The following is a 55841-nucleotide window of genomic DNA, read 5'->3' as shown; positions in this document are numbered from 1 at the left end:
CTCTCTCAGCCGACCATCGGCTTTTACCAGCTTTGTGAATTGGATATTCCGGATGAATTGAATTTGCATAAGGCTCCCTTTGAATTAGTGATAACAATTCTTGTGCTCAGGTTGGGGCAGGTCTCTTAAAGAATAGTGAATTTTTTACGATGGGGATAGGCAGGTGACTACAAAAGTAGTAAAAATACCTAGCAGGAAACGGTGATTTTCCACAATTAATTGTCCCCAATTTATAAATTCGTGACTTTTTTATTTAACCATTTCTATGTCGATCATTATCATCATCGGGGCTGGCGCTGCGGGGTTGCAAGCGGGCCGTCATTTGTCGAAGGCGGGCAATCGGGTTACCGTGCTCGAAGCCGCTTCGGAGCCGGGCGGGAGGATATTGCCTTTGGCGCCCAGGGGCTTTTCAAAAGCCGTCGAGGGTGGAGCGGAGTTTATCCATGGTCCGCTGCCGCTTAGTCTTGAGCTTGCGAAGGAGGCGGGAGTCGAGTTGCAACCGGTTAGGGCCCAATTGATGCGGAAGCCGGGAGCGACGGGCTCCAATGGTGCGGGGGATCCAGACGCGGCGGCGGATGGTGATTGGGAGGGGATGCTGGGGGACGACTGGGATGAGCTGATGCAGCAAATGGAGGCCATGACGGAAGATATGCCCTTTGAAGATTTTTTGTCATTGCATTTTGCCGGCGAGCGCTATGCCGGGCTGCGGCAGTCGGTGCGCCGGTTTGCCGAAGGGTACGATCTGGCTGATCTTCACCGGGTGAGTACCCAGTCGCTGTACCGGGAGTGGGTACGGGAAGGGGAGGAAGAAGAATACCGGCCGGTGGGTGGCTATCGCCGGATGATCGATTTCCTGGTGGAGGAATGCCGCCGCGCCGGTGCGGAAGTGATCTGCTCGTCGCCGGTGGCGGAGGTACACTGGCAAAAGGGATCGGTGGAGGTGCTGACGGCGGGTGGGGCGAGCTTTACTGCCGACAAACTCGTCGTGACGGTTTCGCTTGGGGTGTTGGCAGCAGGAGACCTCCGTTTTCATCCGGTGCTGCCGGTGGTGGATGAGGCCGTGCGGCGACTAGGATATGGGTCGGTTGTTAAAATTTTCCTGGAGTTTAAAAATCCGTTCTGGTTGGAAAAGAAGGCGGAAGGTGAGACGATTTTTGTGATCAGCGACCAGGAGATACCTGTGTGGTGGACCCAGACGGAAGCCGATAGCCGGGTGCTTACGGGCTGGCTGGCGGGGGAGAACATGCGGCGGTTTCAGCATCTGGACGAGAAGGGGAGGCTGGCCAGCTGTTTGCGTAGCCTGGCGGCGATCTTTTATGTCGAGGTGGGCTTTTTACAGCGGGAGCTGGCGGCTTCACTGGTGCTGGACTGGGCGGAGGCACCGTTTGTCAGGGGGGGATACAGTTTCGATACGGTGGGGGCGGCGGATGCGAAGGCGACATTATCGCGGCCGGTGGAGGACACGATCTTTTTTGCCGGGGAGGTTTTGTATGAAGGGGATGCCCCGGGGACGGTGGAGGCAGCGTTTTGGAGCGGGCGCGATGTGGCGGAAAAGATAATGGCGCGGCGGTGAGCGCGTGCTGGGGCGGCCGGAGATAGTTTTGATGGGGGAATTTAGGGCTCGTAATCCAGTGTGACGCCTGTGCCCAGGCCGGACTCATAACGGCGGAGGCGGTTGCGAAGTTGTTGGTTCTCCGCCAGCAGATTGCCGATGCGGCCGAGAACGTGGGACAACGCTTCGATGCCTTCCGGGTTTATCGCCAGCTCGTAGTGCCAGCGGGCGAATTTCTCTACTTCCGGCAGTTGTCCCGCGTCCAGGAAGACGACGCCGTTGCGCACCGTCATCGCGATGAGACCGGAGTCGTGCAGGGTCTGGAGAAAGGAGAGTTCGACATGGTGGAAGGTGCAGAATTCGCCTGCGGGGATGAGTTCTTCGGTTGACATACGAATGCGTTTTTATGTTGGGGCCGCTTTATTGTTGCGGGTGGGGTGCTTAGGGGTTTTAGTGTTTTAGGTCTTTTAGCTGGCGGAAGAGTTCTTTTTCCTTTTCCGTGAGATGGGTGGGCAGCCCGATCTCCAGGGTCACATACAGATCGCCAGATTGCCCTTCTTTTTTATACACGGGGAAGCCTTTCCCTTTTAAGCGCATAGTCGTGCCGTTGGGTGTCTCTGGTTTTATCTTTAGTTTGACCTTGCCGGAGAGGGTGTCGATGGTGGTCTCACCACCAAGGACAGCCGTGTAGAGATCGATGGTCTGTTTCGTGTGGAGGTCGTCTCCTTCTCTTGTCCAGCGTGGGTCGCCGGTGATGATGAAAGTGATATAAAGATCGCCGTCGGGCCCACCGTTGGCCCCTGGCGCACCGTGTCCTTTCAGCTTGATGACCTGGCCGTCCTCTACCCCTGCGGGGATGGTGATGCGGATGTTCTTTTCGTTGACAGTGAGTACGCGTTGATGGGTTGTTGCGGCTTCGGCGAGGCTTATCTGTAGTTCGGCGTGGTAGTCCTGGCCGCGGAACCTGGCCTGGCTGCCGCCACTGCGCCGGCCTGCGCCGCCGAAGAGGGATTCGAAGAAGTCGGAGAATTCGCCGCTGTCGCCGGGTTCGAAGCTTTCGGCGCCGCCGAAGGTTTCGCCGAAATCGCTGCTGAAACCACGGCCGCCCCGGGTGCGGCCTCCACGCTGTTTGCCAGCTTCTTGCTGGGCTTTTTCAAAGGCTTCGGCGTGTTGCCAGTCCTTGCCGTACTGGTCGTATTTCTTTCGCTTTTCGGGGTCGCTTAGTACTTCGTTGGCTTCGTTGATCTGTTGGAATTTTTTGTTTGCTTCTTTGTCGTTGGGATTGAGATCGGGATGGTGCTTGCGGGCCAGTTTCCGGTACGCGGTGCGGATATCGTCCTGCGTCGCGTTCTTGTTCACTCCCAAGATTTTATAGTAGTCGATGAAATCCATTTTGATGATATCCTTTTTTACAAAGTTAGGGGTTACCGTGAAAATGGAGGGATATCAAAGGTCTTTGCTGATGGTGAAGTAGAACCGGCTTCCTTTTCCGGGTTCGGCGTCCGCCCAGATGCGGCCTTCATGGAATTCCACTATCTTTTTGCAGTGCGCCAGCCCGATGCCGGAGCCTTCGTATTGTGCCCGGTTGTGCAGGCGCTGGAAGATGATGAATATCCTTTCGAGGAATTGTTTTTCAATACCGATGCCGTTGTCGGTGACGGAGAACTGCCATTTCCCGTTATCCTGGACGGCCGAGACCAATACTATGGGGGGACGTTCGGGGTGGCGGAATTTGATGGAGTTGACGATGAGGTTTTGGAAAAGGAGCTTTAGTTCGGTGGGGTAGGCGCGCAGGACGGGGAGGGGACTGGAGCTGATGTGGGCGCCGGATTCGCGGATGCTCTTGCCGAGATCGGCCAGCACCTCGTCCAGTAAATGGTTGCAATCGACGGGCATGGCTTCTTTTTCGCGGCCGATGCGTGAGTAGTCGAGCAGGTCTTTGATGAGGGTCTTCATCCTGTCCGAGGCCTGGGAGAGATAGTTGAGATAGATCTGTCCGTTGCTATCCAGCTTGTCACGGTATTCTTTCTTTAGCAGATCGACAAAGCCGGAAATGGTGCGGAGCGGCTCCTGGAGATCGTGGGAGGCGACATAGGCGAATTGTTCCAGCTCTTTGTTCTTGCTTTCAATTTCCTGGGTGCGCTGGTGGACCTTCTTTTCCAGGGAATTGTTGACTTCCCGATTCTCGTGTTCGAGCCTTTCCAACTCTTCGGCCATGGAGTTGAAGCTATTGGCCAGTGTGCCGATCTCGTCAGCGGAATAAGCCCGGGCCTTGCGGCTGAAATCTCCTTTCGTCACGGCGCGGGCGGACAAGAGTATCTCGCGGAGGCCTTTCTGGATGCCGCGGCTGACGGTGATGGCCAGGGTGAGGCCGGTGCATTCGACCGTCAGCGCCACGATGAACAACAGCTTTAGCACAACGTCTTCCAGCCAGCGGGAGCCTTCGCCGAGGGCATAGGAGAACTCGTCTTCTATCGGGGTGAGGCGGCTGTTGAGCGGATCGATCTGGTCGAGGATGGCGTTGATGTGCTGTTGGGAGCTATGCGGGGAATTGATCTCGTCGTGGAGATCTTGGCCGAGTTGTATGAAGAGCAGGACGATGGAGTCGGCCTTTGTCCAGGCCATGATGGCGCGATGGATGTATTTGTTGCTGTGGAAACGCCTGAACAGTTTGATCATGCCATTGACGTCGGCGGGGTCGTTGCGACCTTCTATAAAGCCCTGGCGGACGAGTTCGATGTCGGGGTTGGGTTTGATCATTTCGAGGCGCGCCTTGTGGTCGCCAAGGTTGACCTTCAGGTGATCGAGGGATTTTTGGTAATCGGCTTCATCGTGGGTGCGGGCGTACTTGTACAACTGATAGAGGGCGTCTTTCTGTGCTTTTGACCAGAGGCCTTCGCCACCGACATAGGCGCGGACAGAGGAGAGGGTATTGATGGAAAAGAAGAGGACGACCAGTTCGATGACGATGAGCAGGCCCATGATGCCAACCGTGAAAATGAGCTTTTTCGAAATGGAGATGTCCCTGAACCATCGGAAGAAGGGTCTTTTCATACATCAAGGTTTTGGTAAGCAGCAGGTCGGGATAGTACAATGTAAGAAAAGAGTAGGATTATAACAAAAAAAGGACCCGGCCGTCGATAGGCGGCCGGGTCGGTATATACGTAGAGGATTAGTGGATAAGGGGGTTGGACCTGGTCCGGCTTACGGTGAGCACATAGATGCTCATGACGATAGAGAGATAGGAAGCGATGATCAGCAGGCTGCTGACGTTGTAGTTGGAATGTTGAAATAAACGATAACCAATGAGGCCATTCAATACAACGGCGATCAGCAGAACGAGGGTGATTATGTACTTCATAACATTAGCTTTTAAGTTTTTGTAAATGTTGTTGTTCAATTAATAGACCGGGACGGGGAGGCGGGGTTTATTAATGAAATGCTAATGTCTTTTTCATTAATTTAGGTGCTATGCGACAAAAGATCCTTATCACGCGGCCGCTATTCCCGGATGTTGTAGACCGGTTGCGGCAATATTTCGATGTTACTGTTAATGACGGAGAGCGATATACTTCCGAGCAGCTGCATGCGGCGTTGCAGGATATGGATGGCGTCATGGTAGCCGGGGGTGAGAAGATAGACGATTCCGTTGTCCGTGGTTTGCCCCGCCTGAAAGCCCTCTGTGTTTCTGCGGCGGGATATAACAATGTGGATGTTGCGGCGCTGACGCGGGCGGGTATCATCGGTACGAATTCACCCGGGCCGGCCGATGAAACGGTAGCGGATTTTACCTGGGGACTAATGATCGCTACGGCCCGACGGCTGGTGGAAGCGGCGCATTGGTTACAGCAGGGGCAGTGGAAGGGCAGTGCGGGGAGCCGCTGGTTTGGGGCCAATCTTTGTGACAAGACCCTTGGCATTATGGGGATGGGGCGCATCGGCCAGGCCATTGCCCGCCGGGCTATCGGGTTCAGGATGAAGGCGGTATATCATAACCGACGCCGGCTGGACCCTGCGATCGAAGCAGAGTGCCGGGCGGAATACCGGAGCAAGGAGGCATTGTTGGGCGAGGCCGATTTTATCGTCCTTGCAATGCCGTATACGCCTGAGAATTATCATCTTATCGGGGCTGGGGAGCTGGGGCTGATGCGCTCCTCCGCCATGCTCTTCAATATCGCCCGCGGCGGGCTTATCGATGAGGCGGCCCTGGCATTGGCGCTGAAGGAGAACAGGATCGCCGGCGTCGGGCTGGATGTCTTCGAAGGCGAGCCGGCCGTATATCCGGGGCTGATGGGTCTGCCCAATGCGGTGCTTACCCCGCATATAGCCGGGGGGACGGCGGAGGCGCAGCATGGTCTTGCGAGTCTGGCTGCGGATAACCTGATCGCTGCACTTGGGCTTGGGCCGCAGGCGGGCAGGCCACCGTCGGTGTTCAATCCGGAGGTGCTGTCCGGACGGTGAGCTTTCACCGAGCGATTTGGCCGATTGGGCGACGGATGATCCCCGATCGGCTATTGGGGGATGGGGGATAATGGTAAGCCAATAATTTGCACCGCATTAAAAGCATATCAGATGAAACCAGTTCGCCCGTTTTGGAAGAAGGTGAGGATAATCCTGCTTATTTGTTTAGCCATTTTTATTGCGATACAGCTGATCCGGCCGCCGCTGGATCATCCACCGGTGACTGCCGATCTGCAGGCGCCACCGGAAGTCAAGGCCATTCTCAAGCGGGCCTGTTATGATTGTCATTCGAATGAGACCCGGCTTGCCTGGTTTGATCAGCCGGCGCCGGCCTATTGGTTTGTGGTCAGTGATGTGAAGGAGGGCCGGGAGGCGTTGAATTTTTCCCGATTCGACAGCCTGCCCAAGGCGCAGCAGGCGGCTAAGCTGTTCGAGTGCATCATGCAGGTGGAGCAAGGGGGTATGCCATTGGCCCAGTATACGGCTTTGCATCATGGCAGGGTGATAAGCGCCGGAGAACTGGCGGTGTTGAAGCAATATGCGCTTTCGCTGGGGTATCACCCGACGGTGGATACGTCGCGGCGGCGGGCTGCGGCGGAGCAGTATGCACAATGGGTGGCTTCCGCGGGTGCGGCGAAGGGTACGGGAGGCGGAGGCGCGGATGCGGCGGGTGTGAAAGTCGACGCGGCAGCAGTGAAGGACGAATATAACGGCATTGGCTATGTGTCACTTGCGGGGTTTGCCAACTGGCGGGCTGTTTCTACGACCGAGCGGTATGACAACGGGACACTGCGGCTTATCCTTGCCAATGATGTTGCCGTAAAAGCTATCCGGGAGGGTCATGGCTACCCCTGGCCGGACGGCGCTGTATTCGCCAAGGTGGCCTGGGACCAGCTGCCGGATTCGTCGGGAGAGATACATGCCGGGGCGTTTAAGCAGGTGGAGTTTATGGTCAGGGACCACCAGCTGTTTTCCTCATCCTTTGGCTGGGGGTGGGCCCGCTGGGTCGGGGGGCTTGCCCTTAAGCCTTATGGGAAAGATGCTTCTTTTGTAAGCGAATGTGTCAACTGTCACCGGCCATTGGGTAAGACCGATCATACCTTCACCTTTCCGCTGGCCGATACGCTCTCGCTTTATGACCAGGCGGCATATTTGCCGGACAGTGTGGACAAACATCCGTTGATGGGGAAGGTGATCACGACGATGGTCAATCCGCGGGAAGGAACGATGTCAACCCTCTATGGCAACGATCTGGCAGTGAAGGCTGCCCGGAGTGGTCAGGCTTCCTATCCCGGAGCATTCTATGCACTTGTGACCTGGTCGCAGCGGGATGACCCTCATTGGTTTGGCGGAAGGATACCAAAGGCGTTGGTGAAGGTGGAAACGGTGGATTATACCCCCGGGGGAGAGGTTCACTGGAGCAGTTATCAGGGGATGCCGTTGAAAAAGATGTCAGGGACGGCTATGGGTGCGGATCGCGTGCATTATATTGCGACTCTAAAGGCATCGGTTCTGCCATAGTCTATGACATTTGATTTTCGCTTACAGGTGTTTCATACCGTAGCCAAGCGGCTCAACTTTACCAAGGCGGCAAAGGAACTCTTCATCACCCAGCCTGCGGTGACGCGGCATATCCATGAACTGGAGCAGCATTTCAAAGTGAAGCTTTTCGAGCGCAACGGGACGCGTATCCGGCTGGCGCCGGCAGGCAAACGGCTGTTGCAGCATACCGAGACATTGTTTGCCGTGTACCGTAATCTCGAGTTCGATATGAGCAGCCTGACGCAGGGCCATAGCGGAAAGCTGATCCTGGGTGGAAGCATGACGGCGGCACCGTATATCATCCCGCCGATCCTGGCGGATTTTCATAGCCGGTATACAGCTATACAGGTGAGCATGGTGAGTGGAAATACGCAGCAGATCGAGCAGGCACTGGAGGGGGAGGAGATCGATCTGGGTATCGTGGAGGGGCATTCGCGGAATGCGGCAATCCGATATACCGATTTTATGAAAGATGAGATCGTGCTGGTGAGCAACCCCGGGCATCCGCTGGCCCGGCGGCAGTATATCAAGCCGGAGGAGCTGACGCGGATACCCCTGTTGTTACGGGAGCCCGGGTCGGGGACGCTGGAGGTGCTGGCGCACGCGTTGAAGGGGGTTGGGATAAAGTTGTCACAGTTGCAAAAGGAGATGCAATTGAACAGCACGGAGATGATCAAATCCTACCTGCTGCATGCGCCCTGTATGGCTTTCCTGTCTGTTCATGCGGTGACGAAGGAGCTACAAAATAATGAATGTGTGATCGTCGATGTGAAGGGGCTTTCCATCGAGCGAAACTTCTATTTTGCGCGGTTGCAGGGAGAGGCGCAGGCGCTGCCGGAGTTGTTTATGCGATTTGCGCTGCATTACCGGAAGCTCTGATAACTTTATGTTATCAGTCATTACGAATAGCAATTTCTTTTCGGCGGGTTTGAGATAGACCTTTGTGTCCAGGAAAATAGTAAATCTATGGACACGAGTAAGGTTCTTGACAGGCACATTTCTATCAGACAGATGGTCTTTGCGGTGGCGGTATTGTTTTGTCTTACCCCGCTGGTGACGCCGCCGCTGGCCCTTGTGCTGGGGCTGATCATCGCCCTTTTTGTCGGGCATCCTTTTTTACATCTGAATCATAAGGCGACGCATATCCTGCTGCAGGTGTCGGTGGTGGGGCTTGGGTTTGGCATGAATGCCGCTACCGCATTGAAGGCAGGACGCGAAGGGTTTTTGTTTACCGTGGTATCGATTGCTGGAACATTGGGTTTTGGGTTGTTGCTGGGGTTTTGGATGAAGATCGATAAAAAGACATCGCTGCTCATCTCCGGGGGGACGGCCATTTGTGGCGGGAGCGCCATTGCTGCGCTTGCCCCGGTGATCAGGGCGGAAGAGCGTCAGGTATCTGTGGCGCTGGGTGCGGTGTTTATCCTCAATTCTGTTGCACTGTTTGTATTCCCGGTGGTGGGGCATTGGCTGGGGTTGAGCCAGGCGCAGTTTGGGCTGTGGAGTGCGATAGCGATACACGACACCAGTAGTGTGGTAGGGGCTGCGGGGAGATATGGACCAGAGGCGTTGCAGATCGCTACGACGGTGAAGCTGGCGCGGGCGCTTTGGATCATCCCGGTGTCGCTGCTGGCGGCTTTGTTCTTTCGGGGCGGTGCGGCGCGCAAGGGTGGGGCGAAGGTGAAGGTTCCGTATTTTATCGGGTTGTTCGTGCTGGCCATCCTGTGGAATACCTGGGTGCCGATGCCGGCGGTGAGTCATGTGATCGTGGGGGCTTCGCATGCGGGGTTGACGCTGACGTTGTTTCTTATCGGGAGCGGCTTATCGAGACAGGTGCTTCGGCAGACGGGGGTGCGGCCGCTGGTGCAGGGAGTGATTGTGTGGGTGCTGATCGCGGGGGCGACGTTGTGGGCGGTGATGGGGTTGGCAGGTTAGGAATTTGCGGTTCTTGCATTAAATTTCTAACTTGACGCGGGTGACGATCACCGTAGAAAAACGCTTCCTATATGAGTAAATCTATCCTTTCCCTTTTGCCCCTTTTACTAGCCTTGTCCGTGTGTGCTCAGGAAAAATTTTACGAGGAACCTATCGGCTGGCGCGGGAAAAGCATCGAACTGCATACGATTTCCGACCGAGAGAAGTTGAATAGTTGTTTGTTTCTATGTAATGGCGACAGTGTCCGTGCATTTGTTTTGGACAGTAAACAGGCGGTTATTCAGCATTTTTATTTCAACCGGCTGCAATCCGAGCAGTTTTTAGGCGGGTTCATGAAGGGGGGTAAGGTCTATGCCTTCCTGCAGCCTACGGGCCCCAACACTAACCCTATCCTGCATGTATGGGTATTGGACATTGTCAAGGGCACGCATAGTGACTTTGTAGTGCTGTTTGACATGCGGCATGAAAGCGCGGTGGAAGAGATCAGCTGTGGGGATCGTTTTCTGTATTTTGCTGTCAACAAAAAAGAATCTCAATTTACTATTTATGATTTTGGTGAGGATCAGCGCATTGATACCTTGCACTATTCTTTTGAAAACGGGGTCTGGAAAGCGCTGACCGAGTATGACGGCAATTTCGGTCGCGATGTCACGGTCGTGAAGATCGACCCGGGCTTGCAGTTGAACCGGGATCTCGGGCATGTTCCCAATAAGCTGTATTGGATGCATGATACGCTGTTTCTCTTGATGAACAGTTGGCAGAAAGGCGTCACGGCGATCTTCAGCTTCGATGTGCAGACGAAGAAGGTGGGTCTCAGGAAGGTGATTCACAATGACATCCAGGAGACGCAACCGGGTAGGGCCAATTATACAGACAACTCTTTTCTGCTCGATGATAAATTGTTTTTTGTTTCGGCCGACGACCAAAAGATGGATTTGCAGGTGAGGGATTTCCATAGTGGCTCGTTGCTTCGCGAATATACCGCCAGATCATTCGGGGACAGCCTATTTATAAACACACCGATCGATTTGGACGGTCCTCTTTCCGGGAAGAAGTCACGGGAGCAACCAAAGCTATGGCAGCTACTCAAAATGATGTACGAGGGCAGTTCGGTGCTCATCGTCAGTCGCGAAGACAGCGGACGGATCGGGCTTACCATCGGGGCTTGGAAGGAGGAGACAACCTTGAGAAGGAGTGGGGGGCCCGGTTCGGCGCCGTTGTATAGCCGGTCAACCTCGATCGAGTCTTCGGGGTTTAAGCTGCTCATGGATTCTACTACCCTGGAGCATGTGCCAGGACCGGTGACGAGAGGTATTGGTGACCGGATAGTGGATTATAGAAAGAAGATCAGCATACCGCCGGCGGGGGAAAGTTTGTTTGAGAACGGCGGGAAATACGTGTATGCCTATTATGACCGGGACGAACATAAGATCGTCCTGACGAACTTTTAATTACGCTGCGATACCAGCTCTGTCAATAAAAAAGCCCGCTTCCTGTGAAGCGGGCTGTATGTTTGGTCGTGGGTGACGACTAGTAGCGATAGTGCTCGGGTTTGAAGGGGCCGGCCTTGGGGATGCCGAGATAGGCGGCCTGGGCGTCGGTGAGCTCGTCGAGTTCGACACCGATCTTGGCGAGATGGAGGCGGGCTACCTTCTCATCGAGGAGCTTGGGCAACACATAGACCTTGTTCTCGTATTTGCTGTGGTTGACCCACAGTTCGATCTGTGCGAGAGTCTGGTTGGAGAAGGAGTTGCTCATCACAAACGAGGGATGGCCGGTGGCGCAACCCAGGTTTACGAGGCGGCCTTCTGCCAGCACGATAACATCCTTGCCTTCGATATTGTAGACGTCGACCTGGGGCTTGATAGTATCCTTGGTATTACCGTAGTTCTTGTTGAGCCATGCCATATCGATCTCGATGTCGAAGTGGCCGATGTTACAAACGATAGCCTTGTCCTTCATGAGACGGAAGTGCTTTTCCGTGATGAGGTCGCGGCAGCCGGAAGCGGTGACGATGATGTCGGCTTCTTTTACGGCATCCACCATCTTCTTTACTTCAAAACCATCCATAGCAGCCTGAAGAGCGCAGATGGGGTCGATCTCTGTGACGATGACGCGGCAGCCTGCCCCCTTGAGGGATGCAGCAGAACCCTTGCCTACGTCGCCATAGCTACCTACAACGGCAACCTTACCAGCCATCATGACATCCGTTGCACGACGGATAGCATCGACGAGGGATTCCTTACAACCGTACTTGTTGTCGAATTTGGACTTGGTGACGGAATCATTGACGTTGATAGCAGGAATGGGGAGCGTGCCTTTTTCCATACGCTCGTACAAGCGGTGCACACCGGTGGTGGTCTCTTCGCTGAGGCCTTTGATATGCTGGACGAGTTCGGGATATTTGTCGAATACCATATTGGTGAGATCGCCGCCGTCATCGAGGATCATGTTGAGAGGACGATCGGTGCTGCCAAAGAACAGGGTTTGCTCGATGCACCAGTCGGCTTCTTCCAGGGTCTGACCTTTCCAGGCGAAGACTCCGACACCGGCAGCGGCGATAGCGGCAGCGGCCTGGTCCTGGGTGGAGAAGATGTTACAGGAAGACCAGCGTACTTCGGCGCCCAGTTCTACCAGGGTCTCGATGAGAACGGCAGTTTGGATGGTCATATGCAGGCAACCGGCAACGCGGGCTCCTTTGAGGGGCTTCTGCTTGCCATATTCCGCACGGATCGCCATCAGGCCCGGCATTTCCGCTTCGGCCAGACGGATCTCTTTCCGACCCCACTCGGCCAGACTCATATCTTTCACCTTATAAGGGAGCTTCAAATCGATGCTCTGAGTTTTCGTTGACATGGAATTCATTTTTATTTGTAACAAAGGTAAATTAGTAGAACAAAAATATAGCGATTGTTTATAAATTTGGAACAGAAATAGATTTTTTGACATTTTGTTAGAATAAAATACGGGCAATCCATGGAAAAAGACCTCCAAAAAGAAAAACCGGCTAATGGCCCGGTCGAGCTGGATGAGAAGGACAGGGCCATCCTGCGGCTGCTGCAGGAAAACGCCAAGATCACCGTCAGGGAGATAGCTGCCAAAGTTCATCTTAGCACCACTCCGGTGCATGAGCGGATCCGCCGGCTGGAGGAGACGGGCGTCATCCGGCAGTATGCGACGTTGCTGGATCATTCCAAGGTGAAGAAGGGGCTGCTGGCCATTTGTTATGTGTCGTTGAAGGAACACAACAAGAAAAGCGGAGCGAAGTTTATCAAGACGATGCAGGAGATGGGGGAGGTGCTGGAATGTTACATCATTTCCGGGGAGTTCGATTTCATGCTGAAGGTGGCGGTGGAGAGTATGGATGCGTATTATGATTTTCACGTCAACAAATTGGGCCAGGTGGAGAACATCGGCCATGTACAGAGTACGTTCGTGATGGGGGTAGTCAAACAATCCCACCAATTGATCTAACCACCGCAGTCGTTTACATACAAAATCAGGTAGTCTACATACATCCTCCCCGCGGCGGCTGGTGGGGTCATTATTTTCGCGGCAACACCAAACCTTTTATCATGAAGACATCTTTTTTCAACCTCCGGGGATATTGCTGCCTGGTGGTGTACCTCCTTTTACTTTTCGAGGCGTGTTCTAAAGCAGGTCCGGCAGGAGCTACCGGCGCCACCGGAGCAACAGGGGCTACGGGTGCAGCAGGCGCCGCCGGCGCGGCGGGTTCCCAGATCTACAATGGCTATGGCGCTCCGGCTGCGACACTGGGAAATATCGGGGACTATTATGTCGATGAGACCAGCGACATGGTATACGGACCAAAGACGGCTTCCGGCTGGGGTACGGGTGTCAGCCTGCGAGGCGCCCCAGGCCCGGCGGGTTCGGCTAATGTGATCTATTATAACTGGACAATCTTCATTGGGGACAGCTGGGTGAAGGATAGCGTCAGGCTGGTGAATGGGGATACCAGCTGGTCGCTGACGTATCCTATCAACGTGGGCGCTATCAGTGACAGTATCCTCAAGCGCGGCGTAGTGCTTGTTTATGTGCGGGACTCTTTGCCGGCCGGCTATCAGCCCTTCAACGGCAGCTGGCAGTTGCCAGCTACTTTTATACAGACGCATGTGGCATCCGGCGTTGCCTACAATGAAGACGTCAACCTTACGTCCATTCTTCAGCCTGGCGGCATCGTTTTCCAGCTGACCGATGCGCAGGCTGTTACCAATAAACCTGTGCCGCTTGCCAATTTTACTGTTGGCCCCGTGGTTTACGGGTATTATTACCGTGTCATCGTCATTCCCGGTGGGGTGCAGGGTACTGAAGACCCCAGGAAAATGACCTACGCCGCGGTTTGCAACAAATACGGAATTCAGCCATAGATCGCATACCCTTACCCGATGGTGCCGGCGGCAGCCGGCGCCTGCACCCGAATCGGACCCCGGGGAGTTGACAGGACAAACCGGGGCTCCCGGTGTGCAAGAACGCAGGGCGAATGTGACCGTAAGTTGTAAAATGATCGTAAATTGCAGGGATATTCCGTTTTGATAAAAATGATCAATCCCGAATGTATGTTCACTTATGACACGGTGGCCGAAGCCGTCAACGGGCTGAAACAAAGAGGATATAACATCGATTTTAATCTGGAGGCGGAGGGTGTCGCTTGTTCAGAGACACCGCTGTCCCTAAAGCCTGGGGATTTTGAGATCACCGAGTTCTACCGGTTTGAAGGGGATAGCGATCCGGCCGATGAGGCGATCGTCTACGCCATTGAATCGCGTAAGGGGGAGAAAGGGTTGCTGGTGACGGGATTTGGGATCAGCGCAGAAGGGCTTGGGGAGGAGATGATCGAGAAACTAAGGGTAAAACGATGATAATTGTCCGCGATGCCAGCGAGGCGGATCTGCCTGCGCTTTTAGCTATTTACAACCAGGTGATACTGCATACGACTGCTGTTTATACATACGAGCAACAGACGATGGAGGCGCGTGCGGCCTGGTATATGGATAAGATTGCCGCTCGCTATCCCGTGTTTATCGCGGAGGAAGAAGGGCGGGTGGTCGGTTTCAGCAGTTATGGTCCGTTTCGGGCGTGGCCTGCCTATAAGTATACTGTCGAAAATTCCGTTTATGTATCCGAAGACCAGCGGGGTAAGGGCATCGGCAAGTTGCTGATCCGGCCGCTGATAGAGTCTGCGAAGTCACAGGGATTTCATGCCATCATCGCGGGGATAGATGCGGCCAATGATGCGAGTCTCCGGCTGCATGCTTCCTTTGGATTCCAGGAAGTGGCGCATTTCAGGCAGGTGGGGTATAAGTTTGGCCGGTGGCTTGACCTGAAGTTTATGGAGCTATTGCTGGATACGCCGGCGAATCCCGTAGAAGGGTAGGGGTGCAACGACGCAGCGAGGGTGCTGCGGCTAATAGCGGGTCATCAGCAGCCGGGCGACTACCTTGTCGATGGGCAGGGTGACGCTTTCTTCACTGAATAAGGCCCGGTCGATGAAGCGAAAGGTTTCTGTTTCCTTTCGCTCGGCGTAGACGCGCATCTCGCGTTCGTCGAAGTCGAAGGGCTTTGTACGAAGCGGGGCTTTGATGGGTTCGAGGGCGCGAACGAAATAATAGACGCTGATGATCTGCTGTTGCGGATTAAAGGCGGACATCTGGAAGAAATCCGTGGTATACAGATGATCGCCGACGGCTACTTCGAGGTCCATCTCTTCTTTGAACTCTCTTTTCAGGCAATCCCTTGTTCCTTCGCCGAACTCCAGGCCGCCGCCGGGGAATTTTGTATAGTAATTTCCGCGGATGTATTCGTCGCTGACCAGGATTTCCTTGTTTTCACCCAATAGGATGCCGTATACTCTTAGATTTACCATATCAAAACCATTTCTTTTTCATAAAATACCAGCTGATTATGATGGATATCCCTATCGACAGCAGGATGGGGATATAAAAGGCATAATGTGAATCGGCATAGGGGATGGGGACGTTCATCCCATAGATGCCGGTGACGAGGGCGGGCAGGGAAAGGATGATGGTGATCGAGGTGAGTCTTTTCAGCACGCTGTTCATGTTATTGTTGATGATGCTGGCAAAGGCATCCAGCGTACTACTGAGGATGTTGGTATAGATATTGGCCATTTCCAGGGCCTGGGACATGTCCACGGCGAGGTCGTCGAGGAATTCCTTTTCTTCATCGTTGAGGCCGAGGAAGTCGGTCCGCGCCAGTTTGAGCAGGAGCATTTCGTTGCTGCGCAGGGCCGTGACGAAGTAGACCATGCTTTTCTGGATCTTCATTAATTCGAGCAGCTCTTCATTGCGATTGGAGGCATAGAGTTTCTGCTCCATGAGGTTGCGGCGCTGGTTTATCTCCTTCAGATATTCCATGTAGGTCTGGGTGATCTTCTCGAAGATCTTGAGGGCCATCATGTTCCTCTTGTCCGGGCTGCGGTTCTGGAAGGTGTTGAGGAATTTTTTTATAGCGCCGTTCTCGAAGGAGTTGACGGTGACGATTTGATTGTGGGTGAGGATGATGCAGATGGGAATTGTTATGTAGTATGCATCGCTTTCATTGAAAGAGTTGTTTTCCGTCGGGGTCTTGATGACGATGAGCTTTACGTTATCCTTTTCCTCGAAGCGGGCCCGTTCGTCGATGTCCAGGGAGTCGGTGAGGAAGTCGAGGGGGATGTCTAATTCGTCGGAAAGGTTGGTGAACTCCTGTTGTTTAAGGGGAGGAAGGATGTTGACCCAGGCGCCGTTTTCGGCGTGGTCGATCTCTACCGTTTGGTGGTTGACGTTCTTGAAGTATTGGATCATGAGTTAGCAGGTGGCTGGTTGTCGATGCTGCCTTGGAATACACGGATGGCGGGTCCGCAAAGCCAGACATCTTCGTAGGTGTCGTCTGCCGTTCGGTTGAACCGTACCGTGAGTTTGCCTCCTTTTGTGATGACCTTTACATAGTTTTTGCCTACTTCATTGTGATAGGACGCGAGGGCGCTGGCGGTGACACCTGTTCCGCAGGAGAGGGTCTCGTCTTCTACGCCTCTTTCATAGGTGCGGACGACGATCTCGTCGGGGCGACGCTGCTCTACGAAGTTGACGTTGACGCCATCTTTGGCGAAGTCGCTGCTATAGCGAATTTCCATGCCTTTGTGGAAGACGTCGAGTTCCATGACATCGGTGACCATTTTGACATAGTGGGGAGAGCCGGTGTCGAGAAGCAGGTCGCCGTGGAAGTCGTCGATCTTCAGGACGTCTTTCATTTTGAGATTGACGGTGCCGTCGGCGTCGATCTCGGCGAGGTGGGGCCCGTCGATGGCGATGAAGTTATATTGGGCTTTTTTGATGCCGAGGTCGTAGGCGAATTTTACGAGACAGCGGCCTCCGTTGCCGCACATGGTGCTTTCGCGGCCGTCGGAGTTGTAGTATTTCATTTCGAAGTCGTATCCAGTGTGGGGGTTGAGCAGCATGAGGCCGTCGGCGCCGATGCCGAAGCGGCGGTCGCAGAGGAATTTGATGCGATCGGTGGTCAGGGCGGTGTAGCTCCAGTTGCGGTTGTCCAGGATGATGAAGTCATTGCCGGTGCCCTGATATTTGAAAAAGTTCATTTGGTTCATTTCTGAGCGCAAAAATAGCTTATTCGGGTGAGTCTGCCTAGCGGCAGGGGTCGCCTAACGGCTAGGGGAGAGGTTGGCTTCGGAGAAGGGGTGGTTGCGGGCAGGCCGGAACACAGCGACGGCGTCCGAAGGACCGACATTGGCCCCGCCAGATTGCGAAGCAATCGGTGCAGCTGTTGGGAGATGATGAAAAAAGTGGTGGGTTTGTGTCTAGCGCTGGGGGGAGAGGTCGGCTTCGGAGAAGGGGTGGTCACGGGGGAGTTTCTTTTTGGGACGATAGGAGATGACTTCACCTTTGGCTTTGCGGCCGACGTGCTTAGCCTTTTTTTTGAACGTGTTGCCTGGCTTTTTCATAGCATGAAGCTACGAAGAAGGCGGGGTTTGGCCAAGGGGATAGGCCCGATCGAACCACTGCCGTTGAACGGAGGGTAACCGAGCGCAGCGAAGGTTAGGAACGAGGAGGAGCGTGGCGAAGCAGCTCCGACGAAGTTCGAGGATGCTTAATCGGGTGATGCAGCTGGCGCCCCCTATTGCAGCCCTTCTACGATGCTGAGGGTTTCGCGGATGAGCCGGCCCACGGCGGCGTCACCGTCCTTCGAGAATTCTTTTTGGATGCGGTTGGCTACGATGGCGCTGAGGCTTAGGCAGGAGTGACCGAGTAGTTTGCCGAGTCCGTAGATGCCGGCGGTTTCCATTTCGAAGTTGGTGATGCGGTGGGGGCCGTAGGAGAAGCTGGTGAGGCGGTCGATGAGTTCAGGTTGGCTTAGTCCCAGACGGAGGACCCGGCCTTGGGGGCCATAGAAGCCGGGGCAGGTGACGGTGATGCCTTGGTGAAAGCCGGTGGTGAAATGCCGAAGCAGGGTGGGGCTGGCGCCGCTGAGATAGGGTTGGGCGAGCCGTGGGTGCAGTTGGGTCTGGGTAGAAAAGGAGTGCAGGAGGTCGTTTTCTTCCTGGGTGCCGTCGTGGCGATAGAAATTGAGCAGGTTGTCGAGTCCGAGGCCGTGAGTGGAAGCGACGAAGCTTTCTACGGGTATATCTTTCTGTAGGGACCCCGATGTGCCCATCCGGATGATGGTGAGGTGGGTGGAGTCTTTTTTTATCGTTCGGGTAGAAAAGTCTATGTTTACGAGGGCATCGAGTTCGTTGAGGACAATGTCGATATTGTCGGTGCCGATGCCGGTGGAGACGACGGTGAGGCGTTTGCGGCCGATGTAGCCGGTGTGGGAGACGAATTCGCGGTGGTGGGCGCGGTGCTCGATAGAGTCGAAATGCCGGCTGACTTTGGCTACGCGGTCGGGGTCGCCGACGGTGAGGACGGTGGTGGCGAGTTCGTCTGGGCGGAGGTCGAGGTGGTAGACTGCGCCGCGGCTGTTGATAATGAGTTCGCTTTCAGGGATGGGTAGCATAAAAGGACGGGAATATTTTTTAGAATTCTGCGAAATTACCTTAATTTTGCAGCCACTCAAAAAATGTGGCCCCGGAAGGGGCCTATTTAATCGGGCGCCGGGTCCGCCGGTGGAGATGAGGGGGCGGATGGTTGAATCTAATATAGTTGGTCTCGTGGCCGAGTGGCTAGGCAGAGCTCTGCAAAAGCTTCTACAGCAGTTCGAATCTGCTCGAGACCTCAGCGAAAGAACACAGTTGTGTGCAAAAGCCGCCTTTGGGCGGCTTTTTTGTTTGCGGTAGAGGAGATGCGAGTTTCACTCGCGATCGACGAAGCCGCGAACAAAGCTCGGACGGACGCAGTCCGGCCCGGTTGCACACAACTGTGTTCTTTCAAGCCCCCCAGACGGCAGATCACCGGAGGCGCCTGAGCGTTAGCGATGCATTCGAGCGATAGCGAAGAATGCGAGCGAAGCGAAGGGGGCCGGCGAAGCCGGACCCGACGAATGTCGGCGCCGGCGGTAATCTGTTCGAGACCTCGCAAGAACGCGAAAACCGCCGAAAGGCGGTTTTTTTGTAAGCCAGACATGTTCATTAGCTCTAGGGTGTAAGCACCGAACGAGCGAGATAGGAAGAATCGTTAACCGAAGGCAAAGGGTGTCCACTGCGAGGTGGAATCTGAGGGAAACTTGAGGCAAATTCCCGACTTGATAGCGGCGTGATCAGGCAGTGAGCATCCCCCATTTTTGGAGGCGGATGGTGATCTCGTTCCTCGGGAGGCGGGGATTTATATGTTGGAGCTCGGTGAGTTTTGAGGCGGCAAATTGCGGGGTATAAAGCTCTCTTTCAACGAGGCAGTCGAAGAACCAGATGATACCTCTGACCTCTAGTCGTTTGGTTTGGCAAAATTTTCGCAGGACACCGTCTCCGGTCAGGACTGTTGCTTCCAGCCGGATGGAGAGCCAGGCGACAGCGCGGTCGGCTAGCTCGAGGGAGCGGGGCGCTTCGAAGGCGACTACTTCTTCCAGTTCCTTCTCACTTAAGCGGTATACCTTCAGGTGTTGTGGTCCCAGAAAGGCAGCCAACTCGCGGCTTTGGTCGTCGTTCAGCTGATCGATCACTTCTTGGGCTGTATAAATCTCCATTTCTATACTGAAGAGGAGGGCCAGCATGTTCAGTCTAATCAGATCGATAAAGATGTTGGCGTCCGTTACGGCTATTTTCATCGGAATGCATTATCTATGGTATCACGAAAATCTCCCAATTTTTGATTATACAATGCGGCGGCCTTGGCCGTTGAGATCACCTCTTCAGCGACGGCACGGATCAGAAGTTGTAGAAAGCGATCCGAGTGCTCCCTTCCCGAATAGACTTCGAATTCCCTCTCCCGGATGCGATCGCGGTTATAGCTGATCATGAAATATTTGTGATAGGTTGCGCTGATGATCTCGAGCGCCAATGCCCGGTAGGCAATGGCGGCAAGAGAAATGCCATATTGCCCCGCGATGATCGCCAGCTCCTTCAGGAGGAGGACGGATCGGAAGCCTCCAAGCGCAATTTTGATCTTTTTAGCGGGCAATAAGAGAGCGCAGGCAAAGGCGTCGCAAAATTTCTCGGCGTCCTTTTCGGTAAAAGGGGAGAGATCCATATACAGGTGGGCAAGCTCATGGAGCGCGCTGAAGCGACGCCGAACGATCGGAATGCCTTCACTGTTGTTCAGAACAATGACCGCGATACGGTCATTTAGGATCGTGGACATTCCCGAGAAGGAGTTATCTGCCTTTAGCAGGATAACCTTGATATGGTTCTCTTCCAGCATCTCGAGAATATTGGGCAGGGGGTCGTCACCGAGGCACCAGGTCATGCGAATTTCGGTTGCGGCTTTCTCAACATCTTCTCTGTTTTTGATCTTGAAGGACTTTGGCTTGAAGGGAAGCCGGCTTTCAAGGCCGAGGATGTCTTCCAACTCAAGATAGCGTTCGAGGTATTCGACGGTGCTGGCCTTTATCTTTTCCTGTTCGCGAACGGGTAGTTTTTTGAGCTTGCGAAAGCTCAGCTCCTTCAACTCGACAGTGTACTCCCGAAAGAAATACTCGGGAGGAACCTGCAAGACCTTTGCCAAGCTGGACAGCGTAGCGCTATCGGGCTTGGCTTCGCCGGTTTCCAGACGTTGCAGAGCTTGCTTGTTCAACTGGTTCTTCAGCATATCTGATAGATCTTGTAAAGAGTAACCCGTCATCTTTCGGGCGGTTTTTAGCCTCTCGGGAAAATGTTTTGCGATCATTAACCTTCCTTGTTTTTGTCTGGACGAATTTAAAAAATATTTCCGAAATGTCCAAAATTAATCCTACATTAGAAGTGTAAACCATATTGACTGACTCATTAATTCAAAAGTCATGAGCAAGAAGAATCAGCACGTTGTCCCGTATCAGGGTCAATGGGCGGTGAGAGGCGAAGGCAACGAGCGCCGGACCTACATCACCGACACGCAATCCGAGGCCATCGATCTGGCCAGGAGCATCGCCGAGAACCAACGAAGCGAGCTCTTTATTCACAACCGCCACGGCGAGATTCGCGAAAGGAACAGCTACGGCAATGATCCCTTCCCGCCGAAAGGGTGAACGGATTGAGTTTAATTGGTTAGTAAAGGCTATTCGTGAGGATGGCCTTTGCTGTTTTTAAGGGCTGTGCGGGAAGTAGTAGGCTGGTTTGCCAATGATTTACCAATGTTAGGATTGCCGCGGGAAACTAAGGGACATCCCCATTTGATTCCTATTGGAGGCCGACATGAATCCAGGGTACTTTAAAAAGATGCGATTTCCCGACGAGTCGATGAGAAAAGAAGTGTTGCTCCGGCCTCGCTACTTCCAATCATGCGGGCTATCGAAGTCAAAAGCCCCATCCTGCACAAAATGTTGGTGTAACATGGAGACCGTTCCACTATGCGTTTTCGGAATTAAGTCTTTTGTAAGCAGAAGCGAGGCATCCTTTGTGCTCATGCCTGCACCGTTCCACTTTTTAATGTCTGTTGTAAAGAGTAGTAGGAGGGATTATTTTGCCATTCACTTTCCTGAATGGTTAAGGCATTGATGAAACCTCCTATTTCGACGCTTAGTGGGAATAGACTTACATGTATATTCTTTTTTAGCTCTGAATTGACGGGACCAGGGGTTAAAATCAAAATATCCCAGTCGCTTTCCGACGTCGGATTTCCATAGGCTCTGCTACCGAAAAGCATTACCTTGGCATCAGGTAATACGCGGTGTACTTTAGATTTTATCGAAGCTAATATGGTAGAAGTAGATGACATGCGTAAAGCTTAAACATAAAGTATTTAGAACTAATATACAACAAGTTTTGGCGTCATTAAAGGCCGGAGTAGCATTTAACGTATTTGCTATCAATTATTTGCGTTTTATCCGATTGAAAATAGGCATGCTAGCTGCTTCAAGTCGAGCATAAAACAGACGAAAATTGTATGCTCGGAACCTCCATCAACTAGAATCGTTCAACGTATGTAGCAAAAGCGGACAGTAATCCGTCCCGCGTGGTGCGCAAACAGCTGGTTGCCAAGGGCGCAGAAAAAGGGCTCTGTTTTTGAGAACAGATTTGGCATGCTGTACAAAACATCCATCCGAAATCTCCTAAAGCACAAGACTACTTCGGCTATCCAAATCGCCGGTCTGATGGTAGGCTTTGCGGCTTTTATCCTGATATTCCTGGTGATCAGGTATGAAGAAAGCTTCGATACTTTTCATGCTAACAAGGATAGGATATACCGAACTGTTCGAATCGGAAGAAATGCACTTCCCGGAGAGCTCAGGACAGGTGTGCCTGTCCCGGTGGCGGCGGGTTTGCGGACTAATTTCCCGCAGCTGGCCAAGGTAGCGGCTATTTGGCCGGATTGGAATGTACAGGTGATCGTCGCGTCGTCCGGAAAGGCGGAGGCAAAAAAATTCAAGCAAGTATCCGGTTTTTTCTATGCCGAACCAGAATTCTTTCAGCTATTCAACTTTGGCCTGGCTGCCGGCGATATAAAAAATGCCATCAACGATCCCAATACGGTTCTGCTGACAAAAGAACTTGCCTCCAACTATTTCGGGGACTGGAAGACGGCGATGGGTAAGACGTTTAAGATGGATGGCGTTCCCGTAAAAGTCACCGGCATCCTGAATGATATTCCACCCAACACGGATTTCCCGATCAAAGCGGTAGTATCCTATTCGAGCCTGAAGAGTTTTATGGATTTTAACAACTGGGGTAATATCAGTGATGGCAATTATTGTTTTGTGCAATTGGCTGATGGCCAGGATACGGGCCGGCTGATGCCACAGCTGAATGCTTTTGTCGATAAATATATAAAGCCCGTCAATCCAAATTATACCCTGAACCTGCAGCCGCTGAGCGAGATCCATTATGATTCCCGGTTTCAAAATTACAATAACCGCACCTTTAGCAAGGATCTCATCTTTGCGTTGCGGTTGATCGGGATGTTCCTGCTTTTTATGGCCTGTATCAATTTTATTAACCTTACTACGGCACAGGCAGTTAATCGCGCCCGGGAAGTAGGCGTAAGGAAGGTGCTGGGAAGCAGCAGAAGACAGTTGATTATGCAGTTCCTGGGAGAAACAGGCATTACCACCCTGCTGGCACTGGCAGGTGCCATAGTGGTCGTTCGTTTTTGTATTCCACCTATGAATAGCCTGCTGGACATTCATCTGTCTGCTTCGGTCCTATATAGTTATAAGGTGTTGGGATATATGCTCGGTACGGTAGTGGCGGTTACTTTTTTGTCGGGGCTCTATCCCGCGCTTGTGCTGTCCGGATTCCGAAGCAGCGTCGTGCTGAAGGGGTCCGCCGGTGTCGATCGTCAAAAAGGACTTTCTTTCAGGAGGGGACTCGTCGTTTTTCAGTTTGTGATCGCCCAGGCGCTGGTGATCGCCACAATGGTCGTTGCCTCTCAAATGGATTACTTCCGTAATGCAGATATGGGTTTTCGAAAGGATGCCGTCATCAATGCTGAGTTCGTAAACGATAGCCTTGGGTATACCCAAATGGAAGCGTTAAAGGCTGATCTTCTAAAAATAACCGGGATTGAAAAAGTCAGTTTTGCCGGGGGTGCTCCGACCGACGGGGGAAACTATACGGATCTTTTCAGTTTGGAGAATCACACCCGGGATGCGAATATGATCGTCAAATTCATGCCTGTCGATCAGGAATACTTCAGCTTGTACGAACTTCCCCTTGTCGCGGGCCGGGTCTATTATCCTTCGGATACGATCCGGGAGTATGTGGTCAATCAAACTGTTGTCAGGAGGCTGGGCATACAGAAAGACGAAGCTGCTATCGGGAAGATGGTCCGCATCAATGGGCGCATTTGTCCCATCGTGGGAGTGGTGAAGGATTTTCATATCAATTCCCTTCGGGACCCTATCGGCCCGGTAGTAATGACAACCCAAAAACGATGGTATGGTATCGTCAATGTGAAGATAGATATTCGCCGGACCAAGAGCATCGCGGCAAAAATGAGCGCCCTCTGGAACAGCTATTTTCCCGATTTCACATTCGAATATAGCTTTCTGGATCAAACCGTTGCCGACTTTTACCGGCAAGAGAACCAACTCTCGACGCTTTATAAGATATTCTCCGCTATTGCCATCTTTATCTCCTGCCTTGGCCTGTATGGATTGGTTTCTTTTATGGCTGTGCAGCGGCGAAAGGAGATCGGTATTCGCAAGGTGCTGGGCGCATCTGTACAGTCGATTGTCGTGATCATGTCGGGCGAGTTCACGGTGCTGGTAGGGATTGCCTTTTTAATTGCCGCGCCGATAGCCTGGTATTTTATGCGGCAATGGCTGCAGCAATATACATACCGGATCACTCTGGGCGCCGACTTCTTCCTAGTGACCATCATAGCTTCGGCCTCCATTGCATGGCTGACCGTCGGCTATACCGCCATCCGCGCGGCGCTGGCCAACCCGGTAAATAGTCTACGGACCGAGTAGGGGGAACACAAGGTGCGGGTTTGACATTCAATGCCTATCCACCAAAACGCCCTTTACGCCCGTAGAGACGGAGATAGCGTACACGATGGCGTCATTATTGGGATGGGAGCCGTTGCCGATGCGATCGATCTCGTCTACATGAAATTCTTCGGGGTTGAGCCGCATGTCCAGATCGCCGCCATAAAGAGCGAAAGTGTCTGTTTCAAAATTGAGGTCGGCTTTATAGCCTTTTTCCTTGAGGTTGGACAGGACTTCGCCTAATGAATCATTATTTTCCATCTTGTTTTTGGTTTTGGTTGTTTACAATCAGAATTTAAGCGTGCTGAAGTTGACCCGCCAGCCAGGTTTCGAGGTTGATCGCTCCAAGCCTTGCCTGACCCGCCGGGACCAGGGATGTGGTGGTGATCTGGGCGCCATAATACTGGGCGTGGCTATTGGGCACGACCTTGCGCGGATCGTTGGTGCTTTGCAGATAGCGGGTGACCACCTCCGGCATGGTAAAGCGACCGGGTCCGGCTATCTCTTTTATACCATCGATGGGTGGTTCGAGCGCCGCCTCGGCTACGAACGTGGCTACATCTTCAGCAGCAATTGGTTGAAACTGGACATCGGAAATATGGACCACGTTGCCTTCTGCGGCCTGATCGGCGATACCTTTAATGAATTCCATAAACTGGGTGCTCCGGATGATGGTATAGGGCACACCGGATTGCATAATCAGATCTTCCTGCGCTTTTTTGGCCCGCATGTAGCCGCTGTCCTGCATGAGAAGGACACCCACGATGGAAAGGGCGACGTGGTGCTTTACGCCGGCATTGATCTCTGCCGCCAGCAGGTTGCGGCCGGCAGTCTGAAAGAATTCCATGACCGCTTTGTCTTCCCATGAGGGGGAGTTGGCAAGATCGATCACCACGCTTGTGTTGGTCAGGGCTTCCGCCAATCCTTCGCCCGTAATGGTGTTGATCCCTGTGTTGGGTGAAGCGGCAATCACCTGATGCCCACGCGCCCGCAATTTGGCAACTACCTTGGTACCGATGAGGCCGGAGCCTCCAATGACTACGATTTTCATAATTTGAGTTTTTGATTTTCCTTACGGAGTGCCAGCGGAATGCCAAATGTTCAAACTATTGAAAATCAATAATATGAAAGCGGAATGGAGGGCCAATTTTCACTGTATTTGGTGAAATGCCGACCGGTCTCCTTAAATAAAGTGAATCATTTGGTGAGAAAATAATCGGCCTTGCCGATGCCTAACTTTTTCATTTTGGAGTGCAGGGTGTTGCCCGGGATCTGTAATATTTCGGCAGCGCCGCCGGCGCCGGATATCTTGCCGGCACAACGTTGCAATGTTTCAATAATATAACTACGTTCGACCTCTTCCAGTGAGCGATTGGCCAGTTGGGCGGGATTTTGTTTTTCCGCTGTTGTCCCCCTTGGGATATAGACCTCCTGTAAGGTGTCGCCGGGTGTCAGCAAGACGCTGCGTTCTATCAGGTGTTCCATCTCCCGCACGTTGCCCGGCCAGGTGTAGCTACCCAATTGTTGCAGGACCTTCGGCGAAATATTTTTGATCTTTCTGCCGGTGATCCGGCTATACCTGGCGACAAAGAAATTTGCAAGCGGTTCGATATCTTCCGGCCGCTCGCGTAGTGAGGGAAGCTGGATGGGGAATACATTCAGGCGGTAGAAGAGGTCTTCCCTGAATCGGCCCGCCTTTACCGCATCTTCCAGGTTGCGGTTGGTTGCCGCAATCAACCGAACGTCGACCTTTATCGTTTGCTTACCGCCGAGCCGCTCTACTTCGCGTTCCTGTATCACCCGCAATAGTTTTGCCTGGGCTTCGAGCGGCAGCTCCCCGATCTCATCCAGGAACAGGGTGCTATGATCGGCGAGTTCGAATTTTCCGATGCGGCGATCGATGGCGCCGGTGAAGGCGCCCCGTTCGTGCCCAAATAGCTCGCTTTCGATGAGACTGGCGGGTAGTGCGGCGCAATTGACCTTTACCATCAGCTTATCCTTACGCGATGAGGTATTGTGGATAGCCCGGGCGATCAGTTCTTTGCCAGTGCCTGTTTCACCCAACACCAAGACGGTGGAATTGGTTCCCGCTACAACGGACACCAGGCGGTATACTTCCTGCATTGCCACGCCGTGGCCGATGATCTCGGAAAAATTATAGATGGTATGGATCTGTTCTTTCAGGTAGTCGTTCTCGATCTCCAACTGCTTTTTGTAAGCCAGCAGCTTTTCATTCGCCTGTATATTGGCGATGGCGATGGATATCTGGGAACAAATGCCCTTCATCATCAGCTTGCTCAGCCGGTTGGCCAATAGCCAGATAGTGCCGATATTTTTGTCGCCTGCTCTCAGGGGAAGGCTATACATGTTCTTTAATCCGGTGGTCTCCCAGAGCCGTGCATAGGCATTGCCATCCCTTATTTCTTCCGCTACATTGAAGACCAACCCCTCCTTGCTGGCGAGCACCCGAGATGTATAGGGCTCCTCGATAGTGATGCGGTTGACCGACATTTTATCAAAGGTCGCTTCTGCGTTCTTAAACAAGGTCCTGTCGAACATGAAGGGAGACAGGTGGAAGCCGTCTTCGTCGATGACGCGAATCATGGCCAGCTTCGTGTGCATGGTCTTGTCGATGACCCTGATGATCGCGTCCTGCAGTTCGGTCCGGGTCCTTACCTGGGTGATATCATGGCTGAAATCCAGCAGAAATGCCTGCTCTTCCTGCTTTTTGCTGACCTGTTCGTTGGCGATGATATTGGCCATGGCGATGGAAATCTGGCTACATATGCCCTGCAAGAGCTGAATATTGATCTCTTCGATAGCCAGCCACAAAATTCCCAGATTCGTTTCCGCGTTGCGGAGCCTGATGCCTGCGAGGGTTTTGTATTCCATCCGTTTCCAAAACTGCAGGTAACTGGACGTGATGCCACGTTGGATCTCCCTGTCTACATTGAACAGGAGCGGGATATTGCTCTCCAGCACCCTATTCTGCAGACCGTCGTTGATGGGGAAGTTGGTATTGACCAGGCGATCCTGCTCTTTTTTATCCGGCGGTATCGGTCCAGGGTCAAAGATATACGGACTCAAGGTAGCCCCGTCCTCATTGATCCTTCGGATGGCATATGCTTTAAGGTCCGTGAGCTTGCTTAAGGACGAATGAACGGCAGCGGCCAATTCCACTTTCGTTCGGACCTTTGCTATATCACTGCTGAAGTCGAGAAGGAAGGATTTTTCCTTTTCCTTGTTGAGTATCTCTTCATTCTTGAGAATATTGGAGACGGCGCCGGAGAGTTGGGGGGCAATGCCTTTTATAACGCTCCTGAATTCTTTGGTGAAGCTGCCGGGGCGGTCCGTATAGATATGGATAAAACCCATCGGTTTACCTTCTTTCATGAGCCTGGTCATCAAAATTTCCTGCACGCCTTCTTCATGGTTGACCCGGAGGAAGAGAGGGCTCAGCGGTTTGTCCATGATATCTTCCAGTATAAAGGAAATGGGGTCCGCCGTATGCAATACGGCCTGTATAAAGGGTTCGTTCAGCGAAAAACGGGCCTTTATCAATTGCTGATACAGGGTATGTGCGCGGATCGGAGAGTTTTCGTCGTCCAGCAGGAAGGGGGTATAGGTTTCGTCTTTGTAGTCGATGAGGGTAACGATGGTATGCGTAAAGTAAAACAGGCTTTTGATCCGCTTTGAGAATAGGGCCAGGAGGTCATTCTTATCCCGGACGCTGGTGATATCATTACCGAGGTCCAGCAGCATCTTCCTTTCCTGTTCAAGCACTGCTTTGGAGAGAACAGGCACTTCAATTTCCGGATGTTCGGCCCTTTTCATGAGGGAATTTTCGGTAAATTTCACAAAAGGCCAGCTATATTGTGCATCAAGTTGGTGCTAAGATTGCTAAACGCCTCAAATCCAGCATGAAATAGTTCTAAAATTGTATGCTGGGGGCCTCGCGAAAACGCAGTGATTGCGCAAAAAACCGCCGGAAGACGGTTTTTTATTACATTTGTTTCATGCGAATGACGATATCCGGGCTTCCGAAGCATTTCGACAAATTTGATCTCCAGCGTCTGTTTAATCCCTTTGGTTGGGTAGATTACACCAGGATACTTATCGATCCGATCACTGGCCTGAGCCGGGGAAAGGGGATCGTTGAGATGAAGCAGGAGGAAGATGCAAAAAAGGCCATGGCTGCGCTGCAGGGGCGGATGTTGGGGCCGAACCCGCTCAACATTAAAGAAACGAAGGATAAAGGGCCAAAGACCTGGTAAAAATCGAGACCTTTACCTATTCGTTTTTCAGCACCCTGGCCGGGTTAGTGCGAACAATTTTCAAGGTCTGCGTGCCGATCATGATAAAGGCGATCGCCGCTATGAAGAACAGACCAATGAATATATCCCTGAACTGGATCGGCTGGTGATAGGAAATCTTTGTCAACACCACCTTATCGAAGAACAGCCAGGTGAGGGGGAGGGCAATCAATGCCGAGATCAGCAGCAAAAACAAGAATCCTTTGCTCAATAAGTACACGAGCGTGCCGTTGCCGGCGCCCAAGACTCTGCGGATGCTTATTTCTTTTACCCGTTTTTCCATTGTATAGATGACCATGCCGAACAAGCCGAGGGAGGAAATGCAGATCGCGAGCAGGGCAAAAAGGCCGATGACTTTCACCATTACCGAATATGCTCTATAGGCCTGTTCGATCTGGTCATCATAAAATTTTGCATCGAGCGGATGAACCTTATCCAGCTGTTTCCAGATGGTTTCGATGCCGGTGATCGTGGCGGGTATGTTGGCGGGGTCGACCTTTACGTTGACGTAGCGGCCAGGTTGGGCCGAATAGCGGAAAGCCGTCGGATCGATCTTGCTCTCTACGGTGCCGTAATGAAAATCCTTTAACACGCCCACGATGGTCAACCGTTTATTGTCAATGGTTACTACTTCCCCAATGGCTTTCTCCGGGTTGTTATGGCCGATATCGAAACGTTTGAGCACTTGCTGGTTCACGATGGTCTCCGTTTCCGGCGCATCCTTTGGTTTGGGGGTAAAATTACGACCGGCCAAAAAAGTATACTTATGCAGCGGCAGATAGTGCTCATCGATATAATTGAGGTCAACCCCTGCCGAATCCAATGGGTTCCTGTATTTTATGTCGGTCCCCCAAAGGGAACCAAGACTGCTGACGATCAATGATCTTGAAATTCCCCGGACAGAGGGGATGGCAGACAATTCTTTTACAAATACGTCGTCCTTATTTCCCTGCATATCGATGTTGAGGATGTTCGTCGTAGTAAAGCCTAAGTCTAGCCGGATAAAACCCTCGTATTGCGTGTAACCGATGACGGCCGCGGTGATAAAGATGAGCGAAAATGTGTACTGGATCACGACGAATGCTTTCCTCAGGCTGAGGTGCCGGAACACTTTCAGCGAAGAAGCGTCCTTCAACACCTGCACCGCATTTATTTTAGAATAGAAGAGGGCGGGCAGGAGTCCGGCGACCACCCCGACCACAACGGCAAGCAAAATAAAAGCGATGCCGAGCCGCGGCGAGAGCTCAAGGGAAAGGGTACGTTGCAGATCGGGGAAAAATGAAAGGAACTGCCCGCGCAGCAGCAGGAAAATAAAAAATGCAAAGCACAGCGAGATCAGTGAGATGATAACCGACTCGGCAATAAACTGGCCGATGACCTGGATACGCTTTGCGCCGATGACTTTTCGGATACCCACTTCACGGGAGCGCCTGAGCGAACGAGCGATCGACAGATTGGTATAGTTAAAGCAGGCCGAGAGAATAATGATAAGGGCGAGTCCGGCAAGGGTGAGTACCGCTACGCGGAACATGACGAAGCCCAGTTCGTTTCCCAGCGGCGTGCCGACGGGGATGGCTTTCAGTGGCTGTGGTGAAAGGAGTATCTTATTGTGGCTGCCACTTGCGGCGTTTTCGCGTTGGTTCAGACTGTTTAGCGCCGTTGTAAGGGTGGCCTGATCGGTTTTCTTCGAAAGCAACACGTAAACATAGTTGGAGAAAATATTTGTCCAGTCCAAATAGTTGCCATCATTGGAGGAGGCAGGCGCGGTCACATCGATCGATGACAAGGACACCAGCATTTCGAACTGGATATGTGAAAGCTTCGGGATATCCGCCAAAATACCGGTAACGGTATAATTCACCGTATCGACTTTTATCACTTTCCCCATCGGGTCGGCAAGGCCAAATAATTTCGTTGCGGTGGTCTGGGTGAGGACAAGCGAGCGAGGTTGTTTCAACGCTGTGGCTGCCACTCCTTTCACCAACGGAAAACTAAAGACATCAAAAAAACCTTCGTTGGCGTATAGGCCGGAGACCGGCACGGTGCTTTCGCCAATTTTGGCGTCGCCGCTGAACCCCCTGCGCAAAATGACGATGGATTCGATACCGGGGATCTCCCGTGGGAGCAGCATACCGGCCTTCCAGGAAGTGGATGCCAGTTTCACCGGGGGAGAACCGGCGGGCACTAATGTGGAGACGACCCGATAGATCCGATCTCTGTTGTTCAGCGTATGGTCGAAGGAAAACAGGTCCGACACGAATGCGATGACAAGGAGGCCGACCGACATGCTGACGGCCATACCTATGATATTGATGCCTGAGAACAGTTTATTGCGCATAATTACGCGCCCCGAGGTCTTGAAATAACTCGCAAACATGATCTTTCTGTTCAACGGGTTGACAAGGGAAGGTCTTCGGACCGTATAGGGTCTGAAAAACTTCAATACGTCAATAACATAGATGAGCCGGGCGAGAAAGGCGCCCCGGGCCTGCAGGTTGCGTTCGAAAAATTCGTTCAGGTCGCCCTGAAGATCTTCCAACAATTCGGGCCGGCAATATAAAGTGAGAAACCGGGTTGCCCATTTTGGCGGTTGGGCCGTTTTCTTCTTTTTCATCAGATTTGTTTTAAGGTGAGGTTAGGGATCTTTTGCCATAATTGGTCCCGGATCTCTTTTGCGCGCACCAGCGAGGCTTTTCCTGCGCCGGTGGGGACATAAAAGCGTTTGCGTTTGCCGCCGCGCGTGGCAGTAGCCTCACCGAGCTCGCTTTTTGCAAGGCCTTTTTCTTCGAGGCGATTCAATACCGCGTGCACCACGCCCAATTTAACTGTGCGCTCGGCATGTTTGGAGAGTTCATCGCAAATCGCCACGCTATACGCATTATTCACCAGGGAAGCAATGGTGAGCAAGACCAGCTCTTCGAATTCGCCGAGGTGGGTTCCTTTCATAAAAAACGATTAATTCATTAAATGTATGTAAAATAAATCTTTCTTTCAAATTTTTTATTTGGGAAGGTTGATGGTTGGAAGAGGTCCGACTAGGACCATCGGATCTGTTTTCTGTCTTAGAGGGTAGAAACAAAGTCTTTTAATAGTATATAGGATTTTTTAGCAACGGCCCGGATGTCTATCCGGGCTTTTTCGTTGATACCTCCAATACTACTACCTGGTCGGGATCTTCGGGGGTTGGCGACTGGGCGGGAATTTCCGCTACGCCGTCCCGCAGCGATATATTGACAGGCGTTTTGTCTTTCAGGCGCCAGGCTTTGACGATAGTCGTATAAGGGAACTGCTCCAGGCGGATAGGGCCCGCATCCTGCTGCAGGACATGGACATAGAGTTTGTCGCCGTCCCGGGTGAGACAGCCCCATTTCTGAGGCCGGAGATAGCCCCCTTTGGTATTATAGATGGACGCGCCGTAGGTTTGGAGCCAGTTGCCCATCCAGTGAAGGCGTTGGACAAATTCAGGTTGGATCTCGCCGTTTGGCATGGGGCCGATATTGAGCAGGAGGTTGCCGCCATTGCCGGCCGATTTGACCAGCAGCGCGACGATCTGCGCCGGCGTCTTGTACGTGGTGTCGGTGATGTTGAATCCCCAGGAGTTGTTAATGGTTGCACAGGTTTCCAGCGGCAGGGCGGAGATCTTCTGGAAGCTGAGTCCGCTTGTGTTCTCACCGGGAACATCCTGTTCGAACATCTGGAAGTCTTCGCCGGGCAGAGGTGTCATGTGGTGGTTGTTGCCGATGAGGCATTGGGGTTGAAGCCGGTGGATGAGGTCGTACAATTCACGGATATGCCAGTCTGCGTTGACGTCATTGTCTTTCCGGTCTTTACTTTCTTCCGCCATCTGGTCCCAGTAGCCGTCGAACCAGATGCCGGCGATGGAGCCGTAATTGGAGAGGAGTTCGGTGAGCTGGTTTTTCATGAATTGGATATAGTCGTTCCAGTTGCCGCGGACGGTGCGGCCGGTGCCTTTACCCGTTCGGCCGGTCCACCACGAATAGTCGTCGCGGCGCCAATCGAGCAACGAATAGTAAAGAAAGAGCCGGATGCCCTGTTTATGGCATTCGTCGGCCATCTGGCGGACGATGTCCTTTTTGTAGGGCGTATGCATGATATTGAAATCGGAAAACCTGGTGTCCCACATGCTGAAGCCGTCATGGTGGCGGGTGATGAGGGTGATGTATCGCATTCCGGCGGCTTTTGCAAGGGATACCCAGGTATGGGCGTCGAAGTCGATGGGGTTGAAGAATTTTTCCAGGCGGGTATAGTTCTTTACCGTGATATTCCGATTGTTCATTACCCATTCCCCTTCACCGGGAAAGCTGAACGGACCCCAATGTATGAACAAACCGAATTTGGCGTTGGTAAACCATTGCCGGGCTTCCTCGTTTTGAGGCGAAGGAGTATAGCCTGACGTTTGAGCAAAGGGCGTGAGGACCGACAGGTAGAGCAATACGGCAAGGAAAAGATATTTCTTCATGGTTAAAACTACCATTTTTTTAGAAACTATTTTCCTTGCGTTCGGCGAAGATTTCATGGGATTGGTCGAAATTTTTTGCGGGTTTTTGGACAACGGGAGATTTTACGTTTAAAACGATGAGAAACATTATCCTGCTGATCGTATCAGGCATGTCCCTGGCTGTACAGGGGCAGGTAAAAACGCCCAGGTCGAGTAAAATGGCTACTGTCTCGGAGGAAGTTGGAATTACCGATGTCACTATCAGCTATAGCCGGCCGGCTGTCAACGGGCGGGAAGGGAAGATCTGGGGCGACCTGGTGCCCTACGGCTTTGTCGATTATCACTATGGGACCAGCAAGGCGGCACCCTGGCGGGCCGGGGCCAATGAGAATACGACCATCGAATTTTCCACGGATGTCACCGTCGAAGGGAAACCGTTGGCGGCGGGGAAATATGGTTTCTTTATCGCCATGGGACCCGAAAAAGCAACACTCGTATTCTCAAAGGATAACAATGCCTGGGGCTCTTTTTATTATAACGCGGCCAGCGATGTGTTGCGCGTAGAAGTACCCGTGACAAAGGTGACGGAAAGTGTCGAGCGCCTGAAATACGAGTTTGCCGCCGAAACCGACAGCAGCGCCGTGGCCTTGCTTGAATGGGAGAAGATAAAAATTCCCTTTACTATCGCCGTGGACCTTAAAAAAACACAGGTGGATGCCTACCGATATGCTTTTAACAGCGGCCAATTCTACGAGTTCTGGCAAAATATGCAACAGGCCGCGGATTTTTGCCTGATGAACGATGTGAACCTCGAAGAAGGGCTTACCTGGGCAGACCGGAGCATCAATACCTATTTTGGAGAGGCCAATTTTCGCACGCTAAGCACCTATGCGGGTCTACTGGAAAAGGCGGGCCGCAAGCATGAATCGGACTCTGTAATGAAAATTGCCTGGCCCAAAGGGAACACCCAGGATATCTATTACTATGGCTATAAGCTCCAGCGGATGAAAAAATACAAGGAGGCTTTTGAGGCCTTTAAGATCAACTATGATAAATCTCCCAAAGACTGGCTGACCAATTTTGGACTGGCAAAGGGGTATGCGGCACTGGGCGATAAGACAGCCGCCCTAAAATATGCGGACAACAGCCTGCAGTTGGTGCATGACCAGGGTACTGCAGCGTTTATCGGGCGGTTGAAGCAGGCCATCACCGATGGGAAGGATGTGTCGGGGTTCTACTAGCAAATTTTCCGCTTTATTTATAAGTGTTTTTTTGTATATTCGAGGCGTCAATTAGACGATCCGGCAGCTTCCTGGCCGGTGATGCCCATCTCTGATCTTACCGCAATTTGATCTCTCCTGATCGTCCCCTTTGAGGTACACGAAAGTCTGGGCTATGCACCTGGAGATTCAGAACCTAAACCTATTCAATATGCGATGTGAAGAGGTGCAATCCATCTATGACGCCGACTATGCAAATGAGTACAATGAACGCTTCCTGCTGAATCCTTTCTCGGCCGTGAGCACAAAACTGGAGCTTTCTGTCATCCGGAATTTGCTTTCGGAAGATAGCCGTTGGCTGGATGTCGGCTGTGGAACGGGCTATTTTCTTAGCCAGTTCCCGGGCGTGCAAAGAGCCGGTCTCGATCTTTCGCCTGAAATGCTGAAAGTTGCCTTGGCAGCCAACCCTGACGCACTTTTTCTCCGGCAGGGTGATTTCACACAAGCAATAGAAGAATGGAATGCCTCCTGGTCGTTGGTCACCTGTATGTGGACCGCCTACAATTATGTCGATTCCATGACTGATGTCGAAAGAGTTGTTGCAAACATGGTCGCCTGGACCAGACCCGGCGGCGCCGTTTTCATTCCGGTGATGGACCTGGAAGACCTTCGACCAAACAGGCAATTACCATACGAAGAGAGAGCAGACGTTTTTGGGGGAACCATTTATCTTACTGGTTTTACCTGGAGCTGGCGGGAAGACAGGAATGACAGATTCCACAAGCACCTGGTGGCGCCGCATATCGAACACTTTGTTCACCTGCTCGAACCCTGGTTCGACAATATAGAAATTGTTCGGTATAGCCCCTTCATGCGGGGATGGGTTTCGAGGAAAGCCATTGTGGCGACAGGGAAGAGATCGAAATATGATGATGAAAATAAAGCAGCCGTAAGATGGCAGCCGATCCCTCCGCCGGAAAATGATGAGCCGAAAGAAAATGGGTCTTCCCCGCTTGCCTTTATTTCACATAAACAATTGTTGGGAGAGCTCTATTTAAGGATAAGATCAGGTAGCCTGATCCGTTCGGCTGCCAGAAAACTATTGAAGAAGCAATGAAAGGAATTTTAAAGACTATACGACACGGTGAGTGGTGGGATTATAAATTACCTCCTATCCTTGCTTTGGGCTATGCGACCAATTTTTACTCAGAGACGCCACTATACAAAACTGCGTTATGGCTTCTATTCTTGCTGGTGTCTGTTTTTGTCGGCGCGGCGTATGTCTCTTTTATCAATGATATTACCGACATCGAGGTGGACGCGTTGAGCGGAAAGCACAACAGGATGAGTAACATACCACGCCGCATCCGTTGGATATTCCCCGCCATTTGCATCGTAGCAGGTCTTTTTTTTGAATATGTTTTTTATCCGGATGTCTTGTCCATGGTATTATATTTACTACCCTGGGTCTCCTTCAGCCTGTATTCATGCCCGCCCTTCAGGCTGAAAGAAAAAGGCGTGTGGGGGCTTTTTGCCGATGCCTGTGGTTCGCATGTTTTTGTCAGCCTGCTGATGGTGTCTAGTGTCGCTCATTTTACGCATCAAAGAATCGATTGGGTATGGTTTGCGGCAGTAGGTATCTGGTCGATAGCATACGGGTTGCGCGGCATACTGACCCATCAGTTCGAAGACAAAGAAAATGACATCAAGGTTCGATTGAATACTTATGTTGCGCAATCGGGGACTAAAAATTTTTCGCTGATCCAAACTGTTATCCTGTCGGCTGAGTTTTCGGCCCTGGCGATGATCTTGATCAGGATCGGGCAACCTTTTCCGTTCCTATTTCTGCTGTTGTATTTTCTCTTCCTGTTTGCGCGCAGGAAATTATTTGGTTACCAGGTGGTTCCTATCATTACGCCTGCGGGTAAGCCTTTTCAAATATTACTGGCCGATTATTATCAATTCTTTTTTCCTCTTGCCTTGCTTGTGGGCGCAATGACTGCAGATGCGAGGAATATCATTGTTTTTGTTATACATATTATGCTTTTCCCGCAAAAGGTGATCTTGTTGCTGAAGGAGACCAAGTGGTCGTTGCAGAGATTGCGCTAAGCTGTGAGTTTTTCGCCCGGTTTGATGCTGATCTTTGTGCTAAAAAATTTGGTTGTCTGATAGGTTTTCGTATATTTGTTGCCTCCTTTGCGTGTTTCCCACTTTAACTTTCCCAAATGTTGCTGTTACTGTTTTCTCCGGTAGAGGTATCGGATAGTGCGTAGTTGATAAAGCTAAGAGCAATGAAGAGGGATATTTTGTGGAAAGGAATTATTGAGGAAGTTTTTGAAGATCTGTTGCGGTTTGTCTTTCCGAAGGCGGATGAGCTATTCGATATGAGGCGGAAATTCGGATTTTTGGACAAGGAATTGGCGGAGCTTTATCCTGAGCCGGGGAAGCCGCCCAGTACAAAGCTGGTGGATAAACTGGTGCAGGTGTACAGCCGGGATGGAAGACAGGAATTACTGCTCATCCATCTCGAGGTGCAAGGAAAGGCTGAACGGGATTTCCCTGAACGAATGTTTCGATATTATTACCGCATCTTCGATCGTTGGAAGCGACCAGTGACGGCGGTGGCGATCTTCACAGGAGTGGATGGGCATCGGATCCCGGATCGGTATGAACACCGGTTTATTGGGACGGAGGTGAGGTATAAATACAATGTGTTGCGGATCGGGCAGTATAAGGACGAAGCGTTGGCGGCAAACCCGAACCCCTTTGCAGTGGTGGTGCTAGTGGCTAAAAAGGCTTTGCTTGCCGGAAAGATCACAGAAAAAGAACTGTTCGAGCAGAAAATATCATTAGCGAAGGCTTTAATTGCAAGAAGGGATTTGTCGAGGCGGAAGATAGATGCGATCATGACGTTTCTCAAGAATTACCTGGTGTTTAATAACCTGGAAAGTAATCGTAACTTTATTGAGCAATTAGAGGAAATAACAAATAAAAATAATCCTATGGGTATGCTTGAGGTGTTGAATGAAGAAGCCAGACGGGAGCTACGAGAAAAATTCATCAAAAAATTATTCGCGAATACAAAATTCGGCGACCGCAAGATTGCAAGCCTGGTCGATGTTCCTGTAGAAGAGATAGCAAGATTGCGGAAGACAAGAAAACTTAAAAAGGCTGCATAGCTGACATAGTAAGTTGGGAGAGGGGGTGTTTCCATGATCTGCATCATGTCTTTCGCTGATCGCCGTCATGCAGGGCCAGGGGGGCAACCTGTAGTTTTGTGAAAAGCGCTAAAATGGAAGCCAACTTACTCGCCAGTTATAATCAGCCGGTGCCCCGGTATACCAGTTACCCTACAGTGCCTTTCTGGAAAGAAAACCTCGACCCGCATAGCTGGAGAAGGGATCTCATAGCCGGCTTCGCGCGTTGCAACGAGAAGGAAGGCATCAGTCTGTACCTTCATCTTCCTTTCTGCGAATCACTCTGCATTTATTGCGGCTGCAATAAGAAGATTACCACCAACCACAACGTAGAAGAACAGTACCTCGATGCCATTTTAAAAGAATGGAGTATGTATAGAGAAATGATGGAGCACCCCCCGGTGATCCGTGAGCTTCACCTGGGGGGTGGTACTCCAACTTTTTTCTCGCCCGGGAACCTGCACCGGCTGGTGTCGACGATCCTGGCCGGAGCGGTCGTTCATCCTGAGCATGCTTTCAGCATCGAAGGCCATCCCAATAACACTACCAGGGAGCACCTGGATGTATTATATGCATTGGGTTTCCGGCGGATAAGCTATGGCGTACAGGATCTGAATCCGGAGGTTCAGCTGGCTATTCGTCGCTGGCAACCGTTCGAGCGACTTAGTGAAGCGACGGAAGCGGCCCGCGATGCCGGATTCACTGCGGTGAATTTCGATCTCATCTACGGCCTTCCTCTTCAGACGCCGGAAAGGTTAAGACACACTATTGATCTGTCGCTTAGCCTGCGGCCCGACAGGATCGCCTTCTACAGTTATGCGCATACGCCTTCGGTGAACTGTGCGCAGCGGCTCATCGACAGCGCCCAGCTACCGTCGCCCGAAGAGAAACTCTATCTTTATCAATTAGGAAAGGTGCTACTGGAAGAGCAGGGGTATGCCAATATCGGCATGGATCATTTTGCACTGCCCGCTGATGAGTTGTTCATCGCCTGGAAGGATAACCGGCTACACCGGAACTTCATGGGGTATACGACACAGCATAGCGGGATGTTGCTGGGACTGGGAGTGTCGGCTATCAGCGATCTTGGCATGGCCTATGCCCAGAATGATAAGAGCCTGGCGGGATACTACCGGGCGATTGCCGAAGGGCGTCTGGCCATCTCCAGGGGTTACCGGCTCACGGCTGAAGATATGGTCTTCAAACGCTATATTCTCGACATTGCCTGTAAGGGTTATACACGTCTTGACCCGGCCTGGACTGCGCTATTACAGGAATGGACCCTGCCCAGGCTGCAGGAATTACAAAAGGACGGTCTGGTCACCCTGAATGAGGAAAGGGTAGCGCTTACCGAAGCAGGCCGGCCCTTCCTTCGTCATGTGTGCAAGGCGTTCGACCTGGTGCTGTTGCGTGATGAACGGGTACGCGAAAATCTTGCATTATGCAAAACCCCGGCATTTAGCCGGGGCATCTGACTTCTTTTGTCAACGGCACCCGCGGCCGGATTATGAATGCTTAACGCCGGGCAGATCGACCGTGATCTTCGTCCCGGCGCCAAGCGTACTTTCGAGGTGAATGGCACCGCCGATGAGTTCGACATACCGCTTGACGATATGAAGACCGAGGCCAGTGCCTTCGATGTTGAGGGCGTTGCCGCCGCGGAAGAAGCTGCTGAACAGATGCTGCTGGTCTTCCACCGAAATACCGATGCCTTCGTCCTTTACCGACAAGCTCATGCCTGCTACATCGGGGTTGGTGACTTCCAGCCGGATCGCCGCGCCCTCGGGGGAGAATTTTACCGCGTTGCTCAGAAGGTTGATGAGGATATTCTTTAGCAGGCGTTTGTCGCTGATGAAGGTGTCGGAACCCTGATAGTCGCAAATGATCTGCTGAGCGTTCTTCGCCAGCGGCCGCATTTCTTCCACCACTTCTTCCAGGAATTCCTTCACGGCGAATTCCGCCGGCTCGGCCTTGATCTTGCCTTCTTCCAACCTCCCAAGCGAAAGAAAATCCTCGAGCAGGTTGTTCAAATGCTTGACGGAATCCTTGATGCGTTTGATATGTTTGTCCCGGTTGTCCTGCTCCTCCGTCCGGGTATAACGCGAAAGCAACGCTGCCGATGACAGCACCGTGCTCAACGGGGTGCGAAACTCGTGCGAGGCCATCGAGACAAAACGGGACTTTATCTCGCTCAGCTCTTTTTCCTTGCTAAGCGCCTCGTTCAATTCCAACTGGCTTCGCTCCAGCTCCTGCAAGGCCTCCCGCAGGATCAGCGTTCGCTGCTCCACTTTGGCCTCCAGTCCCGTATTCAGCCTGCGGACGTCTTCGGTGATATGTTCCAATTGCTTTTGGCGATGCACCAGCTCTAGTTCGGACTGTTTGCGCTGCGTAATGTCAACGATGAAGGCGATTACATACAACTTATCCTTCTGGTGGTAATAACTAAGGCTCACCTCCACCGGGAATTCCCTGCCATCCTTCTTGCGGGCGAACAGGTCACGACCATGCCCCATCGTCCGGTTGCCCGGGTGATGATAGAATCCCTCCCTGTATTTAACATGATTGCCATGAAACCGCTGCGGGATCAGCAGATCGATCGACTGACCCGGCAACTCATCGCGGTCGAACTCAAAAAGCTGGTAGGCGGCGGGGTTCAACAGCACGATCTTCCCCTTGTCGTCGGTGAGGATGATCCCCTCGGTGGCATGCTCGAAAAGCGCAGTCACCTGGTGCTGGTCCGATTCGATGTTGCGATACAGTTTTTTTACATACAATACGAAAAGCGTAGCCATGATCACGATGAGCAGGGAGAAAGTATGCTGCAGGATTATCTGCTGCCTGTCCATATTGTCATGCTGATAAAAAGAAGCCGCCACAATGAGAAGAAAGCTGATGCCTCCGAACAGCCAGGTGTACATGTCCCGCTTCAGGAAGATAGTCAGCAGAACGGCGCCAATGAGCCCGCTGTCAATGAGGCTATATTGGGGATTAAGATATTGCAGCACGGCCGTGCAGATCGTAACGATGGCACAAAACAGGAGAATATGACCGGATTTTTCTTTAAACATCAGGCTGATCCCGAATTTTCGCTAAATGTACAATTCTCTCCCAGTTGTGTTAATAATATTTGATGAGGGCGACCGGTCCATAGGGTTTCAGCAGATGATCGTCGATCTTTTCCACTTCACCCCCGCTTTCCAGCACCTTCTCCACGATCTCGTCCACCTCCCCTTCGAAATAGAAGGCCTCGGGGTTCTCTGTTTCCCCGGTGCTCCCGACGATGATCAGCCGCGAATTTCTCCAGCCCGCTGCTTTCCTTGCCTCATGGATGCCGCAGACCAGTTTTCCGGCCTCTGCGGCCTTCTCCATTTGGCGCACCAACAGCTGTTGTTTCGTCCGATGCCAGTCGCTCAGGAGGGGCTGTAACATCTCCTCCAATTCGGTCTCACTTGCGTCGATGCCCTGTTTGTGTAAATACCCGGCAATATTCCGGTCGTGCCGGGTGATCGCGGCAAAATGCCCCGTCACGCGTTCGGTGCCGACCACGAATACCGGCAGCGGATAAACTCTCAATACGGCCCCAAGGCCTTCGTCCATATGATGCAGGAATTTGTTTAGCATTACTTCTCTGCGGCTATCCGGGTCGGAGAAATTGGCGGTTCTTTCCGGCACTTCATTAAGCCAGGCAAAGACATTCTGCGGCGTATTGCTCTTGATCATTCGCATTGCCGTCCCATTATTGCAATACATCCTGGATTCCTTTGCACTCAACAGCAACACCAGGTATTCCCTTGCCGACGGTTTGCAACCGGCGATATCGCGCACCCGGAAAGGTTGATCCACCATCACCCGCTCATCCACTGCAAAATCCATATAGGTGACCTTGGCTACATCCTCTGAAGCGAATAGGGCGACACTCACTTTATGCGTTGAAGCATTGAGCTTGCGCGCCAGTTGCTGAAGCTTCCTTACCACAGGCATTGCTGCCTCTGCGGGGTGAGCGGCCAGCAGCTGCTTCTCCGCCGCCGACAGCACCCGCTGCAACCTGGAGTCGATCTCCTGCCTGGGACTCATCTTGGGATTATATGGCAACACGATGGCCACACTCGGCTTTACGGTAGCGACCGCAGCCTGAGGCAGCCTCTTTTGGTTTATCTCGGAAATGTACATATAGACAATTATTTATGATTCAAAGATATCCGCATTGGACAACCGTTTTCCATGAGCGGTATCATCGACCGGGATGATCGTGGTCATAAACGAGGTTTTTCCTTATTTTCATAAAAAAAAGACAGATGCAAAAAATAGGTATCGTTCTTTCCGGCGGCGGGACCCGCGCCATCGCCCACCTGGGTGTCCTCCACGCTCTCGAAGAAAGGGGCATTCGCCCGACCGTCCTCGCCGGAACGAGTGCCGGCGCGCTTATCGCCGCCCTCTATGCCGCCGGTTTGCCGCCCGAACAGATCCGAGATCTTTTCCGCGAGACTGCCTATTTCGGCATCTCTTATTTCCACGTTGGCCGGCCGGGCATCTTCAACATGGATGCTTTGCGCGCTGGCCTGGAAAAGTACCTTCCCTTTCAGCAGTTCGAAGACCTTCCGCACCGGCTTTTTGTCGCCGCCACCAACCTCACGGAAGCAAAGTCGGAGATCATCTCCTCGGGGGCCCTTATCGAACCTCTCCTGGCTTCCTCCTGTGTCCCGGGGGTCTTCGAGCCCATTGTCTATCGCAACAGCGAATGGGTCGACGGGGGCGTTCTTAACAATTTCCCCGTCGAAGCAATCCTGCCGCATTGCGATTATATCATCGGCTCCCATGTCAACCGGCAGAACGATCCTATGCCGACCGGCCGGTCTCTCCACAAGGCGCACATCCTCGAAAGATGCTTTCATCTGGCCATTGCACGCAGCGTATATGAAAAAGCGCATCTTTGCCATGTGTTTCTCGACCATCCCGGCCTGTCCGATTTCGGGATATTCGAAAGCAAAGATGCCGATAAGCTTTTCCAACTCGGCCATGAATTCTGTACGCGCTCACTCCCCTCGACTATTTTATCAGCGGAATAAGGCAGTTCATGTTCCTTCTATCTTGTTCAGTTCGGCAGGGGCGAAAGGCCAGTCCGGTGACAGATGGGTGGTCTCGCTGCTTATGACGGGTAGTATCCGCTCGTGCAGTTTCTGAAGTGCAAGGCTGCGCAATGCCGGGTCGGTGAGATCGCCTGGAACCATCGTTCACGGTCGGGGCTGCCCGCAGATTCGAACAGGCCTAATATAGTAAATGCTCCAGTTTCGCCAGATCGGCGATCCTGATCTTTCCATCTTTGATGTCCACCAGCCGCTCGGACTTGAAATCACTGAGGGTCCGGATGAGCGACTCGGTGGCCGTCCCTACATACTGGGCGATGTCTTCCCGGGAAATATCCAGTGTTGAACCCGGCTTCCCCTCGCCGGCGGCATATTTGGTATGGATGTCGATCAATGCCTTTGCCACCCGTTTGCGCAACGACCCATAAGCGAGTTGCAACAACCGTTCTTCTTTTTCCTGCACGTTCTGTGCGATGAGCCGGATGAATTTGGTGGCCACGCGGATATCCTGGTAAAGCGCGTTGAGGAACTCATCCTTTGGAATCTGGGCCAGTTCGGCATCTTCCAGCACTACTGCGCTGTCCTCGTAAGCGCTGTTCTCCAGCAGCGGCAGGTAACCGATATAGTCGCCGGCGCCATACAGGTTGGTAATATATTCCTTTCCATCCTCGTGAATGCGAAAGGCCTTGACCTTGCCTTTTATTAAATAGTAAATATGTTTGGGACGCCGGCCCTCCTGGTAAACATTTTGCTTTCGGGCAAGCTCCACCGTCTCGTAGTTGTTCGGGTCCAGGTTCAACATACCCGATGCGTTGAGATCGCTGATCAGTTCGCCGGCGCCTTTTTCGTCGGAGGCATATTTGTTTTGCAGAATATCGTATTTTTTCAGCCGGATCTCGATGGCATTCAGCAGTTCGATGTCGTCGAAGGGCTTGGTGATATAGTCATCCGCCCCCATTTCCATTCCCTTCCGGAAATCCGTCCGCTCGGTTTTGGCCGTAAGAAAAATAAAGGGGGTATTAACGGTGGTCTCGTTTTTTCGCAACAGGTGCAGGACGCCATAGCCGTCCAGCTCGGGCATCATGATATCACAGATGATGAGTTCGGGATTTTCTTTAAGGGCTTTCTCTACGCCCCTTTTGCCGTTTTCGGCGGTAAAAACTTCATAGCCGGCCAAGGTAAGGATCTCGGCGATGTTCTCCCGGATATCGTCATGATCGTCGATAACAAGCAGTCTGCGCATGCTTTCTTATTTAGTACTGCAATACTACGGATTTGCCGACAACCCCCCAACTGACAAGGATCAGTATTTCCCCTGACGGAGATCATATTGATGTGACCGGCATCGGACTACTTTGCGCCGATACAATGGAAAAAGCGACGGAAAATGCCCTTCTCTGTACCCACTGCGGAGAACCTTGCATAACCGACAGGATACAGGTGGACGACAAACCCTTTTGCTGCGAGGGCTGCCGGATGGTATGGCAGCTGCTCGATGACAAGGGGCTCTGCACCTATTACAGCCTCAACCAACACCCCGGTCTCAATCGCCGTCTCCCTGTCCGGAAGGAAAAATTCGCCTTTCTCGACGACGAAAAAATGGCCGCCGGTCTCATCGGTTTCCGCAATGAGGAAGAGACCCATCTCACCCTCTATCTCCCGGCGATCCACTGCAGCTCGTGCCTCTACCTTCTCGAACACCTCCGCCGCCTCCACCCGGGCATCCTCTCCTCCCGGATAGACTTCACGGCAAAAGAGATCTTCCTTGTCTTCCACCATCGGCAGATCACCCTGCGCGGGGTAGTGGAGTTGCTCGCCTCCCTTGGATATGAGCCCTATATCAGTCTGCACGATCTTGGCAGAAGCAGGCCGAACGCCAACCGCGACCTGATCTACCGCCTCGGTGTAGCCGGCTTCTGCTTTGGAAATATCATGCTGCTTTGCTTTCCCGAGTACCTCGGGCTTGGGTCGGCGGATGGCGCCCTGCGGCAGGTATTCCGATATTTGTCGCTGGTGTTTGCTGTGCCGGTGCTTCTGTATAGCGCGCAGCCTTTTTATATTTCCGCCTGGAACGGGCTACGTCGCCAATTCCTGAATATCGATGCGCCGATAGTATTGGCTATCCTCATTACTTTTGCCCGCAGCGCCTGGGAAGTACTCGGTGGCGCCGGCTCAGGGTATTTCGATTCTATGAGCGGCATCGTTTTCTTTATGCTCGCAGGCCGCGTGCTGCAAGACAAAACTTATCGGGAGTTGTCCTTCGATCGCGACTATACTTCGTATTTCCCTGTCGCCGTCACTGTGCTCCAATCCGAAGGGGATCCGGTGGTGAAGGCGCTTCCTGATCTGCGGTGCGGTGATACGCTTCGTATCCATAGCGGGGAGCTGATACCTGCCGACGGCATCCTCACCCGCGGGCGGGCTTTTATCGATTATAGTTTTGTCACGGGTGAATCTGTTCCGGTGACGAAGACAGTGGGTGAGATCGTGTACGCCGGCGGCCGCCAGACCGGCGCCGCTATCGAAGTGCTGGTCGTAAAGGAAGTGGCCCAGTCCTACCTCACCCAGCTCTGGAACCGGCAATCGGACCCCGCGGCGGCCAAGCCATCTTTTTCCTTCGTCAATACCCTTAGCCGTAACTTCACCCTCATCGTACTGCTCATCGCGGCCTGTGCAGCCGTATATTGGCGACTGCATGACCCGGAAAAGATCTGGAAGGCTGTTACGGCAGTCCTCATCGTGGCCTGCCCCTGCGCCCTGCTGCTTACGAGCACCTTTACTAACGGCAACATCCTGCGCATCCTTGGAAGGAACGGAGTTTACCTGCGCAATGCGGAAACACTCGAACGTATTGCAACGGCGACTCATATCGTATTCGATAAGACAGGTACGCTCACCGATGCCAGTGATCCGGTGCTGGGATATGATGGAGTACCGCTTACGCCTGATCAGCAGCAGGCAATCGGTATCCTGGCTTCGCAATCGGTTCATCCGCTGAGCCGGGCCCTTGCCAGGAAGTTCGGATCGATGCTGGCTGATGCGCACGTTCACGATTATCGGGAGTATCCCGGCAAAGGAGTGGAGGCGTTGGTAAATGACCATCATTGGGCTATCGGGTCTGCTGCGTTTGTCGGGGCGCAAACGGCAGCGCATGATCTTCCCGGGTCAACCGTCTTTGTTGCCTGTGACAATCGGGTTCTTGGATCGTTTAGTGTTTCCAGCCACTACCGGGAAGGGTTGACCACCCTGGTTCGTCGTCTGGGCCCCGGGTTGCGCCTGTCAATACTCTCCGGCGACAATCCCCGCGAAAGCGCCCGCCTGCATCAGCTGCTGGGAAAAGATACCCGGTTGCTCTTCGGTCAGTCCCCGCTGGATAAATGTGAATACATCAGCCGGCTTCAGCAACACGGCGAACGGGTCATGATGATCGGCGACGGTCTCAACGACGCCGGCGCCCTCAGCCAAAGCGACGTGGGCATCGCCGTTACCGCCGACTCCAACAACTTCACCCCCGCCAGCGACGCCATTCTCCGCGCCGACCGGCTACACCTTCTCCCCGAATTCATCCGGCTCTGCCGCGCCGGCCGAAGCATCATCCTCGGAACCTTTCTCTTATCCATCTTATATAATGTCATCGGCCTGTCCTTCGCCGTCCACGCCTCCCTCTCGCCCCTGATAGCGGCGATCCTGATGCCTGCCAGCACGCTCTCCATCCTGCTGATCACCTACGGGAGCAGTAACCTGCTGGGGAAAAAACTGCTGTCTATGCGAAGATGAGCAAGATCAAGTCACACAATGACCATCATCATCCGGCGGCCGGCGCGCGCAAGATACTTTTACAACTCAAATGTCCTGATCAATGAGTGTTATTATTCTCCTGCTGATCGCCAGCCTCTCGGTTGCCCTGCTTTTCCTGGGGGCTTTCCTCTGGAGTGTAAAGAACCGGCAGTTCGACGATGATTATTCGCCATCCCGGCGCATCCTCTTCGACGACGAGCTATCTATCGATGATGATAAGATGCCTGAAATCCTGAATTAAAGAATATGCAAGTAGAAAAATTCTATTACGACAACAAGACAGTGAAATGGTTTGCCTATGCCGTACTCTTCTGGGGCGTGGTCGGGATGCTCGCCGGCCTCTGGGCGGCTATCGCCCTCTACTACCCGGCCATCAACCTGGGTCTCCCGGCTACCACCTTCGGCCGCATGCGCCCCGTGCATACGAATGCGGTGATCTTTGCCTTTGTCGGCAACGGCATCTTCATGGGTGTCTACTATTCCCTTCAACGCCTCTGCAAGACCCGGATGTTCAGCGACACGCTGAGCAAACTGCATTTCTGGGGCTGGCAGGCCATCATCCTCACCGGCGCCATCACCCTCTGGGCCGGCAAGACCAGCGGTAAGGAATACGCCGAACTCGAATGGCCTATCGACATCGCCATTACTGTGGTCTGGATCATTTTCGGGATCAACCTGTTCGGCACCATCCTCAAACGACGGGAGAAACATATCTACGTCGCCATCTGGTTCTATATTGCCACCTGGGTGACGGTCGCCATGCTGCATATCGTTAACTCCATCGAACTGCCCGTCACCCTCTGGAAAAGTTACTCCTGGTATGCCGGCGTACAGGATGCGCTGGTGCAATGGTGGTATGGTCATAATGCCGTGGCCTTCTTCCTCACCACACCCTATCTGGGGCTCATGTACTACTTCCTGCCAAAAGCGGCTAACCGCCCCATTTATTCCTACCGGCTGTCGATCATCCACTTCTGGGCGTTGATCTTCATTTACATCTGGGCCGGCCCGCACCACCTGCTCTATACAGCTCTGCCCGACTGGGCGCAGTCCCTGGGCGTGGTCTTCTCCATCATGCTCATCGCTCCCAGCTGGGGCGGGATGCTCAACGGCTTGTTCACCCTTCGTGGCGCCTGGGACAAGGTGAGGGAAGAGCCCGTGTTGAAATTCCTCGTGGTGGCGATCACCTGCTATGGCATGGCCACCTTCGAAGGACCGATGTTGAGCCTCAAGAATGTAAATGCGATCTCTCATTTTACGGACTGGACCATCGCCCATGTGCATATCGGTGCGTTGGGCTGGAATGGCTTTCTCACCTTCGGCATCCTCTACTGGCTCGTCCCGCGGATGTGGAATACTCCACTCTATTCGAAGAAGCTGGCCGGCGCCCACTTTTGGATTGGGACCCTCGGTATCGTCCTCTATGCCGTACCGCTCTACTGGGCCGGTTTCACCCAAAGCATGATGTGGAAAAGCTTCACCGATGAAGGGCAATTGAAATTCCAGTTTCTCGAGACGGTGACCCATATCCTTCCCATGTATATCACCCGCAGCATCGGCGGGTCACTCTATATCATCGGCGTGCTTATTATGGTCTATAACCTCCGGAAGACCATCGCCAAAGGAAGCTTCGTGGCAAACGAGGCCGCCGAAGCTGCGCCTCTCGCGGCAACGGCGCCGGCCCATGGACGTCAGTACTGGCACCGGTGGATCGAACGGCGGCCTATGCAGATGCTCGTCTTCAGCCTCATCGTGGTGGCCATCGGCGGGCTCATCGAACTGATCCCTACTTTCCTTGTCAAATCCAATATACCCACGATTAGCAGCGTCAAACCTTACACGCCGCTGGAATTGCATGGTCGCGATATCTATGTACGGGAAGGTTGTTATCTCTGCCATTCCCAGATGGTCCGCCCCTTCCGCGACGAAGTGGTCCGTTATGGGGAATATTCCAAAGCCGGGGAGTTCGTCTACGACCACCCCTTCCAGTGGGGTTCCAAACGCACCGGGCCCGACCTGGCCAGGGTAGGGGGGAAATACCCCGACAGCTGGCATTTCAATCACCTGCTCGACCCCACCTCGATGTCTCCCGGTTCGATAATGCCTTCCTATGTCTGGCTCTTCGATCACGAGATCGACACGGTACACACGTACAAGATGATAAAGGCCATGCAAACGTTGGGTGTGCCCTATCCCGATGGGTATGCGCAACAGGCGAATAAAGACCTGGTGAACCAGGAGCAGGCCATAAGGGCCTCCCTGAAGGGCGATAAGATCAGTACGGGACAAAATAAGGAGATCGTCGCCCTCATCGCCTATCTCCAGCGTCTCGGTAAAGACATCAAGGCAGCCCCGAAGGCGGAAACCGCCTTGGCGGCCGACGGCCAAAAAATCATGGGTAACTGAGCCGCCGGAGGCGGCTTGTCCGAAGGACAGACATTAACGTAAACAAAACAAAATGAAATTCATCAACTATATCGAGAAGATCAGCGGTGTCAGCATCTACGGACTCGTCTCCCTGCTACTTTTCGGAACGATCTTCCTGGTCATGCTGCTCTGGTCGATAAAGGCCGATAAGAAAATGATCGAAGAAATGAGCCAGATACCCCTTGACTAACTAACCCAACAAATAATATAATTCCGATTTTATGGCACAATCCACCGATAACCCTTTTGTAGTGATCATGCTCATCATCATCATTATCCTGGGCATTGCCATCACGTTATTAGCGAGCGTCGTGCTCAGTATGGCGCAGTACCGGTCGGACCGGCCGGAAGCCGATGAAGAAGATAGTACCGGCGAAGGGAAACCCAAGCCTCCGGCGCTGGCCGGTGCAGCCCTGGCGGTGCCAGCGGTGAACGGTCTCTCCGACACCGCCTTCTATCTCATCGTTAGCGTCGTCGCTCTCGAGATATTTGTCATCATGGCCCTGCTCTACAACCTGCGCGTCATCATTGGCAGAAAGAGAGCAGCCGGCGCCGCAAAGACAGCCACAGCGCCGGCTCCCCCGCGCATCTCCTGGTGGGACCGCCTCAACCGCTTCCGCCCCGTCACCCAGGAGGCCGAGCTCGATCTTGGTCACGACTATGACGGCATCCGCGAACTCGACAACCGCCTCCCTCCCTGGTGGCTATACGGCTTTTATTGCACGATCCTCTTCGCCGGGGTATACCTCTGGCGCTATCATATCGCGCACACGGCCCCGCTGCCGGCAGAGGAATATGCCATCGCCGTTCGCAATGCTGAGATCGAAAAAGCCGAATACCTGAAAAAAGCTGCGGGCAACGTGGACGAGAATACGGTAAAACTGCTCACTGCACCCGCCGACCTGGCGGCAGGCAAGGCCGTCTTCGAAAGCACCTGCTTTGCGTGCCATGGCAAGAACGGCGAGGGTGGGGTAGGGCCTAATCTCACCGATGACTACTGGCTTCACGGCGGCAGCATCAACGACGTTTTCAAGACTATAAAGTACGGCTGGCCCGACAAGGGGATGAAAAGTTGGAAAGACGACTACTCGCCTTCCCAGATCGCGCAGATCGCCTCCTATGTCAAATCCCTCCAGGGCACCCATCCGGACAACCCCAAACCGCCGCAGGGCACACTCTATAAATAATAAATCGTTGCATCATGGAACCCTTGCCCCTCGCCTCCGACCAGTCCTTCCGTGACCACCTGGCCACCGTCGATGCCAAAGGCCACCGCAAATGGGTATACGCCCAAAAGCCCCGGGGGAAATGGTATAATCTGCGCACCTATATCAGTTGGGGTTTCTTTGTTCTTTTCTTCGCCCTGCCCTTTGTTTATGTCAACGGCAGGCCCCTATTTTTATTCAATATCCCCAGCGCCCGCTTTATCCTCTTCGGCAAGGTCTTCTGGCCCCAGGATTTCTTCATCTTCGGCCTCACCATGGTGACCTTCATCATCTTTATCATCCTGTTCACCGCGGCCTTTGGCCGACTCTTTTGTGGCTGGGTATGCCCGCAGACGATCTTCATGGAAATGCTCTTCCGGAAGGTGGAATATGCCATCCTGGGCGATGCCGCGGCGCAACGCCTGGCGCGCAGCCGGCCAAGGACGGTGAATTGGATGGTCAGGTCTACGGTGAAGCATCTCGTGTTCTTTCTGCTTTCCTTTGTCATCGCTAATACTTTTCTGGCGTATATCATCGGGGTGCGGGAGTTGGGGCGGATGATCACCGAGCCCGTCAGCGAGCATATCGGCAGTCTGCTGACGCTGCTGGTGTTTAGCGGCGTCTTCTATGCAGTGTATGCCTTTTTCCGGGAACAGGCCTGTACGGTCGTCTGCCCTTATGGCCGTTTGCAAAGTGTGCTCCTCGACCGCAATTCCATGATCGTTGCATATGATTACAAAAGAGGCGAACCGCGCGCAAAGTTCTCAAAGCAGAAAGACGCCGCCAAAGGTGATTGCATCGACTGCGCCCAATGCGTGAAGGTCTGTCCCACCGGCATCGATATCCGCAACGGCACTCAGATGGAATGTGTCGGCTGCACGGCCTGCATCGACGCCTGCAACGTCATGATGGAAAAGACCGGACGACCGCTGAACCTCATCCGCTATGCCTCCGAGAACGGTATCGGCAACCATGAGCCCCTGCATTATACCCTCCGGATGAAGCTGTATACCGCCCTGCTCACCTTCCTTCTCTTCATCCTGTCCGCCCTGCTGCTCAGCCGCAAAGAGGTGGACGCCACCATCCTACGCACGCCGGGTATGCTCTATCAGGAGCGTGGCGCCGACAGCGTATCCAATTTGTATACCATCAAGGTTGCCAACAAGACGGTGCGGCGCGTTCCGCTGCGGCTTCGCCTGGAAGGCGAAGCCGGAACGGTGCAGGTGATCGGGGGCAGTGAGATCCCTGTCAAACAGGAAGACGAAGGCTCGGGTAATTTCTTTGTTGTCCTGCCACGGCGCGACATCCAGGCCCGAAAGACAGCTATCCGCATAGGGCTTTATGAAGGCAATAAAAAGATTGATGAGCTGAGGACGAATTTCTTAGGTCCGCAGCCGGGCAATGATTAATTTAAATACGTTAAACTATGAATTGGGGAAACAAACTTTTGCTGGTCTTTGTCGTCTTTGGCGGGGGCATCTCGTATATGGTCTACCGCTGTATGCAGACCCCTGTCGATCTCGTGTCGAAGGACTATTACCGGGACGAGCTGGCCTATCAGCGCGTCATCGACGGTACGCAGCGCGCCAATGATCTTTCAGGGAGTGTCAAGCTGGAGACTACGGCTGTGGGCGTCCGGCTGGCGCTGCCCAGGGAGATGCGATATAGGACCATCACGGGTACCGTCAGGTTTTATTGCGCTGCGGATGCGGCGAGAGATCGGGAGATTGCTCTTGAGCCGGATGCGGAGGGGGTACAGGATATTGGGAGGAAAGCGGTTGGCCCAGGCCAATATACCGTCAGTGTCAGTTGGCAATCGGGTGGAGTGGACTATTATTCGCAACAACCATTCGTCATTCATTGATCGGTCATGTTACAGATGGCATTATCCGCCTTTTTACTTGGTCTGCTGAGCAGCCTGCACTGCGTGGGGATGTGCGGCCCCCTGCTGCTCGCGCTGCCTGTCCAGCGGCTGAATCCCGCCGCCCGCACCCTCACCCCTTTGCTTTATCACGCCGGCCGCATCCTCACCTATTCTCTTGGTGGTCTGCTTTTTGGCCTTCTTGGTCGCCGGATTTATCTGGCCGGCTGGCAGCAAGGCTTCTCGATCGTCCTTGGCGTGATGATCCTCGTACTATACTTCGCGGGGCGCTTTGCTATTAATCCGGTGACCCGGTTCTCCGAACCCCTCCGTCGGTTGATCGGGCGTCTCTGGCGATCACCCTCGACAGCCACCTTCTTCATGCTGGGCATGGCCAATGGCCTGCTGCCCTGCGGCATGGTCTACCTTGCCCTCGCCGGCGCCCTCACCCGCAACACCGTCGCCGGAGCAACCGGCTTCATGGCGCTGTTTGGTGCGGGCACCCTCCCCCTGTTGCTGGCTACTCAGCGTCTCGGCCGCATCGCCACGGCCTCCTTCCGCCTACGCCTCCGCCGCATGTTACCTCTTGTCACCATCCTCATGGCCCTCCTGCTCATCCTTCGCGGCCTCAACCTCGGCATTCCCTTCCTCAGCCCGCTTCTCGCTACTGCACCCGGAAAGGCCGTATCCTGCCACTGAACATCCTTGACAATAATCACCCACCTGCCTGACCCCCCTCATCGCATTCCGCCTTCCATCTCCCGATATTTATAAAAAATAGTGTTATGGAAAAGATTCTGCTGGCCATGGATGCTGCCAAACTCAACATGAAGACTATCGATTTTGCTTGCTATATCGCCCGGCTAACAAGGTCGCGGCTCACCGGTGTGTTCCTGGAAGGTCTCGTCGGCCAAACTGTCTCGAGCGCCGGTAATGATCCCTTCGGCGGCGGAAGCGGCGCCTGGGACTCGGATGCGGATAACCCTGATGTCATCAGGACCACCGTCGAAAGCAGCGTCACCGAAGCCAATATCCGCCGCTTCCGGGATGCCTGCGTTTGCCGCGAGACCCTTTCGCTGATACATCGCGACCGCGGCATTCCGCTATCCGAGATACTCAGCGAGACCCGCTTCGCCGATCTGCTCATCGTCGACGGCGAAACTTCTTTTTCCAGGAGCGATCGCCAGATCCCCGGCCGTTTCGTAAAGGACGTCCTGGATGCAGCCGAATGCCCCGTCCTCATCGCGCCCTATAGCTTCGATGCCATCGATGAGATCGTCTTCACCTACAACGGTACTGCTTCTTCCGTCTATGCGATAAAACAGTTCACCTCCCTCTTTCCCCAGTTTCACGACAAAAAGGTCATCGTAGTCAACGTCAGACAGGATGAAAAGTATTCCATCGAAGATCAGTTCAAAATGAAAGAATGGCTCAAAGCGCATTACGATAACCCCGAATTCGTCATCCTCAAGGGAGAGCCTGCCGATCAGTTGTTCGGCTATCTCATCGAAAGAAAGAAAGCCGTCGTCGTCATGGGCGCCTATGGCCGCAGCATGCTCTCCCGCTTCTTCAAGCCCAGCCAGGCCCGCCTCATCCTCAAAACCATCAACCTGCCCATCTTCATCACACACCAGTAAATAGTAAAACAACAACAATATGGAAGACTTTAAAAAAGTGGAAAATCTCGTCGATCATGTAAAGGAATACATGCACGTCCGCGTCGATGAAGCCCGGCTGGGCCTGGCCGAACGCGAGGCAAAGGCTCATCCGCCTTCCTGTCATGAATGCCATCCTTCACCAACTTTTTATAAACGAACCAGACAATGAAGAAAATTAAACGCATCGTACAGTTGCGATATGAAAAGAAACAGCTGCAGCGGCGTAAGACCGGCCTGGAAAAAACCATCCGTAGGGATTGGGACGATCTTCGCCGCGATTTCGAACCCGCCGCCTACGCAAAGGATGCCTTCTTCTCTGGCCTCAACTGGCTCGGTCAAAAACTCTTTCCTGTCGTTGGCCGTTTCGGGCGCAACCGGTCAAGAACACATTCTTTATAAGCCTCAACATCTTCGTAAACCTCAACAATGAAAAAGATCATCATCCCTTTCGAAGGCCCCTCCTATCGTCCGGAATTGCTGGAGTTCGTCAAGGCCCTCAACGATAAATCAAAGGTTTTCCTTACGGCCGCCTTTGTTCCCGAAGTCGATTACGCCCAACTGTGGGTTCCGGGCTCCCTCATGGAAGGAAACGTCTATATCCAGCCGGCTGAGGATGAGGACAAGATCGTTGCCCGCAATAGCGCCAGAGTACGGCGCTTCTGCGATGACCATGGCGTCGGCCTCCGCATCCATGAAGACCGTTTCGACTTCGCCCTTGCCGCCATCCGCAAGGAGACCCGCTTTGCCGATCTCCTTTTGCTCAGCAACAAACACTTCTTCGAGATCATCAGTCCTTCCCAGCCCAATGCGTATATGACGGAAATGCTCCACGACACGGAATGCCCCATTCTGCTCCAGCCAGATGAACCCCGCATGCCCGGCGAGATCGTCCTCGCGTATGATGGCTCCCGCGCCTCTGTGTATGCCATCCGGCAATTCGCCTATCTCTTCCCCGAATTTTCCCGCGTCCAGACAACCCTTATATACGTGGACGCAAAAGGGAAAGGCGAGATCCCTGAACAAGGTCTGGTCAGGGAATTGGGCGCCCTTCACTTCCGCAACTTCCGCTTGCTCCGGCTGAGCATGCATACCGACACGTTCTATGACACCTGGATAGGGATGATGAAAGATCCCTGGCTCGTCGCCGGCGCCTACGGCCGCTCCGACTGGTCCCGGCTCTTTTCTCATAGCTTTATCAACCGGATGCTCAATGAACACAATGTGCCCCTCTTCCTGGCGCATCCCTGAGGCCGGCTCACCCTACGACGCGCCCATCCGCCAGTTGAATGACGCGATCGGACTTGCCGGCCAGATCCCGGTCGTGCGTGACAACAATGATCGTATTGCCCTGTTGTGCAAGGCGCTTGAAAGCATACTGCTCCATTTCCATCTGCCGCAATAGCGCCATGGCTTTTTCTTCGGTGGTCCGCGGATCCCATCTGCCCAGTTTCAAAGCCGGCAGCATCACATTCTCCAAATCCGTGAACTCCGGCAGCAGGTAGTGGAACTGGAATACAAACCCGATATGCTCGTTGCGAAATTTCGCCAGCCGGTTCTCTTCGAGGCCGGTGACTTTCGTCCCCATAATGGTGACGAACTGCCCCTGCTCCACCGCCAGGGAGATATCATGCAACACCTGAAATCTGGCCGGGGCCCTTTTCTTACCGCTGGAGGGATTTATGGTCAACCTGGCAGTGAAACTGGGGATATTGTAATCTGTAAAACGCATAACTTTGCCTGGATATAAGTAAATAGGTATGCCAAATGAAATGATAATTTTGACGTCTGTGATTACTTGTCCGAACTGCGGGCATCAGAAGGAGGAAACGATGCCGACGGATGCGTGTCAGTATTTTTATGAATGTGAGAGTTGTCACCAGCGGCTGAAGCCGAAGGCGGGAGATTGTTGCGTGTATTGTAGCTATGGCACGGTGAAGTGTCCGCCGGTGCAGTCGGGCGCTTGTCGCTGCTGAAGTAGACTGTTATTTCACTTTAACTATTATACTCCTCAAACGGGATCAATCCCTTCCTTTCGCAAGGTTGGCTGACAAGTATTTTTACCAGCCATCCCTCTGTTTCGGGTTTGTTCAACAGAACCTGTT

The 55841-nt window shown here is 53.0% G+C and carries 58 protein-coding genes and 1 tRNA gene (2 of these 59 running past the window's edge); 33 read left to right on the top strand and 26 right to left on the bottom strand.

What is annotated here, in order from left to right; all coding sequences use genetic code 11:
- Positions 1–69, bottom strand: the beginning of a protein-coding gene (locus IEY39_RS09205) for a hypothetical protein (protein WP_188930783.1). Its footprint begins 213 nt before the window's first position; only the first 69 of its 282 coding nucleotides appear in the window; its start codon is at positions 67–69; its stop codon lies beyond the left edge, outside the window.
- Positions 70–265: 196 nt separating this feature from the next.
- On the opposite strand from IEY39_RS09205, the gene IEY39_RS09200 reads away from it, so the two are divergent.
- Positions 266–1573, top strand: coding sequence for a flavin monoamine oxidase family protein (locus IEY39_RS09200; RefSeq protein ID WP_188930781.1), 1308 nt, complete (start codon positions 266–268; stop codon positions 1571–1573).
- Positions 1574–1614: 41 nt separating this feature from the next.
- Here IEY39_RS09200 and IEY39_RS09195 read toward each other — a convergent pair whose 3' ends face one another.
- From IEY39_RS09195 to IEY39_RS09180, 4 genes are all read right to left on the bottom strand, one after another.
- Positions 1615–1944 (bottom strand): chaperone modulator CbpM, encoded by a 330-nt coding sequence (locus IEY39_RS09195; protein WP_188930779.1) that lies wholly within the window; start codon positions 1942–1944, stop codon positions 1615–1617.
- A gap of 58 nt (positions 1945–2002) precedes the next feature.
- Complete coding sequence (locus tag IEY39_RS09190) at positions 2003–2944, bottom strand: DnaJ C-terminal domain-containing protein (RefSeq protein WP_188930778.1); 942 nt, start codon at positions 2942–2944, stop codon at positions 2003–2005.
- Between the two features lie 54 nt (positions 2945–2998).
- Positions 2999–4606, bottom strand: coding sequence for a sensor histidine kinase (locus IEY39_RS09185; protein ID WP_188930776.1), 1608 nt, complete (start codon positions 4604–4606; stop codon positions 2999–3001).
- 118 nt (positions 4607–4724) lie between these two features.
- A complete protein-coding gene (locus IEY39_RS09180; RefSeq protein ID WP_188930774.1) occupies positions 4725–4913 on the bottom strand; it encodes a hypothetical protein in 189 nt (62 codons plus the stop codon).
- 110 nt (positions 4914–5023) lie between these two features.
- Between IEY39_RS09180 and IEY39_RS09175 the strand changes: the two genes are divergently transcribed.
- The 5 genes from IEY39_RS09175 to IEY39_RS09155 all read left to right on the top strand — a co-directional run bounded on the left by IEY39_RS09175 (position 5024) and on the right by IEY39_RS09155 (position 10938).
- On the top strand, positions 5024–6013 hold the full coding sequence (locus IEY39_RS09175) for a 2-hydroxyacid dehydrogenase (protein WP_188930772.1): 990 nt from the start codon (positions 5024–5026) through the stop codon (positions 6011–6013).
- 111 nt (positions 6014–6124) lie between these two features.
- Entirely contained in the window at positions 6125–7534 is a 1410-nt protein-coding gene (locus IEY39_RS09170) for a cytochrome P460 family protein (protein ID WP_188930770.1), read from the top strand.
- 3 nt (positions 7535–7537) lie between these two features.
- Positions 7538–8434 carry a LysR family transcriptional regulator gene (locus IEY39_RS09165; protein WP_188930767.1) on the top strand — a complete coding sequence of 299 codons (897 nt, stop codon included), beginning with the start codon at positions 7538–7540 and terminating at the stop codon, positions 8432–8434.
- An 87-nt stretch (positions 8435–8521) separates the two neighbouring features.
- On the top strand, positions 8522–9487 hold the full coding sequence (locus tag IEY39_RS09160) for a YeiH family protein (protein ID WP_188930765.1): 966 nt from the start codon (positions 8522–8524) through the stop codon (positions 9485–9487).
- 71 nt (positions 9488–9558) lie between these two features.
- Positions 9559–10938 carry a hypothetical protein gene (locus IEY39_RS09155; protein WP_188930763.1) on the top strand — a complete coding sequence of 460 codons (1380 nt, stop codon included), beginning with the start codon at positions 9559–9561 and terminating at the stop codon, positions 10936–10938.
- 79 nt (positions 10939–11017) lie between these two features.
- Here the strand turns inward: IEY39_RS09155 and ahcY are convergent, their stop codons facing one another.
- Positions 11018–12343 carry an adenosylhomocysteinase gene (ahcY, locus tag IEY39_RS09150; protein WP_188930761.1) on the bottom strand — a complete coding sequence of 442 codons (1326 nt, stop codon included), beginning with the start codon at positions 12341–12343 and terminating at the stop codon, positions 11018–11020.
- A gap of 120 nt (positions 12344–12463) precedes the next feature.
- Here ahcY and IEY39_RS09145 point away from each other — a divergent pair, with 120 nt between their 5' ends.
- From IEY39_RS09145 to IEY39_RS09130, 4 genes are all read left to right on the top strand, one after another.
- The gene (locus IEY39_RS09145) at positions 12464–12961 is read left to right on the top strand and encodes an Lrp/AsnC family transcriptional regulator (protein WP_188930758.1); all 498 of its coding nucleotides are present in this window, start codon (positions 12464–12466) and stop codon (positions 12959–12961) included.
- Positions 12962–13062: 101 nt separating this feature from the next.
- Positions 13063–13875, top strand: a complete 813-nt coding sequence (locus tag IEY39_RS09140) for a hypothetical protein (protein WP_188930756.1) — start codon at positions 13063–13065, stop codon at positions 13873–13875.
- 189 nt (positions 13876–14064) lie between these two features.
- Complete coding sequence (locus IEY39_RS09135) at positions 14065–14367, top strand: phosphoribosylpyrophosphate synthetase (protein WP_188930754.1); 303 nt, start codon at positions 14065–14067, stop codon at positions 14365–14367.
- Positions 14364–14882: a GNAT family N-acetyltransferase gene (locus IEY39_RS09130; RefSeq protein ID WP_229688837.1), complete on the top strand. Its 519-nt coding sequence runs from the start codon at positions 14364–14366 to the stop codon at positions 14880–14882. The genes IEY39_RS09135 and IEY39_RS09130 overlap by 4 nt, the downstream gene beginning before the upstream one ends.
- A 30-nt stretch (positions 14883–14912) precedes the next feature.
- Here the strand turns inward: IEY39_RS09130 and IEY39_RS09125 are convergent, their stop codons facing one another.
- The 5 genes from IEY39_RS09125 to IEY39_RS09105 all read right to left on the bottom strand — a co-directional run bounded on the left by IEY39_RS09125 (position 14913) and on the right by IEY39_RS09105 (position 18517).
- Positions 14913–15371, bottom strand: coding sequence for an NUDIX domain-containing protein (locus tag IEY39_RS09125; RefSeq protein ID WP_188930753.1), 459 nt, complete (start codon positions 15369–15371; stop codon positions 14913–14915).
- Position 15372: 1 nt separating this feature from the next.
- Complete coding sequence (locus tag IEY39_RS09120; RefSeq protein ID WP_188930751.1) at positions 15373–16311, bottom strand: magnesium transporter CorA family protein; 939 nt, start codon at positions 16309–16311, stop codon at positions 15373–15375.
- On the bottom strand, positions 16308–17102 hold the full coding sequence (dapF, locus tag IEY39_RS09115) for a diaminopimelate epimerase (RefSeq protein WP_229688836.1): 795 nt from the start codon (positions 17100–17102) through the stop codon (positions 16308–16310). Before dapF ends, IEY39_RS09120 begins: the two co-directional genes overlap by 4 nt.
- A gap of 219 nt (positions 17103–17321) precedes the next feature.
- The gene (locus IEY39_RS09110; RefSeq protein ID WP_188930747.1) at positions 17322–17465 is read right to left on the bottom strand and encodes a hypothetical protein; all 144 of its coding nucleotides are present in this window, start codon (positions 17463–17465) and stop codon (positions 17322–17324) included.
- 173 nt (positions 17466–17638) lie between these two features.
- The gene (locus tag IEY39_RS09105) at positions 17639–18517 is read right to left on the bottom strand and encodes a nucleoside phosphorylase (RefSeq protein ID WP_188930744.1); all 879 of its coding nucleotides are present in this window, start codon (positions 18515–18517) and stop codon (positions 17639–17641) included.
- 148 nt (positions 18518–18665) lie between these two features.
- Between IEY39_RS09105 and IEY39_RS09100 the strand changes: the two genes are divergently transcribed.
- A tRNA-Cys gene (locus tag IEY39_RS09100) sits at positions 18666–18736 on the top strand.
- A 480-nt stretch (positions 18737–19216) separates the two neighbouring features.
- On the opposite strand, the gene IEY39_RS09095 is transcribed toward IEY39_RS09100, so the two are convergent.
- Both IEY39_RS09095 and IEY39_RS09090 read right to left on the bottom strand, forming a co-directional pair.
- Complete coding sequence (locus IEY39_RS09095) at positions 19217–19720, bottom strand: PIN domain-containing protein (RefSeq protein WP_188930742.1); 504 nt, start codon at positions 19718–19720, stop codon at positions 19217–19219.
- The gene (locus IEY39_RS09090; protein ID WP_262892852.1) at positions 19717–20778 is read right to left on the bottom strand and encodes a helix-turn-helix domain-containing protein; all 1062 of its coding nucleotides are present in this window, start codon (positions 20776–20778) and stop codon (positions 19717–19719) included. The genes IEY39_RS09095 and IEY39_RS09090 overlap by 4 nt, the downstream gene beginning before the upstream one ends.
- Positions 20779–20890: 112 nt before the next feature.
- On the opposite strand from IEY39_RS09090, the gene IEY39_RS09085 reads away from it, so the two are divergent.
- Positions 20891–21115 (top strand): DUF2188 domain-containing protein, encoded by a 225-nt coding sequence (locus tag IEY39_RS09085; RefSeq protein ID WP_188930738.1) that lies wholly within the window; start codon positions 20891–20893, stop codon positions 21113–21115.
- A gap of 374 nt (positions 21116–21489) precedes the next feature.
- Here IEY39_RS09085 and IEY39_RS09080 read toward each other — a convergent pair whose 3' ends face one another.
- Positions 21490–21804 carry a nucleotidyltransferase domain-containing protein gene (locus IEY39_RS09080; RefSeq protein ID WP_188930736.1) on the bottom strand — a complete coding sequence of 105 codons (315 nt, stop codon included), beginning with the start codon at positions 21802–21804 and terminating at the stop codon, positions 21490–21492.
- A gap of 304 nt (positions 21805–22108) precedes the next feature.
- Here IEY39_RS09080 and IEY39_RS09075 point away from each other — a divergent pair, with 304 nt between their 5' ends.
- The gene (locus tag IEY39_RS09075) at positions 22109–24499 is read left to right on the top strand and encodes an ABC transporter permease (protein ID WP_188930735.1); all 2391 of its coding nucleotides are present in this window, start codon (positions 22109–22111) and stop codon (positions 24497–24499) included.
- 27 nt (positions 24500–24526) lie between these two features.
- Here IEY39_RS09075 and IEY39_RS09070 read toward each other — a convergent pair whose 3' ends face one another.
- The 3 genes from IEY39_RS09070 to IEY39_RS09060 all read right to left on the bottom strand — a co-directional run bounded on the left by IEY39_RS09070 (position 24527) and on the right by IEY39_RS09060 (position 28351).
- Positions 24527–24778, bottom strand: a complete 252-nt coding sequence (locus IEY39_RS09070) for a phosphoribosylpyrophosphate synthetase (protein ID WP_188930734.1) — start codon at positions 24776–24778, stop codon at positions 24527–24529.
- 34 nt (positions 24779–24812) lie between these two features.
- Positions 24813–25568, bottom strand: a complete 756-nt coding sequence (locus IEY39_RS09065) for an SDR family oxidoreductase (protein WP_188930733.1) — start codon at positions 25566–25568, stop codon at positions 24813–24815.
- Between the two features lie 146 nt (positions 25569–25714).
- On the bottom strand, positions 25715–28351 hold the full coding sequence (locus IEY39_RS09060) for a sigma-54-dependent Fis family transcriptional regulator (protein ID WP_188930732.1): 2637 nt from the start codon (positions 28349–28351) through the stop codon (positions 25715–25717).
- Positions 28352–28533: 182 nt separating this feature from the next.
- On the opposite strand from IEY39_RS09060, the gene IEY39_RS09055 reads away from it, so the two are divergent.
- On the top strand, positions 28534–28791 hold the full coding sequence (locus IEY39_RS09055) for an RNA recognition motif domain-containing protein (protein ID WP_188930730.1): 258 nt from the start codon (positions 28534–28536) through the stop codon (positions 28789–28791).
- A gap of 16 nt (positions 28792–28807) precedes the next feature.
- Here the strand turns inward: IEY39_RS09055 and IEY39_RS09050 are convergent, their stop codons facing one another.
- The 3 genes from IEY39_RS09050 to IEY39_RS09040 form a co-directional block, all read right to left on the bottom strand.
- Positions 28808–31444, bottom strand: coding sequence for an ABC transporter permease (locus tag IEY39_RS09050; protein ID WP_229688835.1), 2637 nt, complete (start codon positions 31442–31444; stop codon positions 28808–28810).
- A complete protein-coding gene (locus IEY39_RS09045) occupies positions 31444–31776 on the bottom strand; it encodes a PadR family transcriptional regulator (protein ID WP_188930728.1) in 333 nt (110 codons plus the stop codon). Before IEY39_RS09045 ends, IEY39_RS09050 begins: the two co-directional genes overlap by 1 nt.
- Before the next feature lie 178 nt (positions 31777–31954).
- Positions 31955–33310 carry an alpha-L-fucosidase gene (locus IEY39_RS09040; protein ID WP_188930726.1) on the bottom strand — a complete coding sequence of 452 codons (1356 nt, stop codon included), beginning with the start codon at positions 33308–33310 and terminating at the stop codon, positions 31955–31957.
- A gap of 116 nt (positions 33311–33426) precedes the next feature.
- On the opposite strand from IEY39_RS09040, the gene IEY39_RS09035 reads away from it, so the two are divergent.
- The 5 genes from IEY39_RS09035 to hemN all read left to right on the top strand — a co-directional run bounded on the left by IEY39_RS09035 (position 33427) and on the right by hemN (position 39181).
- Positions 33427–34530, top strand: coding sequence for a DUF2911 domain-containing protein (locus IEY39_RS09035; RefSeq protein WP_229688834.1), 1104 nt, complete (start codon positions 33427–33429; stop codon positions 34528–34530).
- 190 nt (positions 34531–34720) lie between these two features.
- The gene (locus IEY39_RS09030; protein WP_188930724.1) at positions 34721–35626 is read left to right on the top strand and encodes a class I SAM-dependent methyltransferase; all 906 of its coding nucleotides are present in this window, start codon (positions 34721–34723) and stop codon (positions 35624–35626) included.
- Complete coding sequence (locus tag IEY39_RS09025; protein WP_188930722.1) at positions 35623–36618, top strand: UbiA family prenyltransferase; 996 nt, start codon at positions 35623–35625, stop codon at positions 36616–36618. Before IEY39_RS09030 ends, IEY39_RS09025 begins: the two co-directional genes overlap by 4 nt.
- A 182-nt stretch (positions 36619–36800) precedes the next feature.
- The gene (locus IEY39_RS09020; protein WP_188930720.1) at positions 36801–37688 is read left to right on the top strand and encodes an RpnC/YadD family protein; all 888 of its coding nucleotides are present in this window, start codon (positions 36801–36803) and stop codon (positions 37686–37688) included.
- 113 nt (positions 37689–37801) lie between these two features.
- A complete protein-coding gene (gene hemN / locus IEY39_RS09015) occupies positions 37802–39181 on the top strand; it encodes an oxygen-independent coproporphyrinogen III oxidase (protein ID WP_188930718.1) in 1380 nt (459 codons plus the stop codon).
- Between the two features lie 30 nt (positions 39182–39211).
- On the opposite strand, the gene IEY39_RS09010 is transcribed toward hemN, so the two are convergent.
- Together IEY39_RS09010 and IEY39_RS09005 are read right to left on the bottom strand one after the other, a co-directional pair.
- Positions 39212–40774 carry a sensor histidine kinase gene (locus tag IEY39_RS09010; protein ID WP_229688833.1) on the bottom strand — a complete coding sequence of 521 codons (1563 nt, stop codon included), beginning with the start codon at positions 40772–40774 and terminating at the stop codon, positions 39212–39214.
- A 49-nt stretch (positions 40775–40823) separates the two neighbouring features.
- Positions 40824–41876 carry a baeRF3 domain-containing protein gene (locus IEY39_RS09005; protein WP_188930716.1) on the bottom strand — a complete coding sequence of 351 codons (1053 nt, stop codon included), beginning with the start codon at positions 41874–41876 and terminating at the stop codon, positions 40824–40826.
- A gap of 125 nt (positions 41877–42001) precedes the next feature.
- Here IEY39_RS09005 and IEY39_RS09000 point away from each other — a divergent pair, with 125 nt between their 5' ends.
- A complete protein-coding gene (locus IEY39_RS09000) occupies positions 42002–42772 on the top strand; it encodes a patatin-like phospholipase family protein (RefSeq protein ID WP_188930714.1) in 771 nt (256 codons plus the stop codon).
- Between the two features lie 6 nt (positions 42773–42778).
- Here IEY39_RS09000 and IEY39_RS08995 read toward each other — a convergent pair whose 3' ends face one another.
- Both IEY39_RS08995 and IEY39_RS08990 read right to left on the bottom strand, forming a co-directional pair.
- On the bottom strand, positions 42779–42934 hold the full coding sequence (locus IEY39_RS08995) for a hypothetical protein (RefSeq protein WP_188930712.1): 156 nt from the start codon (positions 42932–42934) through the stop codon (positions 42779–42781).
- A 37-nt stretch (positions 42935–42971) separates the two neighbouring features.
- On the bottom strand, positions 42972–44033 hold the full coding sequence (locus IEY39_RS08990; protein ID WP_188930710.1) for a response regulator: 1062 nt from the start codon (positions 44031–44033) through the stop codon (positions 42972–42974).
- A 32-nt stretch (positions 44034–44065) separates the two neighbouring features.
- On the opposite strand from IEY39_RS08990, the gene IEY39_RS08985 reads away from it, so the two are divergent.
- The 12 genes from IEY39_RS08985 (at position 44066) to IEY39_RS08930 (ending at position 54987) form a co-directional block, all read left to right on the top strand.
- Positions 44066–46567, top strand: a complete 2502-nt coding sequence (locus tag IEY39_RS08985) for a heavy metal translocating P-type ATPase (protein ID WP_229688832.1) — start codon at positions 44066–44068, stop codon at positions 46565–46567.
- Between the two features lie 82 nt (positions 46568–46649).
- Entirely contained in the window at positions 46650–46829 is a 180-nt protein-coding gene (gene ccoS / locus IEY39_RS08980) for a cbb3-type cytochrome oxidase assembly protein CcoS (RefSeq protein WP_188930708.1), read from the top strand.
- A 5-nt stretch (positions 46830–46834) separates the two neighbouring features.
- On the top strand, positions 46835–48994 hold the full coding sequence (gene ccoN, locus IEY39_RS08975; RefSeq protein ID WP_188930706.1) for a cytochrome-c oxidase, cbb3-type subunit I: 2160 nt from the start codon (positions 46835–46837) through the stop codon (positions 48992–48994).
- Between the two features lie 52 nt (positions 48995–49046).
- Positions 49047–49205 carry a CcoQ/FixQ family Cbb3-type cytochrome c oxidase assembly chaperone gene (locus IEY39_RS08970; RefSeq protein WP_188930704.1) on the top strand — a complete coding sequence of 53 codons (159 nt, stop codon included), beginning with the start codon at positions 49047–49049 and terminating at the stop codon, positions 49203–49205.
- Positions 49206–49236: 31 nt separating this feature from the next.
- On the top strand, positions 49237–50202 hold the full coding sequence (locus IEY39_RS08965) for a cbb3-type cytochrome c oxidase N-terminal domain-containing protein (protein ID WP_188930702.1): 966 nt from the start codon (positions 49237–49239) through the stop codon (positions 50200–50202).
- Between the two features lie 14 nt (positions 50203–50216).
- Positions 50217–51629, top strand: a complete 1413-nt coding sequence (ccoG, locus tag IEY39_RS08960; RefSeq protein WP_188930700.1) for a cytochrome c oxidase accessory protein CcoG — start codon at positions 50217–50219, stop codon at positions 51627–51629.
- A 17-nt stretch (positions 51630–51646) separates the two neighbouring features.
- Positions 51647–52084 (top strand): FixH family protein, encoded by a 438-nt coding sequence (locus IEY39_RS08955; protein ID WP_188930698.1) that lies wholly within the window; start codon positions 51647–51649, stop codon positions 52082–52084.
- A gap of 6 nt (positions 52085–52090) precedes the next feature.
- Positions 52091–52780, top strand: coding sequence for a sulfite exporter TauE/SafE family protein (locus IEY39_RS08950; RefSeq protein WP_188930696.1), 690 nt, complete (start codon positions 52091–52093; stop codon positions 52778–52780).
- 86 nt (positions 52781–52866) lie between these two features.
- On the top strand, positions 52867–53718 hold the full coding sequence (locus tag IEY39_RS08945) for a putative universal stress family protein (RefSeq protein ID WP_188930694.1): 852 nt from the start codon (positions 52867–52869) through the stop codon (positions 53716–53718).
- 19 nt (positions 53719–53737) lie between these two features.
- Complete coding sequence (locus IEY39_RS08940; RefSeq protein WP_188930692.1) at positions 53738–53908, top strand: hypothetical protein; 171 nt, start codon at positions 53738–53740, stop codon at positions 53906–53908.
- Positions 53905–54138, top strand: coding sequence for a hypothetical protein (locus tag IEY39_RS08935; protein WP_188930690.1), 234 nt, complete (start codon positions 53905–53907; stop codon positions 54136–54138). Before IEY39_RS08940 ends, IEY39_RS08935 begins: the two co-directional genes overlap by 4 nt.
- A gap of 27 nt (positions 54139–54165) precedes the next feature.
- On the top strand, positions 54166–54987 hold the full coding sequence (locus IEY39_RS08930; protein ID WP_188930688.1) for a hypothetical protein: 822 nt from the start codon (positions 54166–54168) through the stop codon (positions 54985–54987).
- 7 nt (positions 54988–54994) lie between these two features.
- Here IEY39_RS08930 and IEY39_RS08925 read toward each other — a convergent pair whose 3' ends face one another.
- Positions 54995–55468 carry an ATP-binding cassette domain-containing protein gene (locus IEY39_RS08925; protein WP_229688831.1) on the bottom strand — a complete coding sequence of 158 codons (474 nt, stop codon included), beginning with the start codon at positions 55466–55468 and terminating at the stop codon, positions 54995–54997.
- 28 nt (positions 55469–55496) lie between these two features.
- Between IEY39_RS08925 and IEY39_RS30130 the strand changes: the two genes are divergently transcribed.
- Positions 55497–55712, top strand: coding sequence for a GDCCVxC domain-containing (seleno)protein (locus tag IEY39_RS30130; protein WP_505903800.1), 216 nt, complete (start codon positions 55497–55499; stop codon positions 55710–55712).
- Between the two features lie 19 nt (positions 55713–55731).
- On the opposite strand, the gene IEY39_RS08920 is transcribed toward IEY39_RS30130, so the two are convergent.
- Positions 55732–55841: the 3' portion of a glycine cleavage system protein H gene (locus IEY39_RS08920; protein ID WP_188930685.1), read on the bottom strand. The gene runs 274 nt beyond the window's last position; the window shows 110 of its 384 coding nt (coding positions 275–384); its start codon lies off the right edge, out of view; it ends in the stop codon at positions 55732–55734.

The sequence above is a fragment of the Puia dinghuensis genome (assembly GCF_014642875.1).
GTDB classification, from domain to species: domain Bacteria; phylum Bacteroidota; class Bacteroidia; order Chitinophagales; family Chitinophagaceae; genus Puia; species Puia dinghuensis.
This window is presented reverse-complemented; position numbering and strand designations above follow the sequence as displayed.

Bases quoted from the DNA above. Each gene is read 5' to 3' on its own strand.
- IEY39_RS09200 (WP_188930781.1), top strand. From the start codon at position 266: ATGTCGATCATTATCATCATCGGGGCTGGCGCTGCGGGGTTGCAAGCG.
- IEY39_RS09195 (WP_188930779.1), bottom strand. From the start codon at position 1,944: ATGTCAACCGAAGAACTCATCCCCGCAGGCGAATTCTGCACCTTCCAC.
- IEY39_RS09190 (WP_188930778.1), bottom strand. From the start codon at position 2,944: ATGGATTTCATCGACTACTATAAAATCTTGGGAGTGAACAAGAACGCG.
- IEY39_RS09185 (WP_188930776.1), bottom strand. From the start codon at position 4,606: ATGAAAAGACCCTTCTTCCGATGGTTCAGGGACATCTCCATTTCGAAA.
- IEY39_RS09180 (WP_188930774.1), bottom strand. From the start codon at position 4,913: ATGAAGTACATAATCACCCTCGTTCTGCTGATCGCCGTTGTATTGAAT.
- IEY39_RS09175 (WP_188930772.1), top strand. From the start codon at position 5,024: ATGCGACAAAAGATCCTTATCACGCGGCCGCTATTCCCGGATGTTGTA.
- IEY39_RS09170 (WP_188930770.1), top strand. From the start codon at position 6,125: ATGAAACCAGTTCGCCCGTTTTGGAAGAAGGTGAGGATAATCCTGCTT.
- IEY39_RS09165 (WP_188930767.1), top strand. From the start codon at position 7,538: ATGACATTTGATTTTCGCTTACAGGTGTTTCATACCGTAGCCAAGCGG.
- IEY39_RS09160 (WP_188930765.1), top strand. From the start codon at position 8,522: ATGGACACGAGTAAGGTTCTTGACAGGCACATTTCTATCAGACAGATG.
- IEY39_RS09155 (WP_188930763.1), top strand. From the start codon at position 9,559: ATGAGTAAATCTATCCTTTCCCTTTTGCCCCTTTTACTAGCCTTGTCC.
- ahcY (WP_188930761.1), bottom strand. From the start codon at position 12,343: ATGTCAACGAAAACTCAGAGCATCGATTTGAAGCTCCCTTATAAGGTG.
- IEY39_RS09145 (WP_188930758.1), top strand. From the start codon at position 12,464: ATGGAAAAAGACCTCCAAAAAGAAAAACCGGCTAATGGCCCGGTCGAG.
- IEY39_RS09140 (WP_188930756.1), top strand. From the start codon at position 13,063: ATGAAGACATCTTTTTTCAACCTCCGGGGATATTGCTGCCTGGTGGTG.
- IEY39_RS09135 (WP_188930754.1), top strand. From the start codon at position 14,065: ATGTTCACTTATGACACGGTGGCCGAAGCCGTCAACGGGCTGAAACAA.
- IEY39_RS09130 (WP_229688837.1), top strand. From the start codon at position 14,364: ATGATAATTGTCCGCGATGCCAGCGAGGCGGATCTGCCTGCGCTTTTA.
- IEY39_RS09125 (WP_188930753.1), bottom strand. From the start codon at position 15,371: ATGGTAAATCTAAGAGTATACGGCATCCTATTGGGTGAAAACAAGGAA.
- IEY39_RS09120 (WP_188930751.1), bottom strand. From the start codon at position 16,311: ATGATCCAATACTTCAAGAACGTCAACCACCAAACGGTAGAGATCGAC.
- dapF (WP_229688836.1), bottom strand. From the start codon at position 17,102: ATGAACTTTTTCAAATATCAGGGCACCGGCAATGACTTCATCATCCTG.
- IEY39_RS09110 (WP_188930747.1), bottom strand. From the start codon at position 17,465: ATGAAAAAGCCAGGCAACACGTTCAAAAAAAAGGCTAAGCACGTCGGC.
- IEY39_RS09105 (WP_188930744.1), bottom strand. From the start codon at position 18,517: ATGCTACCCATCCCTGAAAGCGAACTCATTATCAACAGCCGCGGCGCA.
- IEY39_RS09095 (WP_188930742.1), bottom strand. From the start codon at position 19,720: ATGAAAATAGCCGTAACGGACGCCAACATCTTTATCGATCTGATTAGA.
- IEY39_RS09090 (WP_262892852.1), bottom strand. From the start codon at position 20,778: ATGATCGCAAAACATTTTCCCGAGAGGCTAAAAACCGCCCGAAAGATG.
- IEY39_RS09085 (WP_188930738.1), top strand. From the start codon at position 20,891: ATGAGCAAGAAGAATCAGCACGTTGTCCCGTATCAGGGTCAATGGGCG.
- IEY39_RS09080 (WP_188930736.1), bottom strand. From the start codon at position 21,804: ATGTCATCTACTTCTACCATATTAGCTTCGATAAAATCTAAAGTACAC.
- IEY39_RS09075 (WP_188930735.1), top strand. From the start codon at position 22,109: ATGCTGTACAAAACATCCATCCGAAATCTCCTAAAGCACAAGACTACT.
- IEY39_RS09070 (WP_188930734.1), bottom strand. From the start codon at position 24,778: ATGGAAAATAATGATTCATTAGGCGAAGTCCTGTCCAACCTCAAGGAA.
- IEY39_RS09065 (WP_188930733.1), bottom strand. From the start codon at position 25,568: ATGAAAATCGTAGTCATTGGAGGCTCCGGCCTCATCGGTACCAAGGTA.
- IEY39_RS09060 (WP_188930732.1), bottom strand. From the start codon at position 28,351: ATGAAAAGGGCCGAACATCCGGAAATTGAAGTGCCTGTTCTCTCCAAA.
- IEY39_RS09055 (WP_188930730.1), top strand. From the start codon at position 28,534: ATGCGAATGACGATATCCGGGCTTCCGAAGCATTTCGACAAATTTGAT.
- IEY39_RS09050 (WP_229688835.1), bottom strand. From the start codon at position 31,444: ATGAAAAAGAAGAAAACGGCCCAACCGCCAAAATGGGCAACCCGGTTT.
- IEY39_RS09045 (WP_188930728.1), bottom strand. From the start codon at position 31,776: ATGAAAGGAACCCACCTCGGCGAATTCGAAGAGCTGGTCTTGCTCACC.
- IEY39_RS09040 (WP_188930726.1), bottom strand. From the start codon at position 33,310: ATGAAGAAATATCTTTTCCTTGCCGTATTGCTCTACCTGTCGGTCCTC.
- IEY39_RS09035 (WP_229688834.1), top strand. From the start codon at position 33,427: ATGAGAAACATTATCCTGCTGATCGTATCAGGCATGTCCCTGGCTGTA.
- IEY39_RS09030 (WP_188930724.1), top strand. From the start codon at position 34,721: ATGCGATGTGAAGAGGTGCAATCCATCTATGACGCCGACTATGCAAAT.
- IEY39_RS09025 (WP_188930722.1), top strand. From the start codon at position 35,623: ATGAAAGGAATTTTAAAGACTATACGACACGGTGAGTGGTGGGATTAT.
- IEY39_RS09020 (WP_188930720.1), top strand. From the start codon at position 36,801: ATGAAGAGGGATATTTTGTGGAAAGGAATTATTGAGGAAGTTTTTGAA.
- hemN (WP_188930718.1), top strand. From the start codon at position 37,802: ATGGAAGCCAACTTACTCGCCAGTTATAATCAGCCGGTGCCCCGGTAT.
- IEY39_RS09010 (WP_229688833.1), bottom strand. From the start codon at position 40,774: ATGTTTAAAGAAAAATCCGGTCATATTCTCCTGTTTTGTGCCATCGTT.
- IEY39_RS09005 (WP_188930716.1), bottom strand. From the start codon at position 41,876: ATGTACATTTCCGAGATAAACCAAAAGAGGCTGCCTCAGGCTGCGGTC.
- IEY39_RS09000 (WP_188930714.1), top strand. From the start codon at position 42,002: ATGCAAAAAATAGGTATCGTTCTTTCCGGCGGCGGGACCCGCGCCATC.
- IEY39_RS08995 (WP_188930712.1), bottom strand. From the start codon at position 42,934: ATGGTTCCAGGCGATCTCACCGACCCGGCATTGCGCAGCCTTGCACTT.
- IEY39_RS08990 (WP_188930710.1), bottom strand. From the start codon at position 44,033: ATGCGCAGACTGCTTGTTATCGACGATCATGACGATATCCGGGAGAAC.
- ccoS (WP_188930708.1), top strand. From the start codon at position 46,650: ATGAGTGTTATTATTCTCCTGCTGATCGCCAGCCTCTCGGTTGCCCTG.
- ccoN (WP_188930706.1), top strand. From the start codon at position 46,835: ATGCAAGTAGAAAAATTCTATTACGACAACAAGACAGTGAAATGGTTT.
- IEY39_RS08970 (WP_188930704.1), top strand. From the start codon at position 49,047: ATGAAATTCATCAACTATATCGAGAAGATCAGCGGTGTCAGCATCTAC.
- IEY39_RS08965 (WP_188930702.1), top strand. From the start codon at position 49,237: ATGGCACAATCCACCGATAACCCTTTTGTAGTGATCATGCTCATCATC.
- ccoG (WP_188930700.1), top strand. From the start codon at position 50,217: ATGGAACCCTTGCCCCTCGCCTCCGACCAGTCCTTCCGTGACCACCTG.
- IEY39_RS08955 (WP_188930698.1), top strand. From the start codon at position 51,647: ATGAATTGGGGAAACAAACTTTTGCTGGTCTTTGTCGTCTTTGGCGGG.
- IEY39_RS08950 (WP_188930696.1), top strand. From the start codon at position 52,091: ATGTTACAGATGGCATTATCCGCCTTTTTACTTGGTCTGCTGAGCAGC.
- IEY39_RS08945 (WP_188930694.1), top strand. From the start codon at position 52,867: ATGGAAAAGATTCTGCTGGCCATGGATGCTGCCAAACTCAACATGAAG.
- IEY39_RS08940 (WP_188930692.1), top strand. From the start codon at position 53,738: ATGGAAGACTTTAAAAAAGTGGAAAATCTCGTCGATCATGTAAAGGAA.
- IEY39_RS08935 (WP_188930690.1), top strand. From the start codon at position 53,905: ATGAAGAAAATTAAACGCATCGTACAGTTGCGATATGAAAAGAAACAG.
- IEY39_RS08930 (WP_188930688.1), top strand. From the start codon at position 54,166: ATGAAAAAGATCATCATCCCTTTCGAAGGCCCCTCCTATCGTCCGGAA.
- IEY39_RS08925 (WP_229688831.1), bottom strand. From the start codon at position 55,468: ATGCGTTTTACAGATTACAATATCCCCAGTTTCACTGCCAGGTTGACC.
- IEY39_RS30130 (WP_505903800.1), top strand. From the start codon at position 55,497: ATGCCAAATGAAATGATAATTTTGACGTCTGTGATTACTTGTCCGAAC.